Below are 57671 nucleotides of genomic sequence, written 5' to 3' on the forward strand. Positions count from 1 at the left end.
CTCTTTTGCTCTATTTGCTTTTGTAATACATTGATAATCAGTGTCTGAATTTTCGAAAAATCATTTGTAGTACACAAGGGGGTATTGTATATCAGCGGTTTACATGTTTACTTTGGGGCATGTATTTCAAAGTATCCATGCGCACCAACCCCGAAACGGGAATCTATAGCGGTTATTACCGTGTTTAGTGGAGAGCTAGCGTCATTACGCTACCTTTACAAAGCGAAAATCTGTAGTACACAAATCCGAACTCGAAAATGAACAATTCATTGAAATACAGGCGCTGGCTTTAGGATAGCTGCAAAATGGGTTAAGAATAAGCACACAAAACATCTCAAGGAAAGACAAAAGAGATCTTGAAGCTGGCATGACCAGGGGATTCCTGAGGTTTATTAAAATACCCCCCGTAGGGGAAAAGACCGGTAGCATTGGGAGGAATTGTTTTCCTCTCGCCCCAATTGGGGAGAAAGATGGTTTGCTGACCTTCTTCTACCGAACGATAAGACAAGTCCGATAAGATTTTGAGACATGAGAATTGGTAGAAATAATAGCAAATCACTAACTAAACGACATTAAATCATCATCTGAAAAAACGCTGTGCTCCTGCGCCGCAGCGTTCATTGAAAACCACCCGGTTACGCCCTTGAATCATCTGCTTTCTTATTTATACGCAAGGCGTTACAAACTAACTCAAAATCCGCCCTCATTGCTCAATTCTCATTGTCGCATCTGCTGATGCCATATAAGCTAACACCCGCTGCGCCGTCAATTCATCCTGACGGCAACACGCCATCCCCATGCGTCCCGACACATAACTTGCCAAATACTCCTGCTCTGGCTGACCTGGCGTGGGGATCAACAACGCTCCCTTGCGAAGCCTGACCAAATCCATCAACGACGAATAACCCGAACGACAAACAACCACTGACGCTCTGCATATCAAATCTTCCATCTTCTCATCAGGTAAATGGGAATAAACCATCACCCCTCCATCTGCTTGCATCAACTCGTTTTGGCGATCAGGCTCACCGCAGATGACAATGCTGCGACACGACAATTTTGAAAATTCGGCTATCATCAATTTTACCAGCATGGAACGATGCGGCTCAGGGCCCGAAACGATGCCCAACACATAATCCTCCTTTACCTTAGGCGCAGACATGCATGAAAATCGCGACAAAAAACCAATGTAAATAACATTGCAAGGCAAGGGGGTCACTTGCGACAACATCCCTGCCAGTGATCGACTCCCTTGATGATCAGGAACCCAGCATTCATCAAAACGCTCAATCCAACGCCGGAGCACGCGCTGAACCAGTGGCTCACAAAATCGCCACAATCCCGGCAATCTAACCTTCAACTGATGCGTCACCAACACCGACTTCACCCCGCGATGCCACAATCCATATCGGTTGTCAGAAATAACCATCGACGGCTGATACTGCAACACCAACTCGACCAGGCGTTGATGCTCCTTCCTTTTCGTACGCAAAAACGATGGAATCAACCCCAGCATCGCCCACACCTGTTGATTCCCCGACGAATAACTCACACGATAGCCGGGCAATGACACCGCTTCACACTCGGGAAACGAATGCGCAAGCAGCGACAACGATGCCCCATGACCGCAAATGATCACGCGCTCTCGACGATGTACAAACTCTCGTATCACCGGAATCATGCGGGTGGCATGACCCAAACCCCAATCAAGGGGGCAAATCAGAATAGGACCTCCTGACTTCATATCGAACACTTTCAGATGGGTGGCTTTTTTAAACCAACAAATTCTATATGAGGTAAATATATGATTTTATCTAATGGACGATATTTTGTCCCTGCAAATGTTGGCGAAATGGTATATTGAATTCCTTTACCTTGTCCCACTGTTACAAGACAACTTTCTGTTATTAACTTTGATAAAACTCTTTTTAATGTTGCATAACTGACAGAAATGTCAACATTATCGTGGACTTCCTTCGAAGAACAGGCCCCTCTTTGCTTTATCAAAGTCAATTATCTGTTGTTCTCTTGAATCATTCATTCTGAATAATTAGCTCATGAAGACAGCTTTCATAGCTCATTCAACGAACTATTTGAGCTGTATTTCTTCTTAAGATGAGCCACACGCAATTCAACTCAGCGTCTTTGCTCATCAGCTTTTTTCTGAATCCGTGTTCATTAAAAACGTCCTCGCTCTCATTCTCCTCCGCCTGGGGAGGACTGGAAAGGGCTAAACCATAATCATCATTCAACCCGACACCTGCACCGGAATCCCCAATATCCGCACCTTTTCGGCTATCTCCGACAACTCTGCCAACGATACTTTCTGCAACGTATCAAAAGGCGTATCTCGCTCAATGGTATATATCATCACTTGCGAAGGCTTAATGCGATTGAGCAACTGTAACCAAGGCTCTACATCGGCTGCCGTGGTGTTATCGACCATCGCCCCATCATATCTCCCCTTCACAAACATGGTTTGAATGGTCAATTGACCCTGAAAATGCATCAAATGATTCACAAGTGCTTCCAGACTAAAGGCGCCCACCGGACGATCGAGCTGACAAATCGTCGCTTCTCGCCCGCCATCCAGCTTAAGGATATTATCATCCACCTTCAACAACGCCTGATAAACATCGGATCGTTGGATGCGTGTGGCATTCGACAACACGGCAATTCGCGCTCGAGGACAATACTGATTCCGTAAAACAATCACATCATCAACCACGCCGGCAAAGTCGGGATGAAGTGTCGGCTCTCCGTTGCCGGCAAAAGTGATCACATCGGGCAGCTCGCCCGACCGGCTCATCGCGGTTAACTTTTCTTCTAAAAGCTCACGTACCTGATCGCGCGTGGGTAACTTCTCGCCGGTGGATGTCGTCTCGTTCAATCCGCATTCACAATAAATGCAATCAAACGAACAAACCTTGCGACTATTGGGCAATAAATTGATTCCCAGCGACAAACCCAATCGTCGGCTTCGCACCGGCCCAAAGATGGTCTGATCAAATAAAAAAGTTGGCATAAAACTATTGGTTTCCGACAAAGTTAAATTTTTTGGCTCAATGTCGATTATTGTGAGTAAACAAAACATGAAAGCACGAAATCAACACAAGGTAACTAAGCCGCCTTCGGAAACGAGCCCTGTCTAACACTTCGATACACAGGAGCTGATTATTGGCGAGTTCCATCTGACCAATTGAAAACAAATAATATACAGATGAAAATGGCGTTAAAAAAATCATAGGCCTGAGCGTTAAAAAATATGCGCTGTTTGAGCTTGCGAGTTCGCAGATTTTAGCGAAGGCCTATGATTTTTAGCCATTTTACGTCAGCGGCGGCCTTTTTTGCTTACTTTTTGGGGCTGTAGCCAATTCAGCGGAGCTCAGCGACGCTTAATCATGAGGGCAAATGAAAACAAACCCTTTCCGAATAAAAAGTAAGAGCCTGCCCGGCTCGAGGGCACGAAATATTGGGTTGCGTGAATTGATACTTATGATTACCCACACAAATCAGAATAGAGACAAATTTTTTTACCCGCTTACCCCCTGAATCTCCCATGATGATTTTTTACTGTTTTTGCTATCTTTGGGAAATTTTTGTCATTTCGGACTCTTTGCATGCAATTCAAACAGGTCATTGGTCAACAGCCCATTAAGCAACAGCTCATTCGAATGGTTCACGAGAACCGTGTTAGCCATGCGTTGTTGTTTGCAGGAAATCCGGGCACCGGCAAACTGGCCATGGCGCTGGCGCTGGCGCAATATCTCAACTGCACCAATAAAAATGACGATGACGCCTGTGGCCAATGCCCTTCGTGCCGAAAAATGGCCAAGCTCATCCACCCCGACCTCCATTTCGTTTTCCCCGTACACAAGGCCGATAACCGCGAACTCAGCGACAACTTTTTGCCCGAATGGCGAAAAAGAGTATTACAATCACCCTACTTCGACCTCACTCAATGGATGACCGACATTGGCAGCGAAAAGGCTCCCGGAACCATATACACCAAAGAAAGTGGCGAAATCGTGCGTAAACTCAGCATGAAATCCTACGAAGCCGAATACAAAACCATGATCATCTGGTTGCCCGAAAAAATGCGCGTCGAAGCAGCCAACAAGCTCCTCAAACTCATTGAAGAGCCTCCCGCTAAAACCATCTTCCTGCTCGTCTCCAACCAGCCCGCCGAAGTACTGGGAACTATCCTCTCGCGTAGTCAGCAGATTCGATTCCCTCGTCTCGCCGACAAAGACCTGGTGCAACATCTAACCTCCGTCGACGGCATTTCCGCCGAGCAGGCCTCCTTTGCCGCCCGACTGGCCAATGGCAGCTACCTGGCCGCTCGCGAAGTCATTGCCCAGAGCGATGACCAGGCATATTTCTTCGACCGGTTCATCTGGATGATGCGATGGGCTTATCAACGAAAAATATTTGAACTGCTCCAATGGGTCGATGACCTGGCAAGCCAAAACAAAGTGAAACAAAAGAATTTTCTCGACTATGCCATCCGCATGATTCGCGAAAACTACGTGATGAACTTTGGACAGGCCGACATTGTTTACCTCAACAGTGAGGAAAACGAATTCTCTCAAAAATTCGCCCGTTTTATCAACGACAGAACCGCTTTGCCCATCATGGAAGAAATGTCTCTCGCCATCGCTCACCTGGAGCAAAACGGAAACGCGAAAATCATCTTCACCGATTTGGTGCTGAAAATGATTATCTTGCTCAAAGAATAGCACACTCGTGCCATGGCTTTCCCGGGCACTTTCAATATATATCGCAACACGTTTAAAACGTTTATAACATGCAAGAAGAGATACTTGAAACACACGATAAATGCACCGCTTGCACATCTCGTTGCAACAAACTCGAAGTCTTCGATTGGCTCAGCGACTTGCCTCAAGGCGTGTCGGCCAACGACATCGTTGAAATACAATTCAAAAATACTCGCAAAGGTTATTACCGCAACAGCAATGCCATTCATCTCGAAAAAGGGGATGCGGTTGCCGTAGAAGCGTCTCCGGGGCATGACATTGGCGAAGTCTCACTCACGGGCGAACTGGTGCTGATGCAGATGAAAAAAAACAACATTTCTCCTGCTTCGTACGACTTCAAACGCATTTACCGAAAGGTGAAACCCGTGGATATTGAGAAATGGGAAGAAGCCAAAGCACTTGAACACGAAACAATGCTCGAGTCGCGCCGTATCGCGTCTCGTCTCAAGCTCAACATGAAAATCGGCGACGTCGAATACCAGGGCGACCGGACCAAGGCCATCTTTTACTACATTGCCGACGAACGCGTTGACTTTCGCGAACTCATCAAACTGCTGGCCGAACGATTCAAAATCCGAATCGAGATGAGACAAATTGGCGCTCGACAGGAAGCCGGGCGAATTGGGGGCATTGGCCCTTGCGGCCGCGAACTATGCTGCTCCACTTGGATGACCAACTTTGTGTCGGTAACCACCAATTCGGCTCGATACCAGGAGATATCACTCAATCCCCAAAAACTCGCCGGACAATGCGGCAAACTTAAATGTTGCCTCAACTACGAGTTAGATGCATACATCGACGCCCAGCAAGACTTCCCGAGAACAAACATCCCCCTCCGGACTCGCGAAGGCGTCTTCCTGCACTTCAAAACCGACGTATTCAAACGCCTCATGTGGTACACGCTCGAAAACAACGGTAGCTCAGGCCTATTTGAAGTTTCCGTCGACCGCGTCAAAGAAATCATTGCCATGAACCGTAAAGGCATTGAAGTGGACAAACTCATCGAAAACGCACCCAAACCCGCCACCAAAGAAATCGGATTCCACAACGTGGTCATCGAAGAAAGCCTCACTCGCTTTGACGATAAAAACCGCCGAAATCGTGACAAACGCGGAAACAACCAACGAAACCGCCCTCAACGTCCGGGAAATAACCCGCGCAACAATGCAGCGCGCGACGAAGCTAACGACTCTACTCCAATGCAGTCGCAAAACCCCGAAGGACAGACTTCGCAACCCCGTGAAAACCGCCAGCCTCGCATCATCAAGCCCCAGGCTCAGAACGGCTCCGATGGGAATCCGATCCGCCGCGAACGCGACAACAATGCCACGCGAACGAACCAGCAACATCGTGGGAATCGCAACCGTCCCTCAAACCGTCCTCGTGGCGGAAATCAACCCAATAACAAAACACCCGATGCTCCGGCAAATGAAACGAGCCATGAGTAAGCCTTACTCACGCAGAAAGATGATTACTGGCGAGTTCCATATGACCGATGAAAAACAAATTATGAACACATGAAAACTAAACGCTGTTGGGGGTTGGGATGCATTGGTTTCTTCTTGATTTCGGTGGCCTGCGACCGTCACAAAGTGACGGAGGCTTTCTATGCCACCACCCAAAACCAATGGAACTCCGACTCAGTAGCTGTTTTCAGCATCGCTCCTCCCGACTTGAATCAATCATACAACCTGTTGGTCAAACTCAACCATACCAACGATTACCCATTCAGCAACCTGTGGCTCTTTATTGAAACCACTTCCCCTTCGGGACTCACGGTCAACGACACCATCGAGTGTCTGATGGCCGACAAAGAGGGCAAATGGATGGGGCGTCAATGGGGAAAACATTATTACATCCACTTCCCCTGGAGACCCGCTTTCAAGTTCGCAGAAAACGGCAACTACCACATTTCCATCCAACAAGGCATGCGAGCCGAGTGGCTCAATGGCATCACCGAAGTGGGACTGCGTCTTGAAAAAAACAACGACTGATAGGATTCGCCGTCAATCCAATCTCTTCTATATTACTCTTTTGAGTGATCTGCTTTTTAATTTAAACGCAAGGCTTTACAAGTGAACTCAGCGCCTTTGCGTTTATTTTGACTCTGAAATGACACTATCATCTCAATAACTAACTGCTCTGCATTCATAAATTCACCCGTGGGAAAAAATAAACTTAAGAAATTTGCCGAACTGGCCACTTTCAACAACGTCATTGAAGCCGATTTTGACGACATCTTCCGTAAAGATTTTTTCAGAAAAGCGAACTGGAAACGTGATTTTTTTAAAAACGAGCATCCCATCGTCCTCGAATTGGGGTGCGGAAAAGGCGAATATACCGTGGGGCTGGGACGAATGTTCCCCAACAAAAACTTCATCGGCATCGACATCAAGGGCGCGCGAATGCACAAAGGCGCCAAAATGGCTCATGAAGCGGGAATGAACAACGCGGCTTTCCTGCGCACTCGCATCGAATTTATCACCTCATTCTTCGGCCCCAACGAAGTCGATGAAATTTGGCTCACCTTTCCCGACCCGCAAATGAAAAAAGCCACCAAAAGGCTAACTTCCACCTGGTTCATGAAAATGTATGCCTCGTTTTTAAAACCCGGGGGCATCATTCACCTCAAAACCGACAGCAACTTCCTATACACCTACACCCGTGAAATGGTGCGAATCAACAACATGGAAGTGATCACCGACCAAAACGACCTTTACCACTCCGATTACGTCGACGAAATTCTCGCCCTCAAAACACACTACGAATCGCAATGGCTTGCCAAAAACATTGCCATCAAATATTTAAAATTTAAACTCGATAACGGCTCCAACCTCACCGAACCCGACATCGAAATTGAATTTGACGAATATCACAGCAAAGGCGGCGGATACCGCGAACGACAAACTGTCGAGGGGCAACGCGTGGCAGGGAAATAACCGCCTTCCAACCGGTCAAATAGCATTGACTTCCAATTCGTGTGAATCAACAAACACACTTTCGTTGCTTTGCCTAGCGCCTCGTGCGATGACCAAAGAAAAAATTCGTGGAATTTTCGTGTAATTCGTGGACAAAAACCTCAATCTCTCCACATCCTCTAAATATCACGAATTTCCTATAAATCAATAATAAAAGCGCTTAAGACCCGTGACAAATCATTGGCCTTAAGCGCTTCATCACATGTTGCATCAAAGGTATTCACACACATAGGCCATAAAATCAGTGGCCTCTACCTTAAATCGCTCTCCCTTCTCTACGCGGAAAGACTCCCCTCGCTGATACGTTTTCCAGGCCTGACCCGGCAATTGTGCCTTCAATTCACCCCACACGATGTTCATGATCTCAATCGTGTCCGTGCCAAACTCATAACTGCCCGGTGCAATCACTCCCGCTGTGGCTTTTCCTTGCGCATTGTTAGCGGCAAGCGATTTCACCTTTCCGTCGAAATATTCATTTACTTTTATCATTTCACTAACCATTTTTGGGGTTTTAAATTGCAAAACAACACTTTTTTCTCCAATTAGCCTTCATTTTATAACATTTTCTACGCAATTCCCATTCCTCGTTTAACCTATTTTGACAATCTTAATTAGAACTAATCTAAACTTTTTGAGTAGTTTTGCGGTTATATTATTCAAGAAGCTCGACTGAGTAAGCGCTAAAAAAATCTCTCATCATAACCTGATGAAGCGCAAAGGAATAAGATTATAAAAAACGACTTCGCGTCTCTGTGCCTTTGTGTATATTTTTTTCAGCCTTTTCTTCCGACTTTGACGATTCATCCAATTGTGACATAATAAAGCATCACGTATGGCTACAGATCAAAATACGATTCTGGACGAGGTGACAGGGGGGGAATATAAATACGGGTTCGTGACCGACATCGAAACCGAATACATTCCGAAGGGATTAAATGAAGATGTGGTGCGTTTGATTTCTCAAAAAAAAGGGGAACCCGATTTCATGCTCGAGTTCCGTCTCGAAGCTTTCCGCCATTGGCAAACCTTGACGCTGCCCGAATGGGCGCACCTCAACATCCCAAACATCGACCTTCAGGAGATTATTTTTTATGCGGCTCCCCGCACGAAACCCAAATACAACAGCATCGACGAAGTCGATCCTGAACTGATTGACACGTTCAACAAGCTGGGCATTCCTCTCAATGAACAACTGGCTCTGGCTGGCGTGGCCGTGGATGCCGTCATGGACAGCGTGAGTGTTAAAACAACTTTTAAAGAAACCCTAGCCGACAAAGGCATCATCTTTTGCAGCATCAGCGAGGCCATACGCGAGTATCCCGATCTCATCAAAAAATACCTCGGCTCGGTGGTTCCCTATCAGGACAACTACTACGCCGCTCTAAACTCGGCTGTGTTTAGCGACGGATCTTTCGTTTACATCCCCAAAGGGGTTCGTTGCCCTTTGGAGTTGAGCACCTATTTCCGCATCAACGCCAGCAACACCGGGCAGTTTGAACGAACCCTCATCGTGGCCGACGACGACAGCTACGTCAGCTATCTCGAAGGTTGTACCGCGCCTATGCGCGACGAAAACCAGCTCCACGCTGCCGTGGTCGAAATCATGGTCATGGAACGCGCAGAAGTCAAATATTCAACCGTTCAAAACTGGTATCCCGGCGACAAGGATGGCAAAGGTGGGATCTTCAACTTTGTAACCAAACGCGCCATCTGCAAAGGCGATTACGCAAAAGTATCCTGGACTCAGGTTGAAACTGGATCGGCTATTACTTGGAAATATCCAAGCTGCGTGCTCATGGGCAACCATAGCGTGGGCGAGTTTTACTCCGTGGCGGTCACCAACAACCACCAGCAGGCCGACACTGGCAGCAAAATGATTCACTTGGGCAAGAACACCCGCAGCCTCATCGTCTCGAAAGGTGTCTCTGCCGGCAAAAGCAATAACAGCTACCGAGGACTGGTCAAAGTCTCGAAAAAAGCTGATAACGCCCGCAATTTCTCCCAATGCGACTCGCTGCTCTTGGGCAACCAATGCGGCGCTCACACTTTCCCTTACCTGGAAATCAACAACAGCTCCGCCAAAGTGGAACACGAAGCAACCACCAGTAAAATCGGCGAAGACCAGATATTTTACTGCAACCAGCGCGGTCTCTCTACCGAAGATGCCGTCGCGCTTATCGTCAACGGTTATGTGAAAGAGGTCATCAATCAACTGCCGATGGAATTTGCCGTGGAGGCTCAAAAACTCCTGCAAATCAGCCTCGAAGGCAGCGTGGGGTAACCCTCTCAGCTCCTGTTCTTCAAAAAAAACATACATTCCACGTTCGCTAAAAAAAAATGCACCATGCTTAAAATACGAAACTTACACGCTAAAATCGACGACAAGGAAATCCTGCGCGGAATCAACCTGGATATTAAACCCGGCGAAGTACATGCCATCATGGGACCAAACGGATCGGGCAAAAGCACCCTTTCGGCTGTCCTGGCTGGCAACGAAGCCTTTGAAGTCACTGAAGGTGAAGTCACATTTAACGGCAAAAACCTCCTCGACATGGCGCCGGAAGACCGTAGCCGCGAAGGCCTGTTCCTCAGCTTTCAGTACCCCGTTGAGATCCCTGGCGTTAGCATGGTCAACTTTATGCGCACGGCCCTCAACGAACATCGTAAATACCGCGGCGAAGCGCCCATGTCGGCCAGCGACTTCCTCAAACTCATGCGCGACAAGAAAAACCTGGTCGAGATTGACTCAAACCTTACCAATCGGGCCGTCAACGAAGGTTTCTCCGGTGGTGAGAAAAAGAAAAACGAAATTTTCCAAATGGCCATGCTGCAACCCAAACTGGCCATCCTCGATGAAACTGATTCCGGCCTCGACATCGACGCCCTGCGCATCGTGGCCAATGGCGTCACCAAACTCAAGTCGCCCGAAAATGCCACCATCGTCATCACTCACTACCAGCGTCTGCTCGATTACATCGTGCCCGACCACGTGCACGTACTTTACAAAGGTCGCATCGTCAAGTCGGCCGGTAAGGAACTTGCCCTCGAACTGGAAGAAAAAGGATACGACTGGATTAAAAAGGAATTCGAAGACTAAAACCGGGGATAAACCCGATAATGCTCTGCCATCATGAACGTAACCGAAATACTCTCCGGCCTGACCGAAGCGTTGGTGAATACTTATCAACAACATGCGGCAACGCTGGCCGAAAACCACGCTGCTGTGGTGAACCGCCTGCGTGAATCTGCACTGCCCGCTTTCGTCAAAATGGGCATCCCTAACAACAAGGTTGAAAATTACAAATACACCAACCTACAACCGCTGTTTGCCGGAAACTTCGAGTTCTTCCCGCATGCCGATACCGACATGCACATCACCACCGAAGCATTCAGATGCGACGTGCCAGACTTGCAATCGCATCTCATCTTCCTGGTCAACGGCGCTTTTGCAGGGGTCAGCAACAAGAACAACTTACCCAAAGGAGTTGAAATCAGCTCCTTTAAAGAATTTGCAACGCATCGCGCGCAAATCGTCGAACAATATTATGGCCAGGCAGCTCCATTGCATCACGACGGCATTGTTGCGCTGAACACCCTGCTCGCATCCGATGGATATGCCATTTATATCCCCAAAGGGGTTGTCATTGAGGAACCTCTGCAAATCGTTAACATTCTCACCGGCGACACCGATCGCCTGGTGATACAACGAAACCTCATTGTCGTTGAAGAGGATGCTCAGGTGCGCATCATGGTATGCGACCACACACTTAGTGCCAGCCGTTTCGTCGCCAACACTGTCACCGAGGTTTTTGTGGATCAACGTGCCATCTTCGACCTCTACAACTTACAAAACCAGCACAACCTCACCACGCAAATTGCCGGAACTTACATCCGTCAAAAAGCCAACTCTAACGTGATGAGCAACAACATCACCCTGCACACGGGGGTGGCGCGAAATAACATTCATGTGCACATGGACGACGAACATTGCGAAAGTCACGTTTACGGACTTTACCTCAACGATAAAAGTCAACACGTCGACAACTACGTATTCATGGATCATGCAAAGCCCAATTGCTTTAGCAGCGAGCTATTCAAGGGCGTCATCGACGACTATGCGTCGGCCGCTTTCACCGGCAGAATACTCGTGCAGCGCGATGCACAAAAAACGAATGCCTACCAGTCGTGCAACAACCTGCTGCTGACATCCGACGCCAAAGTAAACACCAAACCCCAGCTCGAGATTTACGCCGATGACGTAAAATGCTCTCATGGGGCCACTGTCGGACAAATTGACGAAAATGCCATGTTCTACCTACGCTCTCGTGGACTGAGCCCCGAGGAAGCCCGCATTTTACTCATGTATGCCTTTGCCTACGAAGTGGTCGAAAAAATTCGGGTCGAACCCCTCAAAGAACAAATCCGTACGCTGGTCGAAAAACGGTTCCGTGGCGAACTCGACAAATGCGATGCCTGCGTTCTCTGCGACAGCAAAGCGCGTACCGCCGGATGCATGTGACACGTCAAAATAAAAGTCTTCGCTCAATCGCGCCTCATTCCGTGAGCCTAACGCACTTGTGATTTTTACTATCTTTGAATCAAAGACCCAATTGGTTATCACGAATCAAGATCTTTACACAAACCATAACTATTATAAATTCAACATCATTAAATGAAACCCTGAAAGGGCAATAAGCATTAGCGTCGGCTTCGCACTACAATGAATACACATTCAATCATAGAGCCCTGAATTGAAAATCGACGAAGTCAAAGGGCGTAAGCTTACGCCCCTTCAGGATGTCGATTAGCGCATCAGCGTTCATTTCATACTCAACCCTGCACGGTTCGCCAACTAGTATTTAAAACATCATGATCAACTTTGACAACATACGGGCTGAATTCCCCATTTTGAGCCGACAGATATACAACAAACCTTTAGTATACCTCGACAATGCGGCCACCACCCAAAAACCCCGGTGTGTCATTGATGCAGAAGCGTTGGTATATCAAACCATCAACAGCAACATTCATCGAGGCGTTCACCACCTCAGCAATCTTTGCACAGAGGCTTATGAAAACGCTCGAAAAACAATCGCCCGGTTCATCCATGCACCTCACGACCATGAGGTGCTGCTCACGCGTGGAACCACCGAAAGCATCAACCTGGTGGCCTATTCATTCGCTCACTCGTTCATGCAAGCGGGCGACGAGGTGATTGTGTCGCAACTCGAACACCATTCCAACATTGTCCCATGGCAATTGATGGAACAAACAAGAGGCATTGTCCTCAAAGTCATCCCCATCACCAATGAGGGCGAACTGGATTTATCGCTGCTCCCGGCTCTCATCACCCCCAAAACCAAACTCATCTCGGTGGCTCATGTCTCTAATGCTCTGGGAACCATCAACCCGGTGAAAGACATCATACACCTGGCACACGCTCGCAACATCGCGGTGATGATCGATGGGGCACAGGCCATTCAGCACATCACCGTCGACGTGCAGGATCTCGACTGCGACTTCTATGCCTTTTCCGGTCACAAACTATATGGCCCAACCGGCATTGGCGTATTATACGGCAAAGAGAAATATCTTAACCAAATGATCCCATATCAGGGTGGCGGTGAGATGATTCAAAACGTGAGTTTTACAAAAACTACCTTTAACGAACTCCCCTATAAATTCGAGGCCGGCACACCCAACTATGCCGGCGCCATTGCTTTGGCTGCGGCCATCGATTTCATCGAAAACATTGGCATGAAAAATCTCGAAGAAAAGGAGCACCAACTACTGGATTATGCCCACCAACAATTAGCGCTAATCCCCGGGCTCAGATTTATTGGCACAGCCAAAAATAAATCGGGCGTCGTTTCGTTTTTGGTCGATAACATTCACCCATACGACATGGGCATGATGCTCGACAAAATGGGCATTGCCGTTCGTACCGGTCACCACTGCGCACAACCCGTGATGGATCGCTTGGGAATCCCCGGCACCGTCAGAGCTTCATTCGCATTTTACAACACCAACAATGAAATCGACCTGCTCAAAGCTGGAATCCTTAAAGTCAAACAACTATTTGCCTGAAAATTTAAAATATCAAATCTCATAACTTTCAACCAATGGATATCCGCCGGATACAAGATGATGTGGTCGAAGAATTTGCGGCTTTCGACGACTGGATGGACAAGTACTCATATCTCATCGAACTGGGAAACGCGCTCGACAACTTTGACGAACAACACCGCACCGAACAACACCTCATTGAAGGATGTCAGAGCCGCGTATGGCTGCACGCGCAATTGACCGATGGGAAGGTCGTTTATACCGGCGACAGCGATGCTATCATCGTCAAAGGAATCGTAGCCTTGCTCATTCGCGTGCTAACAAACCAAGCGCCTCAAGACATCCTCGATTGCGACCTATATTTCATCGATGCCATTGGCTTAAAGGAACATCTCTCACCCACCCGCTCAAACGGATTGGTGGCCATGGTCAAGCAGATGAAACTATATGCGCTGGCTTTTAAAACCCAACTATCGGGCAAATAAGACGCTATTTCGAAAACGAACCTTATTGACGTCACAATGAAGGACACAATCATTGGACAAAGTGCAAAAGTGCTAGAGTACATCAGAACCGTCTTTCAATGATAATCCGAAAACTGTCGTTCGTAAAAACCGTTGTGTATTTTTAACTCCCATGAATAATCTACATTGCTCGAAACCGCAAGGCATTACAAATTAACTCTGTCCCTTCGCGTCTCTGCGTTTAATATTTACTAAAATACACTTCGTTCAATAAAAATTTGCCGCCATGAGCACCGAATATCTACAAATGGAACAACAAATCGTTGATGCATTAAAAACCATCTACGATCCCGAAATCCCGGTCAACATCTACGACCTGGGGCTGATATACGAAATCCACGTCGAAGACAATGGCAACGTGCGCGTGGTGATGACACTCACCTCACCCAACTGCCCTGTCGCCGAGTCTCTCCCCGAAGAGGTCTACGACAAAGTGTTGGCCGTTCCGGGCGTCAAAGGTTGCGAACTCAACCTCACCTTCGACCCGCCATGGACAAAAGACATGCTCTCTGACGAGGCGCTGCTTGAACTTGGGTTGCTTTAATACAAACGATTGACGTTCGGTCTAAAACATCCCATTTCTGAAACGTTCCTGCGAATTCAATTTAGCAGATTAAATTTCACAGACGTATTTTAACTTCTCTATAACTACTATATAACTCGTTGAGTTATCTGCTTTGTTATTTTAACGCAAGGCGTAACAATATAACTCAGCGCCTTCGCGCCTTTGCATTTATTTTGACTCTATTGCTGAATTGAACTGTTTTTTTTCTCCTCACCGGTTCTCATCCTTTCTCACTGTAACTCAGCGTCAGTTCTTAGTTAATTACGCGAAGGAAGATGAATTAACGCTGAATCACCTGCGTTTTATCTTATGTTATACTCATTAAAAACTCTACACACCTAGACTCATCAATACTGTTGCTTTGGAATGCTGGAAATTCGTCCAATTTGTGAATAAATGACTTCAACGCCCAACCTCACCGATGCCATCCACCGGCAACAAATCCGCGCCAAGGCACTCGATTTGGGCTTTGACGACATTGGCTTTGCCACGGCTCAACGCCTTAACGACGATGAGCCCCGATTGCAGAAATGGCTCCTCAACGGCGCAAATGCCGAAATGGCCTACATGGCCAACCATTTTGAAAAACGTGTCGACCCGCGACTTTTGGTCGATGGGGCTTGCACCATTGTTTCTCTGCTCTCAAGCTACAAGCCTGCCGTTGAATCAAATAATCCCGACAACTTTAAAATTGCGCGTTATGCCTGGGGACACGACTATCACGAGGTCATTCGCGAAAAACTAAATGAGCTGTTCAACTACATCCGCGACCATCACTACCCCGACTTGCAGGGGCGTGCATTCGTCGACTCGGCTCCGGTACTCGAACGGGCTTGGGCAGCTCGTGCAGGGCTTGGTTGGATGGGCAAAAACACCTGTCTCATTCACCCCAAACTGGGTTCTTACGTCTTCATCAGCGAGCTCATCATCAACATGCCTTTAACCGGCAACTCTTCGTTGGTCAATAACCACTGCGGCAGTTGCTCGCGTTGCATCGATGCCTGCCCCACTCAGGCCATCACTCCCGGCTTCGTCGATGCGCGTAAATGCATCTCATATTGGACCATCGAACACAAAGGCGAAATAGACCCTTCCATCACTCAAAACCTTAACAACTGGATTTTTGGTTGCGACATCTGCCAGGAGGTCTGCCCGTGGAACCGCAAAACACCTCCCTCCAAGGAACCATCATTCTCCCCGCAACCGCAACTTTTACAGATGAATAAATCCGACTGGGAGGAATTATCGGAAGATTCATTCCGAATCATCTTTAAAAAATCAGCCGTAAAACGAACCAAATATATTGGGCTGATGAGAAATATACGTGCAAATACCAATCAGAAATAACGGATAGATCGCATCTCTTCCTCCTTATCTGCACTCTTGCGCTTAAAGTTACGATACTTGTTTTTCTTATAGAACTTGTAACAATCGTAACTCAATGTGATCTCATGAGCTCCCGAATTAAAATAGGACGTCCGGTTGGTGTAAAAATCGTACGAATAACAAATTCCCCAGTTGCGGTTCAACTGAAAATTCAGCATCCCGGCCAATGCCTGACCAAAACGGTAAGAGGCTCCAACCCACAGATACTTGTTGTAATTCAAAATCACGTTTAAATCGATCACGTTCTCACCCGATGGCAACAATCGCACCAATGACGAGAAACGCATCGACTGGTGCTTATTCAATACATACGTGTATCCGCCATTGAGGTAAAAATGATGATCCGAAGCATACACACCACTATCTATACCACTGTACGAAAATCGACTCAGCAACAACTGGGGGCACGACAATGCCACATAATAATTGGGTGTAAACAAAACCGCACCCACGCCAAATGACGGCTTCACTCGATTGGTGATATTAAACCCAAAATATGGATCGGCCGCATCTCCAAGGTTCAATCCCGTGAGACCGATGTTATAAAGATGCACTCCTCCCGAGGCTCCCAACGACAAAAACATCTTGTTCGACATCCGTACCAAATACGAGTAGGTGCCGTGCACTTGACGCGACACAACTGGACCGGCCTCATCGCTCAACAAATATCCACCCAGTGACACCCGGCTTTTATTGATGGGCGAATGCGCACTCAGGTAATAACTCTTGGGGGCGCCTTCTACGCCAACCCACTGCTGACGTACGCCCAAATCTAAAGCCAACGAATTACGGTTACCCGTATATGCAGCATTCATCGACAACGGCGAATTGACATATTGCGTAAACAGCGGATCCTGCTGAGCATATACAGGCATACTCAACAACAACAGCAGCGAAAACACCACTACTGAAATCATCTTTTGAGTATATCCATTCATATCTCTCATCCGCTCCCTCATCGGTTTATATACACACACCCGGTCAGCGGCGTGGAATTCCCTTCCAATCGAAATTGATAATAATACACTCCCGCGGGGAGCAACGACCCCGAATAGGTGCCCCTGTTGGCTGTGCCACCCCAGTCGTTCTGATAGGTGGGTGTCTCGTAAACCAACTCTCCCCATCGGTTCAGAATGCTCAATCGGATATTGCGAAACTGTCGGTAATAATCAAACTCCGGAACCACAAACAAATCGTTCATCCCATCACCATTGGGTGAGATACCGCCCGGAATAAACACATTCAACTCACTACTATTGGTGATGGTAAAATAAACCCATGCAGAGGTACAATCTCCCTCCAAATCACAAACCCGATACTCAAGGGAATCTAAACCAATGTAATGTGTGTCCAACGTCACCGTCACCGTATAATCCTCATTCACCTGTGTATAACCGTGATGCAATTCTTGCGAAATGGTCATCTGAAGCGGCAGATCATACATCCCTGCATCGTTCATCAAAACATCTAGGGTCTCTCGCATCCCCTTCTCCATCAGAATCGTATCATTAACTGCTTCCGGTTTAAAATCAAAATCTGACACCTGAATATATAACGTTGCTTCGTCGCACTCTCCATTGGATGAACAGACACGATAAGTCAATTCATCCTTACCAATATAACTCCGATTTGGCTTGTAATATATCTTTAAATCATCCTTTATCTCATATACACCATTTTGTGGTGCCTTGACTATCGAGAGTGTTATTTGCGACCCTTCTAATCCATAATCATTGCTCAAAACAGGTGAATATACTTCATCGCTTTCGAACATATACAATAAGTCATCATTGGCATTGATCGGAATTCCTCCGTCAATCCCTTTTCGATGATCGGCATGAGCGAGATCAAAAGAAAGTAAAAACAAAACGATAATCAATCCACTTTTCATGCCGATCGTTAAATATTGGAATATTCTAAAATTTCTTTTCATCAAAATCGATCCTCAACATTTATTTACGAGCGACCGAACAATGACTTACTCGTGAAATCAGTGTTAATCTCTGTTATTTCTATACGAAATAACTCACGCAGCAAATAATGACATAATACAACAAAACGTACAAAGATAAAAAACAATCCCCGACAGACAATCATCTGACGGGGATTGGATTAAAATAATCGATTGTTTACCAATGTTTAATAACTTGTGTATTTATCATTCACACGCTTACCCTTTTTCTTGCCGGGACAATCAATGGCACCATTAAAACGATCGTGACAGAAACGATAACCCAAAATCAGCTGATAATAACTACCGTAATGACTCTGTGCTGAAGTGTGTCCCAACTGATATTCAAGACCAAAATTAATCCGCTTGTAAATCGTCCCAACGGTCACTGCTGAACCCAAATCGATTCCGGCATCCTTATCCATGGTGCGTCGGTATGCCAACAAACCCCAAAACGACAAATCTGAATTCATTGTCGGAACCGTCAGCTTCGCATTCAAATCCATTCGACTATTGGCCTGTGAATTCCGCCGATAGTAAAGCAATGGCTCAATATACAAATCTATACCGGGCCATTTAAACACAGATGACATATACAAATGAAGATCCTTGGGGACATTCGGCTCCAAATCAGACTCCATCATTGAGTTGGGCTGCGAAAACAAATTCGTGACCGAAACGCCCATGTGAAAGTTACGACTTAATAAAATCATCCCCGTATTGGCATTCAGTCCCCATCCATTATCACTCCCGTTCATCACCACTGGATCCATCAATTCATCATTCGTCAACCCATCGTACGACAACGAACTTTGCTCCAGATTTAACGACAACCCGAACATCAACTTGGTAAAACTCTTGGTGCGACTATTTTTCGCAATCATTACTTCGTACGAAAATGATTGCTGTAAGCCCATTTCCTTAAAAAAACCATTTTTATCATTGTAGATATACGTCCCCGACCCCAAACTCTCAGACAACGCTGTCTGTGCACTCAGGATTTGTGTCGAGGGAGAATCATCCGTCCCAAACCATTGCTTTTGAACATACCCATTGGCTATAAAACAGTTCTTATAAAACCCGGCAGCGGCAGGATTCATCAAATACAAATCATAAACATACAGATTAGTGATATAATGTTTTTGTGCTTGCAATGAAATGCCGGTCATTAATGCTGAAAACATAAACAACAAAACACCTCGAAGTACTACTGTTTTTATCAAATTAAATTCCACAGGGATAGGCATAAGATACATCATAACAGAGATTTCAACAACATTATCTTTTAAGCGTCATATGACCTTTAATGACTTTACTCGTGGGATTCAATTCTACCACATACCAGTAATCATCGCTTGGCATCGGTTTATTCAAATAATAACCATCCCATCCAGCGTCTGTCGGTTTATATATCCGCAATAACTTCCCATAACGATCATATATACGTATGTTCGAATCCGGAAATTTCTCCAAACCGGTAATCGTCCAGCGATCATTATGGCCATCACCATTGGGTGTTATGAGATTCGGAATTTTCAAATCCAATATATTAAAAATACTTACCGTGTCTGAATCCAAACACATGTTGCCATCGCGGACCCACAACACATACTCGCCATTGGGCAAATCTCGAAACACATTATCCTTCTGAAATTCATCATCATTAATGGCATAGACATAAGGCTCGGTACCTCCCGAAGGCAAAACGGCTATCTGTTGATAAATCATCGTATCCAATTGTGCAATCACGGGCATTGAATGATGCAATAAATTGGTGGTATCGCGTAAGATAAAACAGCCATCTGTAACTTCAACCCAATATTCTCCTGTTTCTTGCATCCATTTGTATTGTTCGGTATCTCCGTCCGACCAAGTAAATGTCGGATAATTCTCAAAAATTTCCTCCGGATAAGCATTGAACTCAATGGAATCATTGGCACAAATAGTAACTTCAGAAACCAATGAATATTCTGGTGCTATTCTTGTGTATATCATCTTAGTATCCCACCCAAAACAACCATTGACATCTTGAACTCTCAACGTAATCAATGTATCTTTTTGAGCGACGATGGATTGGGCTGATGATCCGGATGGCTCCCATTGATAAACAACTCCGGAACTAGCATTTAAAACGACATCTGTAATGGGGCACACCAATTCATCTGGCCCTAAATCAACTTCTGGTAAAGGCAACCAAAATATATTTAAGATATCACTATTCTGACAGGAATAGGCATTGGTAACCGATAATTTATATGTGCCGGATTTAGCGACAATACTAGGAGCATCAGTTTCTCCATCGGGCGTAGACCAAAGTATCGATGACACTCCACTGGGTGCTGACAAAGGTGTCAATACCCCTGAACAAACGGTGATATCCTCTCCCAAATTCACTTCCGGTAAAGAATGTGCATGAACGGTAATAGCTTCTTCTGCATAACAATCATTAATAGACGATTCTATTCTCAGCTTGATCGTCTGAACCTGATCATTTCCGATGATTGTATATGAATGGGGTTGTCCCTCGGATGAATCATCATTCCAATAATAACTTCCAAAATGACTTAATGCTTTCACCTCAATAACTTCTCCGGCACAGCGATGTTGCTCTTCTGCACCCAAATCAAATTTTGGAGAGGTACGATGAGTCAAGTTCAGCGTTGCACTGGCATGACAAGCATTTGGATCTACGATATCTAGGGTATAAACACCTTTTGCATTCACAACCAAATCGGCATTGCTAATCGATATCGTATTATCTGAATTATGCCACACATAACTGTTCGCTAACACAGATGATGGCTTTTGCAAGGTTGCAGTACTATTATCACATATACTGACGTTGTTTAAAGTAAATGTTGTCTCCGGGTATCGGGTGATCAAAACAGTCGTAGAATCGGTGCATCCATAGTTATCCCGAACAACAACTTTAAATTCTCCGGCATCCGTCCGGCTTAATTCATGGTCGCTATCTATAACAACATCATTGGAATCGTACCACTCATAATGAATGACGTTCCCACTACCCTGTACCACATCAGGGATGACAGAAACCATCACATCCTGACATGCAGGAATGGTTGACTGCGCAAAAGCAACTGTCGGATTTTGGTAAGAAACCACATCAATATAACCATCAAGTCGACATCCATCTGAAGCTTCCTTGACGCGAAGATGATATCTTCCGGCTTGAGTCACCTCGACTTCATGAGCTGATGAAATAACGGTTGGATCGGAATCTTTATACCATTGATAAGAATCATAAACATCTTCACAATGTAAAATCACAGATGATCCGGCGCAGAATGAACGTGGAGAACTGCTCAAATCAAGCGTTTGAACCGGATCTATGGTCAATTTTATCGTCTGATTCACATCGCAACCATGTTCATCTTGCGCGAGGATGGTATAGATCCCGTCATTAATCCCGGGCATCGAATTTGTCACCATTTGCTGATAAGGCATGGTTTGAATCAACGGCAATGCAACAGTGCTGGAAGAAGATGTCTGCTGAAACGACCAACGATAATTCAAATAACCCGGAGCGGTCGACAACACAATTTTCCCTCCATAACAAATGGATTGATCGGGCAGACTGGCTGATTGTGAATCCCACCAGGCATAACGTCCTATACCCGAATTCGTACATCCATCACTGTCAACTACGTCTAACACCAACTGTTCATACTGCCGATCTGCAAAAAAAGTTTGACCGCTACCTAACAATGACCCGCCACTGCCATCTCGCCATGTATAGGATACCATCCCATCAAGGCCTTTGAATTCCTCACTGCTTCCATAGCATTCTGTGATATCCGGAAGAATGACATCTGCCATCCTTGCATATCTCTCTATCGAAATTCGGGAAGTATCGGTACAATTATTGGTTGCCGTTGCAACCACATAAAAATCTCCGGAATCAGTCCTTGTCAACTCTGCATCACCATCACCATCCACCTCTGCTCCGGCGGCATCATACCACTTAAACAGATTAGCCCCGCCAACTTCATTGGCTGTCGCTGTTACTGTTACGGGAATGCTAAAACAGAATGGCTTGCTCGTGTCGGTAGAAAGTTTAATTTCAGGATTCTCTAATGAGATAACATTAACAGACTTAGTTTTAAAACAAATAAGTTTCTTTCCTGTATCATATACGGTTAACGAATAAGCCCCACTCTTTTCAACAATCGCAAAATTTCTGCTAGGTAAACTCTTGACTGATGCCCCATCAGTCCATTCCCACTCATAGGAATCAAACTCATAATTACTCTTTAGCGTGATAAATGCACCTTCACATTTGGTGATATTATCATCACCTAAATCCAATTCGGGTATATATTCAACTTCCAATAAAATAGTTTGTTTAACCGGACATTTATTCACATCTTTTGCCTCAATAATATAGTTACCATCATTCACCCCATTAACAGCAGCTGTAACTGTATGCTGATATCCGGTTGTGGCTAATGCCACGGGAACAACGCTTGGGGCTTTCTGAAATGACCATCGGATATCCGTATAAGTCGGATCAGTTGATAAGACAATATCAGTACCAGGACAGGTAATTCGATCCGATAATTTTGTTGGTTGTTCGGCGTGCCATTTCAAACTTCCGGTTGCTTCACTCGTGCAATTGTTGTTATCGGTGACCGTCAATCTCACTTCCGAAACAGGCTGATTTAAGGTTAACGTTTGATTGCCACTACCATCCTGCCACAAATAAGTTTTCATGCCGACTGGACCATCAAATGAATATGGCTCCCCATGACATTCAGTGGCATCGCGTAAACTAAACACCGGCAATGGATTTCTGGTTATATCAACAGTCGCAGTGCCGGTACAGCTCGCTTTATCGGTGACCACAACATAAAAGCTACCGGCATCTGTCCGTGTTAACTGCGAGTCATAATCAATCACCTGATGACTTGAATCATACCAACGATAAACATACGGGCTCCCACTGCCATTGGCGGCAGCAGCATTAACAACCACCTGTTGGTTTTCACAGGCTGAGATATTACTACCGGACAAGGTTACTATTGGATTCTGCAACGCAGTTACGGTGACGCTCCCCTGTTGTTTACATCCATCTGCTCCGGTGGTGGCTGTCAGGGTATACGTCCCGGCAGTGGATGCTACAACTGAATGGGTCGTAGAAATCACAGCAGGATCTGATCCGATAGTCCAGGCATAGGAATGGTAAACCGTATTGGTTTGTAAAGTCACTGTCGATCCAGGACAAAAGGATGCATTGGTGATTCCCAGGTCAATAACCGGCATGGGATGAACAACCAAACCAATCGTCTGATTGACCGGGCAACCATTGCCATCAAAGGCACTGATTGAATAAATCCCATCATTCAAACCTCTCATCACATTGTTCAGTGCTTGCTGATGTGGCTGGGTCACATCAAGAGGCAGACTGACTGATGTAGATGCGCTGGTTTGCTTAAATGACCAGCTATAGTTAGTATAAGCGGGATCGCTGGCTAGAACCACACTCCCCCCGGAACAGATGGTTTGACCGGCCAATGTCGGGGCTTTAGGATACCACGAATAGCTTGCCTTTGCTTGTGCTCGGCATCCATTATTATCAACTACACTCAACTCAATGGAAGAGGCAGGCTGAGCAAGGGTGATCTGTGACGTGGCAAATGTTGAACTCCCAACCGTCCACGCATAACTTGCCATCCCGGAGGGACCGGAATAGACTTCGGAACTACCATGACATTCCGTCTTGTCTGACAAACTTATCACAGGCAGGGAATTGACAGTAATGGACAACTGTTCGGTCACACTACAATCGTTCTCTGCCCAGCCTGTTAACTGGTAAACACCGGAAACTTTGGGATAAATGGATGATTGAATGGAATCCTTCAATGCAACGCCATTCAAATACCACTGATATCGATCCAAAACGGCATCGGTGCTGATTTTTTGACCGATACAGATGGATGAAGGATTTTTAGATAAATTTAATGCCGGAATGGGGTGAGCAGTGACATTTATTGTATCTTTTACGGCACATTTGTTTTCATCGGTCACCGTTAAAATCACTGTCGTCGTGGTACCGGCACTGACTGTTAAATCCAAATCTTGTGTGGTTGCTGTATTGACAATCGAAGAACCACTATTTTGATACGTCCACAAATAGGTATATGGTGTTGTACCCACGGTGCCTTCTAATGTGTAATTCGCCTCAGCACAAACGGTGGTGTCTTTGGGCAATTGCACATCGGCACCCAGAATCTTGACCTGCGTAGATGCTTTGTTTTCGCAACCGCTCGTAATTTTTTCGGTGGCCACTACCCAATATACCCCGGTTTGCTTTGCTACAATCTCCGAAACATTGGTTGCAATTGGAGTTCCGTCGGTACTGGCTAAATACCATCGAATGTTATATTCCGGATAGGTAGCTGAAGTGGATATATTCAATGTCCCATTCGATTTACAAAAAGATTGTGGGTCACTTACCCTGATGGAATTGTAAGCCGAAAAATAGCCATAATTCAAACTGGCACCATTTTGATCAAGAACACTAAAGTGAAATTTCCCGGTAGAATTACTAATACGATAGGTCGTACCGGTTGATATTCCGGTATGTGGTTTATTAGTATCAATTGCCTCAGATTTAACTGCAACAGTTCGCCACTTGGTATCCATACCATTCTTATCATACACAATATCCCAATCACTTTGAGCGGGGAGTAACGATGATTTATCCTTATTCTGAGAAATATCCATCAGTTTAAACGATCCAATATCAGTATCTTTTGCTAATATCTGAATCCAAAAATCTTTTACAAAACTTCGATTAAAGTCAACCTGTTTGGAGCCGGTACACGTGATGGGAGGTAGAATGGCACTTCCCATCTCGTAACCATAACCAGTTACCTGATACGCATAAAAGGGAACACCAATCTCAGAATAAATATAAACATTGTCTTTGGCAATATCTCGACTTACACTTTGCCCTTTATTTAAAGTAATTTTTTCAGTACCATACCATATCACGGAATTGTCACGAACCGCAGTTAAATAGACCTTTTGAATATTACCGAATGATGAATCATTAGTCTTTATGGCAACATATTTATCACCAATCACATCAACAGGAATTAACTGATCACCAATAATATCATAATTCCCCTGAGGTTCTAGATTGATAGAATCATCAGAAATCGTGACGGCTATTTTTCCGGTGGATACAATATGTGTTCCACCTAAATTAATTTTAGCATCTTCTCCAACAGCCTCTAGGCAATAGGTTTCACCTCTTTTTAAGTCAATATCAAAAGACTCTCCGGCTTTACGTCCTCCAACACAATCAGTCGTAGGTGTAATAGTCACCTTCGTGTCTTCCGTTGCCACAATGTCAATTTTCTCCTTAGCTTTTATCGTTAATGGATAATTGCGATAATCAAGGTTCGAGGGCACATAAAACTCTGTCCCCAACGCAGAATTACCCTTTAATGTAAACTTATCCGGATTATTCATATCTCCTACTTCGTAATAAGCAGTAATATCCTGAGTCGATTCTATTAAAAGACCTTTATTCATCACAGGAAGATCGGTAGTCCGATTCCCATCCGTCCCGTTCTCCACATCTGCCTTATTTAACGTGACCGTAGATTGAACACCCGGATTGATCACAATAGTTTGGGTTGCGAAAGTGCTATTTTTTGGCATAGAAATTGTCACAGTCGCTGCAACCGCAGAAACATTGGTCAATCGCAATTTGATATATTGATCTTCATTACTATGACTCTTAGACGCATCCGGTGCCACAAACCAAAAGGTGCGGTCAACTTGTGCGGATAAATAAAGAGTGGAGACTAAAAACAGGCCGATGGCCAACGCGAAGCTTCGTAAAAACAACTTCATATACAGGTGGTTTGGTGTGTAACTAAATACAAAAAAATAATCCCGACAACAGGAAAAGAAAAGCCACCCTAAAACGAAAAACGGGAACGTAAAAAATACGATCGCCAAACTTCAAATCAAGGTGGTAAGGATCGTCAAAAAAATGTAACCTTTTTTTATATTGTACGCTCAAAAATTTGAATGGTTACGCTTTTGAGTCGAGAATCCCAATCTTTTAAAAAGTACATTTCATGCACATTTGCAACCAACATGGGAAAAAAGTACCATCTACTCTTTGTTGCTCACTAAGTTGCGAACAAATATACAAAAAACAACCATTCAAAATTCATCCAAACACCAAAAAAACATCTATTAACGGATTCTCGTCATTCATTTTCGTCAGTTCGTCAACAAAACCACTAAATCATTCAAAAAAAATATTTAATGTCCACATAACACTTACTGCCACCCATTAACCATTTCTTTAACTTCAAATACAGTAATATTGCGGCAACTCAAACAAATTAGAATGTTGAATGAGTGTATCTCCACGAAATTCAGAATCTCCGTTGTGCACTAAAATTCAACCCTCCTATTAATTAAATAAGGGCTTAATCTCCTCACTGGTTCTCATCTTAACTCACTGCACCTCAGTGTCAGCTCTTAATTGATTATGCAGAGGAAAATAACTGAACACTGAGTTCCTTTCGTATATTCCCCTAACTGGCCCTCATCTTTTCTCACCGCAACTCAGCGTCAGTTCTTAGTTGTTTACACTGATGTTTCTTCTCCTCACTGGTTCTCATCTTAACTCACTGCAAATCAGCGTAAGTTCTTAGTCAGTTAAACTAAGGATGTTAATTAACGCAGAGTTTCTAAATAATTAACTGAATACTAGGTTAAAATTTCTCAGGCTTAACACCCCCCAAAAAAACTCCGTGCCTCTGTGCCCCTGTGTACTCTGATAATTTGGATAGTAAAAAATCGTGAAATTCGTGGATAAAAATTTCCTAAAAACCTACCAAAAACAAAATAATAACGCTAACGAGTGATCTGCTTTCTTATTTAAACGCAAAGTATTACAACAAAACTCAGCGCCTTCGCGCCTTTGCGTTTATTTCGACTCTGTTGAGGCCGGCAAGGGCGCCGCCCCCTTCTCCGAAACTTCAGATCGTACAATTTTCCCATCCTCATAATATTGCGTCATCACCAATCGCCCCGCCGCATCATACACATACCGCCGCCCGTCCATCAAAATCCCATCTCTAAAATACCCTTGCTTCTCAATCTGACCATTGATGTGATAAACGGTATGTCGGCCGGTTCCGATAAATGGAGTCACCTCGTTCACCGCTTGCCCCACCCCATCGGGCATCGCCTCTGCGGGTGATTTCTCTCCTGCAGCAAGTTGCGCAACCCCATTCTTAAAACGGGTACTCTTCACCAACGTCCCTTGCTCGTCATAATGCCTTTCAATGCCATCAATCACGCCATTGGTTCGAGGCGTGCGATATTTCAATTGTCCATTCTCGTGATAATAAAGCTGCTCTCCCTCTCGTTTCCCGGCGGTATTGTACCGCCAATGATAGGCCATTTGACCCGAAGGATAATAAAACCGATACTCACCCACCCACTTGTCAACATCCCAAAACCCTTCTTCCCACAAAGTCCCGTCTTCATAATAAAACCTTGCCGGTCCACGAGCTTGACCATCTTCGTAGGTCAATTGATGCTTCATGCGCCCATGCGGATAATAAGCCTCCCAAACCCCATGCTTCTGTCCTTTCCGATAAACGCCTTTCTCCAATACACCCCCTCCATTGTCACGCAATTCCCACATCCCGGTTCGCTGACCTCGCTCATCCATTCGATTAAGACCATCAAACGATGCAGATGTCTCTTGCCCCAACACCGTGATCATACCAAAAAAGCACCAACTCATTAAAAAAGCCAATGCCCAATCCCCTCTATTTTTAACAACGTGGTTCACAACATCCATTTTTTCACGATATTTGCATGGGTCGATGCTTTTAGGCATCAAAAACAAGTTACATGCTTTCGATCGGGGTTGCAAAAAATATAGTAATTTCTTATCGAATTTGCACACTCAATGTCCAATGGCTAAACCTCCCGAACATGCACGGCAGCACCCATTGAAAAATTGTGTCATTTTCTCTAATGCGTTTTTACCACAAACCCTCAAAACTGGCAAAATGCAAGTTTTCTAAAAATCTCAACACACTGATAGCCTGCGTTTTAAAACAGATAAAGCATGGGTAAAGCATAGATAGTGCCTGGATGAAGCATAGATAAAGCATAGATAGTGTATGAATAGTGCCTGAACGATTAAGTTAAATAGCCACCAAGACAAGCAACGCTAATACTGCCAAAAAGTACAAACACAACCAACATACAAACTCATTTTGTGATAATCGACACAGCCACTTTCTGAAAAATATAATCCACACAACACACTGCCTTCGCAAATTGCCACAATCTCTTTGCCTGGCACAGAATGCACTAAAGCAATGATTTGAGATTCAATATCGTTAAGTTAAGAATCTGAACGGTTCAATGAGGCTCTCGGGTCAGTCAAGGAGTTAACAGATCACTGTTTTTGTGATATATTTAAGCTACAAATGCAACGTAAAAATAGGTCAAATACCCTATGATTTCTTTTTAGACGCGTGCAATACTTTTTAAGAGGCCCCATAGGGGCCAAATATCGGTAGCATTTAGGGGATTCGTTTACCTCTCGCCCCAATCGGGGCGAAAGATGATTTGCGAACCTTCATCTACCGAGCTTTGGGGCCCAAAGGCACCATAGAAAAAGCTCAAAAGATCAAGTCCGATTTGATTGTGAGCCATAAGAATTGGGAGAAATGATAGCAAATCACTAAAGAAACGACACTAAGATAAGATTCATGAATAAAACATAACCTCTTAAGCCGGTGCACCGTCACTCACATCCTGACATCATAAAAACTTAAAAAGAGCCATGAGCAAACCTTTACCACACCGAAGGTTGACAATTTGCGAGTTCCACATGGCAACTGAAAAACAAATTATAGACAAATGAAAGATAAAAAAGATAAAAAGAAAGGAAGTAAATCCATCGACATCAAACAGTTGCTCATGGACATCTTCACAGCCAATCCAAAGCGGAGCTTTAACTACAAACAAATGACCGGCCTTACCGGCCTGGTGAAAAAAACCGACCGTCAAAAAGTGGCCATCCTGCTCAACGAAATGGTCACCCAAGGCCTGCTCACCGAAGTGGTACCGGGCAAATTCAAGCTGCTCATGCGCGAAGCATACGTCACCGGAAAGGTGGACATGACCGCTTCGGGCGCCGCATACATCGTTCCCGAAGATGGCGGCGAGGACATCTTCGTGGCTCAAAGCAACCTCAACCAGGCGCTCCACGGCGATGTGGTGAAGGTTTTGCAGTACGCCCAACGCCGTCGACACCAACCACAGGGCGAAGTGGTGGAAATTATCAAACGCAAACGCGACACGTTTGTGGGAACCCTCGAGGTGGCTAAAAACTTTGCATTCCTCATCACCGACCGAAAGGTCATGTACCAGGACATCTTCATCCCCCTAAACAAACTCAACGGCGGGCAAAATGGCCAAAAAGCCGTGGCCAAAATCACCGACTGGCCGGCCAATGCCAAAAACCCCTATGGCGAAATCATTGACGTGCTTGGCGATGCAGGGGAAAACCAAACCGAGATGCACGCCATCCTGGCGGAATTCAACCTCCCCTATCGCTACCCCGATCATGTAAATGCCGAAGCTGAGAAAATCGATGCCGGCATCACCCCCGAGGAGATCGCCAATCGACGCGACTTCCGCGACATCACCACCTTCACCATCGACCCGGAGGACGCCAAGGACTTCGACGATGCCCTGTCGGTACGTCAACTTCCCGACGGCGAATGGGAAGTGGGTGTGCACATTGCTGATGTGACCCATTATGTGAAAGAAGACTCCATCATGGAAAACGAGGCCTTCTTCCGGGCCACATCGGTCTACCTGGTCGACCGCGTGGTGCCCATGTTGCCCGAACGGTTGAGCAATTTCATTTGCTCACTCCGCCCCAACGAAGAAAAGCTTTGCTTTTCGGTCGTGTTCCGAATCAACGACCAGGCCGAAGTGCTCGACAAATGGATTGGCCGTACAATCATCAACTCCGATCACCGCTTCACCTACGACGAAGCCCAACAAGTCATCGAAACCGGACAAGGCGACCTGGCTTGGGAAATCACCAACATGGATCGCCTGGCCAAGATACTGCGCGACAAACGATTCAAAGCCGGTGCCATCGGTTTTGAACGTGCCGAAGTGAAATTTAAAATCGACGAAAACGGCAAACCCCTCAGCGTCTTTTTTAAAGAATCGAAAGATGCCAACAAACTCATCGAAGAATACATGTTGCTGGCCAACAAAGCAGTGGCCGAATTCATCGGCAAAGAAGAAGCCGGAAGGCATTCGGGCAAAAAAAAGGAACTCACCTTTGTATATCGCATTCACGATGAACCCAACCCCGATAAATTTGAATCGTTTACTCGTTTCATCACCCGTTTCGGATACAACTTGTCTGCTCTCCCGGGAGTCAACATCAACCGATCTCTCAACAAGCTGCTCGATGATGTGCATGGCCGACCGGAACAAAACATCGTTGAAACACTCGCAGTTCGCACCATGGCCAAAGCCGTGTACTCCACCCACAACGTGGGACACTACGGACTGGGCTTCGACCATTACACCCACTTCACCTCGCCCATACGCCGCTACCCCGACATGATGGTGCACCGCCTGCTGCAACATTACCTCGATGGCGGAAAAAGCGTGGCTGCCGATGAGTACGAAGACCGCTGCGAACACAGCTCCGACATGGAGGCTCGCGCCGCAGATGCCGAACGTGCTTCCATCAAATACAAACAAGTGGAATTCCTCAAAGACCGCGTGGGACAGGAATTTGATGGCGTCATCTCGGGCGTGACCGAATGGGGCTTTTACGTCGAACTGAACGAGAACAAATGCGAAGGCCTTGTCCCCATGCGCGATCTGGATGACGACTTTTACGTGTTCGACGAAGAGAACTACTGCATCGTGGGACGTCGAAAACATAAAAAATACCAATTGGGCGACGCTATCCGCATTGTCATTGCACGCGCCAACCTGGAACGCAAACAACTCGACTTTGCCCTTCCCGGAACCATCGATAAATTGAAATAAGCATTATAAGGGCAAAAAATATATTTTTGCAATAAATATCAAAGGAATCGTCTCGGTTACACAGCCGTGCACCCTGTTAAAATAAAAATCAACTCATGACCCAGGAATTGACACCAGGAGCACTGAATGATAGTGTACAAACCGCCATTTTAGAATCTGCAAGAGAACTGTTTGCCCGATTTGGTTACAAGAAAACAACCATGGAGGACATCGCTCAGGTTCTTGGAAAAGGAAAAAGCTCGCTCTACTACTACTTCAAAAACAAAGAGGAGATATTTCAGGCGGTCATCAAATGGGAAGGGGATCTTCTTTTTTCCAAACTCCAAAAGGTGCTCCAAACCAATGATGCGCCCGATGTGAAGATGCGTAATTACGTGGTCATTCGCATGGAAAACATTCGCGAGTTGCAAAATTACCATGTGACCCTCAAACAAGATGTGCCCGGGGGGTTTGAGTTTCTTGAACAGATTAAAAACGACTACGAACAGCAGGAAGTGCAGATGATCGAGTCCATCATGCAGGAAGGTTTGGATGCCGGGTTGTTTCATCTCAACAACACCAATATGGCAGCCGTAGCCATCGTCACAGCCCTCAAAGGACTGGAAACCCCTCTTTTACAGGCCATCAACCAAAAGAACTATGAGGATTTCCGCGTACAAATCAACAACATCCTCAACATCCTGTTTTACGGCCTCATCAAAAGAGATTAAAACCGCGTAAAAAAACGCGCTCCCATTTATCCTTTTTACAAAACATCCCTCATTGGCGTGAACCAATAAGGTAGGAACTTGGTTTAATGAAAATGACTTCGGCAAACCACCAATTAATTAAAAGCGCATGCCCATAAAAATTCCAGATACCCTGCCTGCCCGTAGCGTTCTTGACAGCGAAAACGTGTTTGTGATGCCACAAACACGAGCTGCCAATCAAGACATCAGACCTCTGAAAATACTAATTTTCAACCTGATGCCTCTCAAAATTACCACCGAAACGCACCTTCTCAGAGTACTCTCCAATACGCCCTTGCAGGTAGAGGTGGATTTATTGATGACCAGCAGCCACATCTCTAAAAATACGCCACTGGAACACTTAACGGCTTTTTATCATACGTTTCACGAAATTAAGCATCAGAAATATGACGGCATGATCATCACGGGGGCGCCTGTTGAAGAAATGGATTTTGAAGAGGTCAATTATTGGGAGGAGATGAAAGAAATCATGGAATGGAGCAAGACCAATGTGACATGTACCTTCCACATCTGCTGGGGCGCGCAAGCCGGCTTGTACTACCATTTCGGCATTCCCAAACACCATTTAGGCAAAAAGATGTTTGGCGTTTTTCCGCACACCGTCAACTGCCCTCAGGAACCTTTGGTACGTGGCTTCGATGATCTGTTTTTCGCCCCCCACTCCCGCTACACCGGAGTGAAGCGCGAAGAGATGCTTAACAAAGAAGGTCTGATCATCGTTTCAGAGTCTAACGAAGCGGGTGTTTATATTGCCATGTCGGCCAACAGGCGCCAAATATTCGTCACCGGCCATTCGGAATACGACCCCAACACACTGAAGGAGGAGTATGTGCGGGATGTACGCAAGGGATTAGACATTGCCATCCCGGCCAATTATTTTACCAACAACGACCCATCTCAGCCTCCCATGGTGACCTGGCGAAGCCATGCCCACCTGCTCTACTCGAACTGGTTAAACTACTACGTCTATCAGGCGACGCCTTTTGTGCTGGATGAAATCAGTTAAACCTCACATCAAGGCCATTGCCTCCGACTTGGACGGGACTCTATTGCCCTATCACGGGCAATTCAACACAGCCGACATAGAAACACTGACTCGTTTGGGGCAAAGTGGCGTTGTACGCATCATTGCCACGGGCCGATCGTTGTGGTCGGCACAAAAAGTGATCTCCCCCGATTTCCCCATCGATTATCTGGTATTTTCGTCGGGCGCCGGCATCCTGAACTGGAAAACTCAACAACTTATCGAAAACTATTGCATCCCGTTTGAAGATGTGCATCGCACTACGACACTCTTTAAACGGCACAATCTTGCCTTTACACTACACCATCGCTCACCCGACAATCACCGCTTTTATTATCACCAGGGAAGTTCGCCACACCCAAACCTCGCAGCATACCTGGAACATTACCATCCCAACGGGCAACCGTTAATGGAGCCCGTCCCTCATGATGCATACAGCCAACTATTGGCTTTTATGCCAAATTGGGAACAGTTCGACACCATTTCCAGGCAGGTGACCAACATGAAGACCATCCGCGCCACTTCGCCCATTGATGACGCCTCCATCTGGTTAGAATGTTTTCACCCACAGGTATCCAAGGCCCATGGTGTGAATCTGATTTGCAAGCATCATCAAATATCCGAACACGATGTGGCTGCGATTGGTAACGACTACAACGACATGGACTTACTAAGCACATTTCGTCACTCGGCCGTGGTGGCCAACGCCCCGCAGGAACTTCGAAATATGTTCCACTCGGTACGCCCGGTCAATGAAGCAGGATTTACCGACTTTATGAGTCAGTTCACGTCATAACATCCTGTTTCATTTTATAGACGCCAAAATATCGAAGGATGGCTTGCTCGTTTTCGAATACACGGGCATGGATCAATGTCGCAACCTCGGGGCTATGCTTCAACTCGGGGTTTAAAAAATGAAGTAAAAGTGCCCAGTCGTGCCAATGACCCAGTTCCTTTTCCAACAAATCTGTCAAGACAACCATCTCGTCATCATTCACATTTGCACCAATCCTCAATCGGGCACGCAAAAGAAAATGATTCTTTTTAAAACATCTGCGAGCATCGTGCCAATGCATGCCCGCAGGTAAGACCATTAAAGGGTGTGCCTTCACAAAATTCTGATGAATGACATTATCGATCTCAGCACTCAACAACGGTTCTAAATGCTTTAGTAACGAATGAATTTTATTGAAACGGGGCGGTTGATAAGAAGCCAATTCGGAGATAAACTGAGCTTTCAGGTGCTGCATCCTGGTCAACAACCGAACCTCAGCACATGGCAAATGATCCCACACTTTAACCTGCTTCCCAAGCTTGTGAATCATGAAAGCATTGCGATATTTACCGGCAGGTTTATAAATTTTGAAAAGATGTGAACGCCATTGAGTCATTCGTTGCCCCTGTGAGGTCTCTGCCACATTCATTAAGGGACAATAAAAAGCATCCAATTCCTTGGCAGCCACACGAAAATCGTGCACCGATTGATCATCAGCACCATCGGCAGCTTTAATCACGTGATGACTGAACCGCCGGGAAGCATCCACAATAAAGGAAATATACGAAGAGTCTGGCATGTCATGTTCGGATTAAAATGAGCATCCGAACATGGCTAAGTCATTTCACCTCAGCCGTGATGGGATGCCTCAAACCTTTGGCATCAAAAAGTATTGCCTTAACCGATCCGATGGTAATCTTGGCTTCAACCATTACCGGAATGCGATTGGCATCGTCAGTCACCCAAACGGTCATGTCTTCGCCTGCATCAAACAGCGTTCCTTTCATGAGCATGGGCTTAAACTTGATGCAACGAAACGTCCGGTTTTGGTCTTTGGTTTTGATAATTTCCTTGCCCAGGTAAGTGATGTATAAATCGTGAATCACGCCATCGACAATCATGCGTGTGGGGATTTTATCGCTCGTCCGGTACTTTGAAAAATCAATATTACGGGCTTTGTACACCATTGTCAAGAGATCCATGGTACATTCCTTCATGGGAACGGTAAGGTTGCGATCAGGTTTCTTATCGACCTTGAGAGACGTCACGATTTGCTTTTTATCGTAATCGAAGCGATAATATTCATTAGCCACGTAACTTCCTTCTTTAACACTTCGAGCGGACCATAGAGGCTCAAGGCGAGACGTATCGATGATGGCGATAAAAGTATCGCGAATGGTTAATAAAACGTCGTATTTCTTATGGGTTTTGGCGAGGGCTGTCAGCTTCATGGCCGGCTTTTGGCGATAAGTGATGGGATCGGTTTTAAACAACACCTCCCCGCCATTGACCCAAATAAAATGCCAATTGTAATAGGCCTGATAAGTGAGCCGCTCGCCGGCAGTAAAAGCGGCGTTTCGGGCATCACATTGAGCTGAAATTGAAGCTGTCACAAAAAGCAACAACACAAACACGGGAACCCTCCTCTGACTGAAAAACATCGAAAAAAAATTCATCATCACCACAGGCGATTAAGGTCGGTTCGACTTAGAGGATTTGGAACGAAAAGATTGAGAGAACTGCAACACATCAAATTCGCCGGGATTCCACTTCACATTATGATCCCAATTGGCACGGGCAGCAATCTTTTCGGGATAATACATCAACACCTCAGGTTGTCGGCGCAGCAAATAATCACCCGAATCCCACCGACCGTTATCGTTCACATCAACCACAATGCGCAACAAATACTCAGCGGGTTTGAGCAATCGAAAGGCGATTTTACCATTGGCAGGTACCCTTGCCTGACGATCCACCGATTCGTTGCCGGCATTGAGAATCTGAACCAACCACTTTTCGCCTGGATTTTCAACCGTTAAATATAGTGTGGCATAACTATCCTCTTTGTTGATGGTGGTTTTAAACTTCAATGGCTTGTTGACACGACCATACACATCACGAAAAGTGGCTGAATCGACCACCAACTCGTAAGCAGCACCGGACTCCCAAACCCGATCGACAGAAAAACGACGGACATTGAGAGAATCACGAATCACGTTAAACGATTGATCAACCAACGTGCTATCAACCATCTTACTTAACCGGAGTCCCTGTTCGTTAAAGTAAACAGGAGCAGCATCGAGATAGAACGACAAGCGGCTGAAGATGTCCAATGAACTTTTAAGATCTTTGATACCCAACGAGGGAACTTCATCCATTTCCTGATCATCCTTTTTTTTCTTACTCTCCTTTTTGGGAGTATCATCTGCAAAATAATAAAACGTCAAGGTATCGGTCTTAAAAATGGGTTGCATTAATGAATCAACAGTGGCATAACTCACAGCCAAAGGCAACGAATCGTTGGCAATGAGCATGGTGTCACGCAACCAAACCGACAAGGAATCACGACCCTGTGAAAACTCAGGAATAAACCATTCGTCATCCACACTATCTAAGAGAGGCTCCATCTTCAACCCTTCAACACGAGCTCCAAACACGAGATTCAAACGTCCCTTTTCCTTACGATCGCTGGACTTGATGTACTGTTGACGCACCGGATCAGAGAACATAAATAATTTCAAACTATCAGGAATATAGGCCAGCTCTTGCCGATACACCACCGAATCGGCAACCAGGGTATCAACCGATGAACCTTCGGACGGTTTAGGAGCCTTAATGGTATCGGCAACTGTACGATACTCAAAAGCAGGAACCACCAGCGAGTCGTACCAAGCAATGCGTTCACCGGGCTGATCGAAACGATAGTTGGCATTGGCATCTGTGATGGCATAAACACGATAAGATCCGGGGCGCACATTGCGAATAGAGAAATAGCCTTTTTCATCAGTCTTGGCCAAGCGTACGGGCACCAATGTTTGAAAAGCAGTATCGGAAAGGTTACTATGCAAAAACACCAGGGAGCCTGCTGTTGGAGCCAGATTTTCCGCATCAAAGAGATGACCCGATACCGACAAAGAATCGACAACATCGCCCGTTGAAAACGAAAAACGAAAATTGGGAAGCACATTGCCTTCATTATTATCACTGATGGCATCTGCGAAATCGAGGGTATATGTCGTATTCTCCTGTAGATCCTCCTCGAAGGTCACCAACAATTCACTACCCCGTGCAACAACAGTCGGGACCTTATTCATTGGCGGAGAAACCACTAACTTTTGATTCACATCCTTAAGCTGAATCAACTCATCAAATTCAATAGAGACTTCCTTCCCTGTAAAATTGAGAGCTCCATCAAGCGGAACAGATTTACGCACTCTGGGAGGTTGTTCGTCCTTGGCTCCACCTGTCGGTGTTCCGGGATTGGCACACCTAACCCAAATGGCAATAACGCCAATCATGACGATGAATAAAAATAGAAACCGTTTCAAGCGAAGATTTTTTTAAAGAAACACGCAAATTTAAACCAATTTCAGAATAAAGCGTGATGGAAATCAAAGAATGATCTTTAGGGTCGCAGAGGGCGTAAAACGCATATTTTTCCAGTCAATACCTGTCATCTGAAGCACACCGGGTCTTCTGCCGGGCAAAAAAGAACCGCCTTCGCAACAATCGGTCTCACGCCATGGGGTATCAAGATGCTGGCTTAACCATTCGGCAACATCTATCTGCCCCCCTATGCGTAAAGTCGCTTGTAAATCGTCCCAAACATACTGAGAAATGACATTACAATCAGGCAAACAGTCATCATGAATGAACAAAGGATAACCTAACGAATTTTTGGGAATCTCCCCCTTACGACATCGAACATACAACATGCCGTTACGAACCATCCGCATGATTGCTGCGATATCATCAATCGGGTTAGCAGGGAAACAACCAACAAAACCGGGAACAATCAAACCATTAAAAAACTCAACACCGGCAGATTCAGTAAAAGCATCCCCATGCTCAGAAATGGAGACCACGCGAAGGTCATCATCCAACTCAAGCAACGGCATGTGTAGAAAAGTACCTTGAGGCGACCAGGCAAAATGCGCAGCAATGCGTCGTCTTTCTATCATGGCTTCTTTTCAGGTGCAAGAGGGATATGCTCAAGCGAGACTTCTTCGATAGAAAGATGTCGTTTATGCTTTTTATCGTGAAACAACAAAAAGCCTTCTAACGAAACAACGGCAGTATCTTGTTTTAACACCTTTGTCAGCAGGGCATTGGTGCGAGAGTACGATTTTGTGATGCCTGTTCTCAGTGTGTCGCGTGTACTGTCGGCATAACAAGTCACCAATACCATTTCGTCCTTCTTACCCAAATCATCTTTTTTGTAGGTGAACCAGGCACTCAACTTGATCTTTCCGTTCTTCAACGAATCCACAGCAAATACAAAAGGCAAAGTCGCATCAAGTGAATCATGTAAAGGCAACACAAAAGAACGTTCCAATGTCCACAAATCTTTAATTGCCGAAGCAGAATCCTTTTCGGCTTCACTCCTGGCCGTGATTTCCTGTTGTAAACGAGCTTCGTGTTGTGTAAGAATCTGAATCACCTGATCGTAAACCTTCAGATAAACATTCGGATGAGCAGAATACCAAGAGAGGGCAGAATCAAAATCAGCCTGTGATAATCCGTGACGTTCGAGCACATCTTTATAATGTCCCAATTGCTGGGGACGGAGTGAAACGTTACTAAGATTCATGGCATCTTCCACCAGATGGATGTCAGCCAAAATAGTTGCCATCTCTTTTTTAGACGGAATATGTGACGGCACCCGATCCTTGACGTTACATCCCAGAAACAACACAGTCAGCAATACAACGACCGAAACAAACCACACATTCCTGTACTTCATGAAGTTCAACATTGAAGGTTATTTACCGTCAGCACGTAACATGGTGCGAATGGTTTTAAGAATAATGACAAAATCATGCTTCAGAGACCAGTTATCGATGTACTCCAAATCCATGCGCATCCACTCTTCAAATGAAATATCATTTCGAGAAGGTGAAATCTGCCACACACAAGTGATACCGGGCTTCATTGAGAGACGACGTAATTGCCAACGCTCATATTTACTTACCTCAGAAGGGATGGGAGGACGGGGGCCAACAATTGACATATCACCCAAAAAGACATTAAAAAACTGAGGCAGTTCATCCAAACTGGTCTTTCTCAAAAAGCGACCAATGGGTGTAATGCGTGGATCATTGGTCATTTTAAACACCGGGCCATCCATTTCATTGTGTCTCTCTAATTTTGCACGCAAAGCCTCGGCATTGGTCACCATGGTTCTAAACTTATAAACCCAAAACTTACGCCCACGAACACCGACCCTCTTCTGCTTAAAAAATACAGGTCCCTTTGAAGACATTTTAATCAAAATGGCAATGAACACAAAAACAGGAGATAGCAGCACAATAACCGAAAAACTTCCTAAAAAATCGATCAACCGCTTCACCTGCAAAGACACATAATCCTCAGGAACATTGGAGAATGTGAGCATGGGAGTCGTGTTGAAATAATGCAAGTGCATCCGATTGGTCAACATATTGAAAAAAGGCGAGTACATCCTAAAGATCACCCCCACCTCGCTGCACGAAAAAGTCAGTTCTTCGAGAACCTTCATATCAGGTCGTTCAGTGCAATAAATCACCTCATCGACAGATTTACCGGTAATAAGCTCATCCAAATTGACATCCGAAGATGAAATAACGGGAAACAGGGAATTAAATTCTTGACGAAGTGAGCCACCATCTACAATGGCTACAATGCGATACCCCCACTCTTTATTTTTAATGATTTGACGAATAAAGGAAGCAGCTGAATTATCGCCTATAATCACGATATAACGGTAATTCTTTCCATTACGTCGAAAATATTTCAACAAGGAAAAAATTATCCCTTTTGAAATAAACATTAAGAAAGAATTAATCAGGGCAAAGAAAATCAACGGCATCATTCCGATATAATCTAATCGAAACGCAAAAATTGCCAGACCAATAATACCGCTGCCTAAGAAAGACAACCCAAGACAATTGAATAAAATAACCGAATACGGGCGAGACCTGTAAATCTCACTTAATCTCAACAACTTTGACAAATAAAACCAAACAGCTAAAATGCAAATATTTAATATCAAATAATCGTTGGATCCATAAAATCGTTCGCTAAAACCAAAAAAATTCATGGAATAATTTAACGCAATCCATCCCACGACAACGTCAAGAAATCCCAGAAGCGAACGGACAAAATGTTCCTTTTCTTTTAACATGCTCATGAAGGTTGATTTTTGAGGAACACAAAATTAATAATTTACTGATTGAAACAAACATTCCCACCTTAAACAAACTACTAAACAGCTGTAATTCAAAAAATTAATAATTTAACCACGTAAATAATCCTCAAAATTGCTCAAAAAGGCAACTTAAGAAAAAGATCGCAATGCTTTGCCATAATTATGGCAAATTCCTTTTAATATGACATTTAGAAATCAATACATCACAATTAAAGAAATTGTAAACAGGGGGCCCCAAAGCCTCACTTCTGAGCATTGAAAAGTCAGGATAAGACTATAAACGGATTAAAAATGCAAAGCCGATAAATCGACTAAAAACAGGCCTAATAACACAAAAACCGTTATTTTTGCGCATCAACACTCCCTTGGATATCATCAAGGAGAGAATCAACGATTTGCATCTTCTAAACATTCACATATGAGCACCGAACTGATTGACGATTCGCACGAGTCGAAAAGCAATTTTATTCACAATGAAATAGATAACGATCTGGCGCAAGGTAAGAATGGCGGAAAGGTTCTGACGCGCTTCCCACCCGAACCCAATGGCTACCTGCACATTGGCCACGCCAAATCCATTTGCCTTAACTTTGGCATCGCTCAAAAATTTAATGCGGCCTGCAACTTGCGTTTCGACGATACCAATCCAGTGAAGGAAGATGTAGAGTATGTTGATTCCATTGAGGCCGATGTCAGATGGCTAGGGTTCAACTGGGCCGACGAACCCAAATACGCTTCCGACTATTTTGACCAGCTCTACGAATGGGCCGTGAAACTGATAAAAAAAGGCAAAGCCTACGTTTGTGAGCTCACTGCTGAAGAGATCGCAGCACAAAAAGGGACTCCCACCGAAGCCGGTAAAGAAAGTCCCTACCGCAACCGAAGTGTGGAAGAAAACCTGGATCTGTTTGAACGCATGAAGAATGGCGAGTTTAAAGACGGGGAAAAAATACTTCGCGCAAAAATTGACATGGCATCGCCCAACATGCACATGCGCGACCCTATCATGTACCGCATCATCCACAAGCATCACCATCGTACGGGCGATAAGTGGTGCATCTACCCCATGTACGACTATACCCATGGACAGTCAGACTTTATCGAGGGCATCACTCACTCAATCTGTACGCTCGAGTTTGAAGTGCACCGTCCGCTCTACAACTGGTTCCTCGACCAGATTTTGGAAGGAGAACCGACGCCCGCTGCCCGTCCCCGACAAATTGAATTTGCCCGTCTGAACCTCAACTATACCGTGATGAGCAAGCGACGATTGCTCGAGCTGGTACAGAAAAACATTGTGGATGCTTGGGATGATCCCCGCATGCCAACCATATCGGGACTGCGCCGCAGGGGGTACACACCCGAATCGATACGCATGTTTGCCGATAAGGTGGGCGTGGCACGTCGCGACAACGTGATTGACGTAGCTCTGCTTGAATATTGCATCCGCGAAGACCTAAATAAACGCACCATGCGGGTCAATGCCGTGCTCGACCCGGTGAAGCTCATCATCACCAACTATCCAGATGACCAGGTTGAAATGATGGAAACCATCAACAACCCAGAAGACGAAAGCATGGGCAGTCGCACCCTCCCCTTCTGTAAAGAGTTGTTCATTGAGCGAGACGACTTTATGGAAGAACCACCCAAAAAGTTTTTCCGACTGGGACCGGGGCTTGAAGTGCGACTCAAAAGCGCCTATATCATCAAATGCGAGAGTTTTGTGAAAGACGCCAATGGCAACATCACCGAAATCCATTGTACCTACGATCCCGAAACCCGCAGCGGCATGCCGCAAAGCGAGCGCAAGGTAAAAGGAACGCTGCACTGGGTGTCGGCTCGCCATTGCATCGATGCCGAAGTACGCCTGTACGACCGCCTCTTTATGGATGCGGAACCCGATGGGCACAAAGACGTGGATTTTAAAGAATTTATCAACCCCGATTCGCTCAAAGTCCTCTCGAACTGCAAACTGGAGCCCTGCATGAAAGATGTGAAACCACTGGATAAGTTCCAATTCCAACGCTTGGGCTATTTCTGTGTGGACACCCACTCAAGTCCAGAAAAGTTGATTTTCAACAAAACCGTTGGATTGAAGGACAGCTGGGCAAAAGCGGCAGCGAAATAAAGCCCCTCCCGAACTGGTGCCTACACAAAGGAGGTACTATAAATACAAACAAAAAGGTTGCTGAAATCAGCAACCTTTTTGTTTGTTATAATAATAAAAGTAATCATTTGATGGTCTCAACAGCAGCTCGAATACGCTTAATGGTTTCGTCCTTGCCCAAGAGTTCAACAATGGTAAAAAGATCAGGTCCAAAACTACCGCCCACCAGCGCCAATCGAAGCGCATTCATGATGTTGCCAAAATTTTGACCATTAGATGAGATGAGCTCCGAAGCGGCGTGTTTCAAGGCTTCGACCGTCCAATCGGGTTGTTCATTCAACAAATCGGCCAACTGAAGCATAAAAGCAGGCACGCCGTCTTTCCAACGCTTTTGCACCACTTTGTCGTCGTATGCAGTTGGCGCCTCAAAGAAGAAATGCGTCTGCTCCCATAATTCAGAAACAAAGTTAACACGCTCTTTTACCAGCCCTACAATGGTTTGAAGCTTTTGAGAATCGACTGCAATTCCCTTCTGTTCTAACAAGGGCATGAAAAGAGCGGCCAATTGCGCATCGGATTTTTGAATCAGGTATTGATGGTTGAACCACTTGGCTTTTTCGGGGTCGAAACGGGCACCGGACTTATTGACACGCTCGATGGTGAAAATCTCGGCCAACTGTTCAACGCTGAAAATTTCCTGCTCGGTTCCGGGATTCCAACCCAACAATGCCAACAGGTTAATAACCGCTTCGGGGAAATAACCCGACTCGCGATACCCGCTGGCCACTTCGCCTTCAGGCGAAGTATACTCTAATGGAAACACAGGAAAGCCATCCTTGTCGCCATCACGTTTGCTCAACTTCCCTTTTCCACTGGGTTTGAGAATGAGGGGCAAATGCGCAAACTGCGGCATGGTTTCTTCCCAACCAAAGGCACGGTACAGCATCACGTGCAGGGGAACCGATGGCAACCACTCTTCGCCACGTATCACGTGCGTGATCTCCATCAAATGGTCATCAACAATATTGGCCAGGTGATAAGTGGGCAATTCGTCAGCCGACTTGTACAGAACTTTATCATCGAGAGTATTCGTATTAAAAGTCACATCGCCGCGCACCAAATCAGATGCTTTCACCAGCACATTTTCAGGCATCTTGAAACGAATCACATAAGGCTCGCCAGCCGAAATACGACGCTGAGTTTCTTCATCGCCCAGCGAGAGAGAGTTGCAAAGCGAGGTGCGCGTAGAGATGTCGTAGGCAAAAGTTCTCTTTTCTGCCTCACATTGAGCTCGCAGAGCATCAAGTTGCTCAGGCGTATCGAAAGCATAATAAGCCCAACCCCGCTCAAGCAGCAAGTTTGCATATTGCTTGTAAATCGCTTTCCGTTCCGACTGTTTATAAGGGCCAAAGGGACCGCCTTCTTTCACCCCCTCGTCAACGGTCAATCCCAACCAGGCCAGCGACTCGTTGATGTATTCCTCGGCATTGGACACAAAGCGAGTGCTGTCGGTATCCTCGATGCGAAGGATAAATGTTCCGCCATGTTTTTTGGCAAACAGATAATTAAACAAAGCCGTGCGAACCCCACCAATGTGTAAGGGGCCGGTAGGACTGGGCGCAAAACGAACGCGTACTTTCGAGCGGGTCATAATCCTGATTTTTTATTGCGGGCAAAGGTAAAGAATTGGGTTGAAAAAATGGTACCTCATCCCGTTGCGTTTAGGGCTAGGCAACAGTTGAACGATTGTGAGACATCAACCGAACTCACCGAATGGTCATCTCCTCGATGAGACGTGTTGCTCCCGCAAATTTATCAATCACGAAAAGAACGTAGCGGATGTCCACATTAATGCACTTTTGCAAACGAGGTTCAAAAGCAATGTCGCCGCTCATGGCCTCCCAATTGCTATCGAATGCCAAGCCAATGAGCTCGCCATTGCCGTTGATCACAGGGCTGCCGCTGTTGCCGCCGGTGATGTCGTTATTGGAGATGAAGCAAACGTTGAGCTCGCCGTTGGCATCGGCATAACGGCCATAATCGCGGGCCAGATGCAAAGCTTTGAGACGCGGATCAACCACAAACTCCCAGTTGGTCGAATCCTCCTTCTCCATCACCCCTTCGAGGGTGGTAAAATGGTTGTAATAAACCGCGTCGCGAGCCACGTATCCGCCCACGGTGCCATAACTCATGCGCATGGTGAAATTGGCATCCGAATAACGAATAAGATCAGAATCCATTTCCATGATGCCGGCCTGAAAGAGTCGAACAAAACGGTCGACGCGCAGATTAAGGTCGGTGGCACGGTGCGACACCTCACCGTAAAGCGACATCACCGAACTGCCGGCCACAAAAGCCACGTCGGCATTGAGGCGCTTCAACGATGGCTTATCAAGAAAAGCCATCAAACGCACCTCATTGGCAAAAATGGATTTGCGAAAGAGATCATCGGCATACTTGCCAAAATCGCCCTTGTACCGCTTGGCAACCTCTTTGAAGAGCGAAGGATGAAATTCGGGCGAGATATCATCGGCATACATCTGAGCCAGTGCTGCCAACACCTTTCGGTCGGTTTCGGGGCTGTAGTTCTTATAAAAATCAGTCGCTTCGGCACGCAGTTTCTCTACCTGAGCGCGAATGGCGGCTGTGTCGTTTTTCTGAAGCGCCGACTTGAGCGCGTTGGCACCATAGGCAAAATAGGGCAATTCGGCACCCCGCAACAGACACTCGATGAGGAATGAACGAGCCTTGACCAGTTCGGCGCGCTCGCGATAGGCCGACGCCAACGAGTCGAGCAAGTTGCCGTAACGAGCCACCCGGTCACCATCGGCAGCCACCCAGGCGGCAAAACGGGCTTCGAGGGCACGTTTGCGGGTGGGCACCTCCAGCCTGGTGAGCCCCAGGTTCATGCCGATGCTGTTTTTCCAGTAATTAGAACTACGGGCATATTTGGAAGCGTACTGAAGTTTCACCTTGTCGTCGGCCTGCATGTCGGCCATCCAGATGTCCTGCTTGGCGCCGCGGGGCTTGATTCGACTGTGGTTGACGATGTTCATGCGTTCGTCGATGCCCCAGGAACTCACATAACGGTCGGTGCTGCCGGGATAGCCCAGCGTCATGGCAAAGTCACCTTCCTGAAAGCCTTTGGTGGAGACGGGCAAATGATGCGCAGGCTTTAATGGGACATTCTCAAGCGAAAAATCAGCCGGAGAACCGTCGGGGGCGGCATAAACGCGGAACAAGGAGAAATCGCCCGTGTGGCGGGGCCACATCCAGTTGTCGGTGTCGTGGCCAAATTTGCCGATGGAAGAAGGCGGCGTGCCCACCAGCCGCACATCCTTGAACACTTCGTAAACCGATAAGAAATACTGATTCCCGGCAAAAAAAGGCTTTACCGAAGCGGTGTAATGCGTATCGTCAATGGCCTCTTTTTCGATGGCGCGACAGTTGGTGGCGATGATTTGCTGGCGAGCAGCTTCAGAAAGATCGGATGTCACACCCTCGAGCACCCGAGAGGTGACATCATCCATTCGTTTGAGAAAAGTGACGGTGAGGTCGGGCACGTAAATTTCGTCGGCAAAGGAGGCCGCCCAATAGCCGTCTTCCAGAAAGTTGCGTTCCACAGAGCTGAGCGACTGGATGCGATCGTAGCCACAATGGTGATTGGTGAGCAGCAGCCCTTTATCCGATACCATCTCCCCAGTGCAGTAGTTGTGAAACATCACCACGGCATCTTTGATGCTGCTGTGATTGATGCTGTAGATATCTTCGGCAGTGAGGCGGAAGCCTTTGGCCTGCATGTCGGTGACGTTGAGTTTCTCAATGAGGGGAAGCATCCACATTCCCTCGTCGGCACGGGCGATGGTGCCGATGCCGGTTAGGAACAACAACGAAAAGGCTGCAAGCCTGGAAAGAAACAAGATTCGAAGATTAGATTTCATAAGTGTGGTTTTAAAAGCCCCTCTTTCCCCAATGGGGGTGGTGTGAATATTTCGTAATGAGATGAACAAGTCATCAAAAAGATTGAATGTGATTATCTTTTTGAATTTGAGAAACACAAATTAAACACATGAAAAGAAGAGAAACAAATGGGAAGCAGAAATACATCAACAAGGGCACACATTGCAAATGTGCGCCAGCGAAGGATAATTTCGTAATGAGATGAACAAGTCATCAAAAGATTGAATGTGATTATCTTTTTGAATTTGAGAAACACATATTAAACACATGAAAAGAAGAGAAACAAATGGGAAGCAGAAATACATCAACAAGGGCACACATTACAAATGTGCGCCAGCGGAGCAGTATTTGCACTTTTTGACAAAATCAGACATCTTCAATTTAGCACCTATTTAACTTAATCGTTCAGGCACTATTCATACACTATCTATGCTTTATCTATGCTTCATCTATACACCATCCATACACTATCCTCCTGAAACCCTTTGCTGGCAAGGGGTTGAGAGGGGTATAGATTGGTATTTTGAGGGATTTTGGAGAAAGAACGGAAAAGAGGGTTGCAGAAAATGACACAACCTCAACAAGAAAAATAGAGGATGATTGATGAATCAAAATAGAAAAATGACAATCAGATATTATGAATATTGGATGGTAAAATAGAAGACCCATTTTGCAAAGATGCACCAGCAAAGGATACGTATTGGTTCTATATCGATGATCATAGTGATTGACTATCACTGATATCTATGGTTTTATCCCAATAGCAACGAGATAATAAAAGGAGTGAAGAACCATAATGAAGGCACACATTGCAAATGTGCGCCAGCGGAGGCTATGCGGCCAAACCATTTTGCAGGCAACTTGCCTGTTATTGTCCATGTACATATTTAAAAAATAACAATCAAGTACTGTGAATATTGGATGGTAAAACAGAAGACCCATTTTGCAAAGAGGCACCAGCAGAGGATACGTATTGGTTCGATGATCATAGTGGTTGACTATCTATGACAGCTATGGTTGTATCTCAATAGCAACGAGATAATAAAAGGAGTGAAGAACCATAATGAAGGCACACATTGCAAATGTGCGCCAGCGAAGGAAAATTTCGTAATGAGATGAACAAGTCATCAAAAGATTGAATGTGATTATCTTTTTGAATTTGAGAAACACAAATTAAACACTTGAAAAGAAGAGAAACAAATGGGAAGCAGAAATACATCAACAAGGGCACACATTACAAATGTGCGCCAGCGGAGAATACTGGATGGTGCAAAAATAGAAGACACACATTGCAAATGAGCTTCATTGATGTGAATAAATTTACACAAGCAATTCATAACTTCATCTATATATTATTGACTTTAATCAATCAATTTGTTTATTTCAGTCAAATGGTAACAAATATTTCAACAAATATTAACAGCTGGCGTTATTTTTTTTCTTTAATTGCATCATCGTTTAACTAAAACAATAAACAAAATGAAGAAGAAATTTTTTGTATTTGCGGCTGCCGCAATGATGACAACAGGAGTATTTGCTCAAGTAAGCTTTGGTGTAAAAGCAGGTCTAAATTTATCAAAGTACACCGTCGAATTTGGTGATGAAAGCGAAACATCGGACAACCGCATTTCAGCAGCATTTGGTGGTTTTATGAATTATCAATTATCAGACAAATTCTCAATTCAACCTGAATTATTGATTTCAATGGAAGGTGGAAAAGAAGAAAGCTCAGTGGAAGGATTTGATATTAAATCCACTAGTAAAATTACTTTTCTGAATATCCCCGTAATGGCAAAAGCAAATATTGCTAATGGCCTTTATTTAGAAGCGGGACCACAATTGGGTTTTAAATTATCTGCCAAAAACGAAATGGAAGCAGCAGGCCAGAGTAAAGAAGAAGACATTGAAGATATGAAATCCATGAATTTTGCTCTTGGAATTGGTGCCGGTTATGAAATGGAAAACGGTTTAGGAATTGGGCTGCGATATAACCTAGGGCTTTCCAACCTTTATGACGGAGAGGGGGATGGAACTTATAAAATTAATACGATTAACATTGGTGTAAGCTACAAATTCTAAAATCAAAGATTACTAATAGATTAAAAAAGGCAGCCAATGTGCTGCCTTTTTTAATGCATACCAATCAAAATACCAGCATCATCCACAAAACAATAACTCATCACGAAGGAAAAACAATCAGGATGAACAATTCAATCACACATATTGAAAAGATTACAAACAGAAAAGATCTATCATCCAAAAAAACTTAGGGCTAAAGCCCTATCAGAACAACAACCAATAGTCCGTTGACTAAAGTCAACGGCAATTCAAAACCATCATTCAGATAAACATTCCTCTTATTGCTCAATCAGCGGTGATTAAAGTCAACGGCAATTCAAAATTTTCTTTCAACAGCTTACAACAACGATCACATCAACTACGACTCATCAGCCACTTCTTCACCACGTTGTTTCTCCACAAACTCCGTGGGACTCACGCCAAAATATTCGCGGAAGCAGTTGGTGAAATAGGAGTGTGATGAGAAGCCGACGGTGAAAGCCACTTCGGAGACGTTGGCGCCGGGCACGGTAAGGAGCTTGGCGGCCTGCTTGAGGCGAATGTTTTTGATGAAGTCGCGTGGCGACTGTCCGGTGAGTTCCTTGAGCTTGCGGTGCAGGTGCACGCGGCTGATTCCGATGTGTTTGCTGATCATTTCGACGCTGAGTTCAGAATCGTGCAGGTGAGCCTGGATGGCTCCCATCACTTTCTCAATGAGCTTTTCGTCGGCCGAGTCGAGTTTCATGTCGTCAAGAGCAAGCTCCTTGTCGTGTGCAAATTTCATCATGAGCATTTGACGCGACTGCAACAGGCGGGCGATGGTGCTTTTGAGCACCTCGATATTGAAAGGTTTAGGCAGGTAGGCATCGGCACCTTGCCCCAGCCCCTCGACCACATCCTCGTCCTTTGCCAGGGCAGTGAGCAGAATGACGGGCACATGAGCCGTATCAGGATGTCCCTTGAGTTTACGGCATAGCTCGAGGCCGGTCATCTCGGGCATCATTACGTCGCTGACCACCACGTCGGGCTTATCGCGCAGGGCATTTTTCCACGCCAGTTTACCGTTCTCCACCTCCACCACGCGGTATAGAGAGCTGAGTTCGTTCACCAGGTAAGCGCGCACATCGGCATCGTCCTCCGCAAGCAGCAGCCGGGGTTTACCTTTGGCACGTCCGGCATCGGTCAAAACGGGCAGCTCACCCACAATCGGGGCTATCACCATGCGAGGTTCTTCAACCCGTCCGGGCACCGCATAATCATCGGGGGTGAGGTGCTCGTTGCCCATGGGCAGATCCATGACAAACAAGGCACCCTTATCCCGACCATCGGCGGCAAAAATGGTTCCGCGGTGCATCTCCACCAGACGACGGGCCAAGTGCAATCCCACGCCCGAACCTTTGCTCACCATGGCCGTTTTGCCCTGATAGAAACGGTCGAAAATCTTTTCACGAATCTCCTCGGGGATTCCAATGCCATTGTCTTCGACTTCGACAATAAAACGGCTGCTATCGATGGAGAGATAGAGACGGACCTCGATGCGGCCATCGCGCTCGGTGAATTTAAGAGCGTTGGAGAGGACATTGAAGAGCACCTTATCGAAATTACCGGGATCGACCCAAACGTTCAATTCGGAGAGCTCGGGCTCAAACACCAGGGTAATGTTACGCGACTGAGCAGTGTAATCAAAAGCATTGATGATGTCGCGAATGAAGCTCACCAGTTCAATCTGTTCGTATTGAAGACGCATCTGCCCCTTGTCGATTTTACGCACGTCGATGAGCTGGTTCATGAGACGAAGAATGCGCATGGAGTTGCGGTGCATCAGGTCGTAGATGGAACGGCGTGCGGGGTCATTTTCCTTGTCCATGAGTTGTTCAAGGGGGTTGATGACCAGCGTGAGCGGCGTGCGAATCTCGTGCGAGATGTTGGCAAACAGTTGCAAACGGGCATCATTGGCCTGTTCGGCATACTGAAGCTCGAGCAGTTCATGGTTTTTGTGCAAGCGAAAGTGAATTTCGCGCATCACCAAAATGAAGATAAACACAGCCAAAACGAAATAGATGGCAAAGGCCCACCAGCTCATCCACCAGGGGGGAAGGATAATGAGCGATAGAGCAATCTGCTTTTCGTTACCACTGTTATCGGCCGCAATCACGTGAAATGTATAACTCCCCGGGCTGAGATTGGTATAAGTGATGATTCGGTTGCGCACGTTGGTGGTTTTCCAATCGTTTTCAAAGCCATCCATGCGGTAGCAATAGACGATTTTTTCGGGATTGGTGTATTCAAGCGCAACAAACTCGATGGAAAAAACATTGTCGGTGTGTCGAAGATGCACGGTAGGGTTCTCCTGCAACGATTTGTCGAGCACCGTAACCCCGCCCGACAGTTGTCCCACAGCCACGGGTTGATTAAAGATGCGCAACCCGGTAAAATAGAGATCGGGCAGAGGACGCGACACCCCAATGTTTTGCGGGTAAAAGGCCGTGATGCCATTGACGCCACCAAAAAAGAGTTTTCCATCGGCCGATCGGAAAGCCGCACCACGACGAAACTCGTTGCTTTGCAAGCCTTCGTAGGAGTAGAAATTGGTAAAGACATTGAGTTGCGGCGAATAGCGACTCAATCCCGAATTGGTACTGATCCAGAGGTTTCCGTTGGCATCTTCCTCAATGCCATTGATGACATTGCCGGAGAGGCCATCTTTTTCGAAAAAGAATTGTGATTTGCCTGTATCCTCAAAAATACGTACCAGGCCATTGCTTGTACCCACCCATATATTTCCCTGTCTATCGATGGTGATGCAGTAAACCACGTTGTCGTAGAGAAAGCCGTTGTCCTTGTTAAAATGAAGAAACTTACCCGTGGCCGGGTCAAAACAGTCAACCCCGCGAAATGTGCCGATCCAGAGGCGACCTTTTTCATCAAAACGGAGCACATTGATCCACGAATTGGTGAGACGCTCCAGAGAATCAGCCCCCATGGCATTGATATGGGATACTTTTCGGCCATCCGGCTCATAGCGGTAGACGCCCCGCCCATAAGTGCCGGCCCATACATTGTGTTTGTCATCAATGGCAACCGCAAATATTTTCTCGTTTTCACGATCTTGTCCCAGTGAGACCTTCTGCACCCGTCCGGTATTTAAGTCAAACGACGCCAGCCCATTGAGGTATGACCCCACCCAAAGCAACCCCTTAGGCTCATCCACAGCCAGCGACATCACAGTATTAGCGTGCAATGAGGCCCCAGCCAGCGAATATTGGCGCGTTTGACGCGACTGCGTATCCACGCGATAGAGGCCGTTGCCATCAGTACCGGCCCACAAAGCACCATCGGTGGTGGCAGCAATGGACATGATGCAACCATTGCCGATGCTATAAGAAGGGTTATGCGAATAACCGTAATATTCAAATTTATTGGTAAACCCGGGAATGATGAGCACCCCTTTATGGAAGACCCCCACCCACACGTTCCCCTGGTTGTCGAGGCAGAGCGAATGCGCCTTGGCCTTGTGCAGCGACACTTGCGAACCGGGGACGTCAAAATCGGTTAATTGAAGATTTGTCAGATGCTTGATTCCCTGCCCATCGGTTCCAATCCAGATGGTTCCACGCTTGTCGCTGAGCAACGACTTGACAGGCAAGATGCCGCGCTGATTGAAATCGACAAAACGATTCTCATCGCGCAAATAAATACCCAAGCCGCCATCGAGAGACGCAATGACCACATTACCGGCAGGATCCTCACAAATATCGGAAATCTGCTTATCAGCCAGCATGCGAAACCAGGGATGGCGGTTGAACGACAAATCGACCGCCCCCGAAGCCGGGTCATAAACGGTGAGTCCCTTGTCCTCGCTGCCAAACCACAGCTTTCCGTTACGATCTTCGTAAACTTTGAGTAGATAGACACTTGGAAGTTTGGCACTCACCACGCGATCCTGATCGACTTTTAATGTTTTGGGATTGATGCGCACCACACCATCGCCAGAGGTGGTGACCCATAAGAACCCATTTCGATCTTCGAGGATTGAGGTAACATGCGGAAAGGCAAACATATTGGGCACATCGGTGAGCGGAAACCTCCGAAAGCTATTAGACACGCGGTCGTAAAGATTGAGCCCGTTGATGGTGCCCACCCAAAAATTGCCTTGAGAATCTTCATACACAGTATGAACGAAATTACCGGTCAGGGAAGATGAATCGCTGCGTTGACTGCGATAAATGCTGAAGCGAGTGCCGTCGAAATGGTTAAGCCCGTCCTCGGTGGCAATCCACATAAATCCACGCCGATCCTGATAGACCTGATTGATTTGGCTGTTTGACAGACCATGATCAGAAGAAAAAAGCCGAGAGGTTTGCGACCATCCCGATTGGCTCAGCAGCCCGAAAAAAAGCGGAAGCACAGTCCGACAGATTGTTAACAAACCTTGAAAACCGAATAAGTACCTTACCATTCTGCCCTGTTTGAATTCTACGAGATCAAAACAACCCACAAAACTACCATTTATAAACAATCAACCAATCATATAAGCACAAAAAACCACAAAAGAAATTGAAGAGACAACCCATTAAAACAAAGCAGAACAGTTGCCGCAAGTAAAAAAAACGACGTTCGGCAGCCAAACAATCCACACACCTAATTTTCATCACATTAGCCACATTCATGTTACGCCATTGACAGTAAATGTTTCAAAATCACAAGCCCCCTCTTAAAAAATGTTACAAAAACGACAAGCATCTGATACAAACCTGATATTAACATCTGTTTGCAGTGAGTAGCTTTACAATTAACATTCATTAGCGAATTAGCATCTGACAAAGGCTATTCACACATTAAAATTAAATTATTTATGAGAAAAAGAAGTGGATTTAGGAAGGGAGCCATCCTGACAGTGGTTCTCTTTCTGGCGGTACACTTGTTAGCCCAGGCGCAAAACGTCAGGGTAACGGGAAGTGTAAAGGACAAAAACGGAGACCCGTTGCCGGGCGTCTCCATAGTGGTAAAAGGAACCACCACAGGCACCATCACCACGGGAATGGGAACGTACGAACTGAACGCCCCATCGAGTACCTCAATTTTGGTGTATTCGTTCATTGGGTTTGAAGCCAAAGAAATTACCGTTGGCAATCAAACCACCATCAACGTGGTGCTGAATGAAGATAATTTGGGTCTGGATGAAGTGGTGGTCGTGGGTTACGGCCAAATGAAACGCACAGATGTGACGGGTTCAATGGTGTCGGTATCGAGCGATGCGATTCAAAAATCGGTACCAACCTCCATCGACCAGGTTCTTCAGGGTCGTGCAGCAGGGGTGCAAATTCAGCAAAACTCGGGCACACCCGGGGGTAGCTCATCCATTCGCATCCGGGGGATTAACTCACTGAACGCCTCCAACGAACCCATCTTCGTGATTGACGGGGTGGTGATTGACGGCTCGACCAGTTCGAGCAGCGAAAATGCATTATCATCAATCAACCCCTCGGACATCGTATCGATGGACATCTTAAAAGATGCTTCAGCAACGGCAATTTACGGATCACGTGCAGCCAACGGAGTGATTCTTATCACCACCAAGCGCGGACAAAGCGGCGAAGCAAAAATTAATTACGATGGCTACATTGGATTTCAACAAATCCCGACGCGATTGGATTTATTGAATTTGCGCGAATATGCGGAACACAAAAATGCACGCGCAGCAGCCAACATCGTCACCGGCGATGATTACTTTGTACGAGCAGATTTATTGGGCGAAGGCACCGACTGGCAGAACGAGCTGTTTAAAACAGCCAAGATGACCAGCCACAACCTGTCGGTAACCGGCGGAAACGAGAAAAACCTCTATTCATTGAGTGCCGGTTACCTGGATCAGGACGGTATTGCCATCGGATCAGGTTTTGAGCGGATCAACCTACGTGGGAACTTTGACTCACAAGTAAAATCGTGGTTAAAAATGGGCGTGACCTTTGCATTGAGCAACTCGTATCAAAATGTAACGGTTGACGACAACAACCTGATCAAGACCGCGATGAAGCAGACACCCAACGTGGCCGTACGCAGTGCAGACGGATCATTTGACGGTCCTGACACTGACATGTATGTGCAAACCAACCCGGTAGGGATGGCCATGATGCGCGAGAACGAGAACGAAAAAACCGGATTACGCAGCAACGTGTATGCCGAGGCGACCATCATAGAGGGTCTGACATTTAAAACCGAGCATTCGAGTGACATGGGCATTACCAATAGTTATAAATTTATGCCCTCCTATAAGTTCGGTGCCATCACCAATGAAACCATTGAATCAGAACGCTCCAAATCGTACAACAAGTTTTGGTCATGGCGTAACATCCTGAATTACAACAAAACATTTGCAGACATCCACAACGTCACCATGATGTTGGGACAGGAGATGCAAAAGTCACATTGGGAATACTTATATGGTTACCGCAGTGGCTTTTTGAACAACATGGCACATGATCTGAATGCCGGAGACGGCTCCACAGCCAAAGCCAATGGCAACAGCGGCGGAAGTGCCATTCAATCCTATTTTGGCCGTCTGTTCTATTCGTTCAACGACCGATATTTATTGACAGCCACTTTACGTCATGATGGCTCCTCAAAATTTAAGGAAGGCAATCGCTGGGGAACCTTCCCTTCAGCCGCCTTGGCCTGGAAAATTTCGAATGAGTCATTTTTGCAAGACCATCCGGTAATTAACAACCTAAAGTTGCGATTGGGCTGGGGTGCTGTGGGTAACCAAAACGTAACCGACTATGCATACACCTCGACCATGGCATCCGTGACCACCGTATGGGGAACAGGACAAATCAGTGGCAACACCGCTAACCCCGATTTGAAATGGGAAACCACTTATTCGAGTAACTTGGGTTTAGATGTCAACTTGTTCAGAAACCGGGTTGAATTCATTGCCGACATATATTACAAAGAGACCAAAGACCTTTTGTTGGTATTGCCCCTCCCTGCGTATGTGGGAACCACAGGGCAAGGTTCAACATCAGCGCCCTGGGCGAACGTGGGATCATTGGAAAACAAAGGGATTGAATTGACTCTGAACACCATCAACCTTGACACACGTGGATTCCAATGGCGCACCAATTTGGTATTCTCATTGAACCGAAATAAGGTATTAGAATTGGCCACCCAATCGGGTACCTTGGATAAAACCATTCAGGAAGGTTCAGAAGTTACCCCCGTCACACGGACCTCGGTAGGCAACCCCATCGGTCAGTTTTATGGATACAAAGTCATCGGCCGTTTCGATAAGGCAACCGACTTTTACTATAAAGACGAGCAAGGCAACATTAAGGAAGTGGCACGCCCAAAAGGCGTTGGCATTAGTGAAACAGGCGCATGGATTGGTGATTACATCTTTAAAGATGTCAATAACGATGGTGTGATTGACGACTCAGACCGAACCATCATTGGCAATCCGGAACCCAAATTCACTTATGGGATTGGCAACTCGTTCTCATACAAAGGCATTGATTTAAGCATCAACCTGACAGGCTCGTACGGCAACGATGTGATCAATTATCAGCGCCGCTGGCTCGAGAACCCCCGAGAGAACCATAACCTTCTTAAAGAGGCGCTCAATTACGCACGGGTTGAAAAAATCAGAGCAGATGGCCCCGACAATGACATCCGAAACTTAGTAGTGACCAACACCGGATCGGAAATGTACCGCATGTCGGCTTCCGGATCAAATGCGAACAACCGGATGAGCGACCGCTATGTAGAAGATGGATCTTACCTGCGCATCCAAAACATTTCGATTGGGTACAACCTGCCCGATAAATGGATCAATTACGTAGGACTGAGCAATGTGAAAGTGTATGCAAACTTGCAAAACGTTTACACCTTCACGAAATACAAAGGATACGACCCCGAAGTGGGTTCATACAACCAGGATGCCCTTCTCACAGGGATCGACAACGGCCGTTATCCTTCACCACGTATTTACACCTTTGGTGTTAACCTCACGTTCTAACCCACAAAAAGCATTTCATCATGAAAATCAATAAAACGATATTTGCGATGGCGGCAGCCGCCACGCTCACCATGACGGGTTGTAACGAAGATTTCCTGGAGATAAAGCCCAACGACCGGCTGACCCTTGAAAATTACTTCACCAGCGAAAGCGAATTGCAAGCCGCCACTTCGGCTCTATACGGGAAAGTATGGTTCGACTTCAATGACAAATTCTATTATGCGTTGGGTGACGGACGCGCCAACAATATGTTCGCACCTTACTCAGACTACATTTATCCATTTACCAATTTCACCGAAACCTCACTGACCGGGCCATTGGTATCGGCATGGGCATCGCTGTACAATGTGGTAGGACAGTCGAATAACACCATCAACAATATCAATCGTTTGGCCACAGGTGTTACCGAAGAATCAAAAAACACGGCCATCGCCGAAGCTCGATTTATGCGCGGCACAGCCTATTGGTATCTGGCATCACTATGGGGAAATGTCATCATTATTGAAGACAACAGCACACTTGTGAACAATCCCATCGTCAACACCCATCCTCAAAAAGATGTGTTTGAATTTGCCATCCGCGATTTGGAGTTTGCAGCAAAACACCTCCCAGCCACGGCATCCCAAGCGGGGCGATTGACCAAATGGAGCGCCTACGGAATGCTCTCGCGGGTTTATTTGTCGTACGCAGGCATCAGCGATAACACCGACCGTAACGACGGGGTACGAGATGTGACATATTTGGAACTGGCTCGTAAAGCAGCGCAAAAAGTGTGTGAAGAGAGCGAGCTGACGCTGAACAAGGACTATGCCCATCTGTTCACCATTGCCGGCAACAACGATCCCGAATCACTGTTTGCACTGCAATGGGTTGGTGGCACCACCGAATATGGTATCACCAACACGCAACAAGCTTATTTTGCCTGGAATTCGGAAATCACCGGTAACGATGCCGCATGGGGTTACTTCACGTATGCCTCATGGGACATGATTCAGGAATACGACACACAGGACACCAAGCGTTTACATGCCACCTTTTGCACCTATGGCGCCAAATATCCGGAGCTGAACAAAGCCGCAGGGGGTTACACCTATGAGGCTACCGACCGCTGCAATATCCGAAAAGGGGTATCAGGATCGACCAAAGACACCGAAGGCGTATCGGCACGGATGAACTCGGGATTGACTACCAAAATGTTGCGTCTGGCCGAAGTGTATCTCAAC

The 57671-nt window shown here is 45.9% G+C and carries 36 protein-coding genes (1 of these 36 running past the window's edge); 19 read left to right on the top strand and 17 right to left on the bottom strand.

What is annotated here, in order from left to right; all coding sequences use genetic code 11:
- Window positions 1–703: 703 nt before the first annotated feature.
- Window positions 704–1744: a glycosyltransferase gene (locus tag LX69_RS04740; RefSeq protein ID WP_111444684.1), complete on the bottom strand. Its 1041-nt coding sequence runs from the start codon at window positions 1742–1744 to the stop codon at window positions 704–706.
- 504 nt (window positions 1745–2248) lie between these two features.
- Window positions 2249–3025: a radical SAM protein gene (locus LX69_RS04750; protein ID WP_111444770.1), complete on the bottom strand. Its 777-nt coding sequence runs from the start codon at window positions 3023–3025 to the stop codon at window positions 2249–2251.
- Window positions 3026–3620: 595 nt separating this feature from the next.
- Here LX69_RS04750 and holB point away from each other — a divergent pair.
- The 4 genes from holB to trmB all read left to right on the top strand — a co-directional run bounded on the left by holB (window position 3621) and on the right by trmB (window position 7717).
- Window positions 3621–4739 (top strand): DNA polymerase III subunit delta', encoded by a 1119-nt coding sequence (gene holB, locus LX69_RS04755; RefSeq protein ID WP_111444685.1) that lies wholly within the window; start codon window positions 3621–3623, stop codon window positions 4737–4739.
- A gap of 68 nt (window positions 4740–4807) precedes the next feature.
- Entirely contained in the window at window positions 4808–6226 is a 1419-nt protein-coding gene (gene ricT, locus LX69_RS04760) for a PSP1 domain-containing protein (RefSeq protein WP_111444686.1), read from the top strand.
- Between the two features lie 69 nt (window positions 6227–6295).
- Window positions 6296–6772 carry a gliding motility lipoprotein GldH gene (locus tag LX69_RS04765; protein ID WP_111444687.1) on the top strand — a complete coding sequence of 159 codons (477 nt, stop codon included), beginning with the start codon at window positions 6296–6298 and terminating at the stop codon, window positions 6770–6772.
- Window positions 6773–6940: 168 nt separating this feature from the next.
- The gene (gene trmB, locus LX69_RS04770) at window positions 6941–7717 is read left to right on the top strand and encodes a tRNA (guanosine(46)-N7)-methyltransferase TrmB (RefSeq protein WP_111444688.1); all 777 of its coding nucleotides are present in this window, start codon (window positions 6941–6943) and stop codon (window positions 7715–7717) included.
- 249 nt (window positions 7718–7966) lie between these two features.
- Here the strand turns inward: trmB and ppnP are convergent, their stop codons facing one another.
- Window positions 7967–8245 carry a pyrimidine/purine nucleoside phosphorylase gene (gene ppnP, locus LX69_RS04775; RefSeq protein WP_111444771.1) on the bottom strand — a complete coding sequence of 93 codons (279 nt, stop codon included), beginning with the start codon at window positions 8243–8245 and terminating at the stop codon, window positions 7967–7969.
- 343 nt (window positions 8246–8588) lie between these two features.
- Here ppnP and sufB point away from each other — a divergent pair, with 343 nt between their 5' ends.
- From sufB to queG, 7 genes are all read left to right on the top strand, one after another.
- Window positions 8589–10037: a Fe-S cluster assembly protein SufB gene (gene sufB, locus LX69_RS04780; protein ID WP_111444689.1), complete on the top strand. Its 1449-nt coding sequence runs from the start codon at window positions 8589–8591 to the stop codon at window positions 10035–10037.
- Window positions 10038–10100: 63 nt separating this feature from the next.
- Window positions 10101–10853 (top strand): Fe-S cluster assembly ATPase SufC, encoded by a 753-nt coding sequence (gene sufC / locus LX69_RS04785; protein ID WP_111444690.1) that lies wholly within the window; start codon window positions 10101–10103, stop codon window positions 10851–10853.
- Window positions 10854–10886: 33 nt separating this feature from the next.
- Window positions 10887–12275, top strand: coding sequence for a Fe-S cluster assembly protein SufD (gene sufD / locus LX69_RS04790; protein WP_111444691.1), 1389 nt, complete (start codon window positions 10887–10889; stop codon window positions 12273–12275).
- Between the two features lie 350 nt (window positions 12276–12625).
- Entirely contained in the window at window positions 12626–13843 is a 1218-nt protein-coding gene (locus LX69_RS04795) for an aminotransferase class V-fold PLP-dependent enzyme (RefSeq protein WP_185741697.1), read from the top strand.
- A 35-nt stretch (window positions 13844–13878) separates the two neighbouring features.
- Window positions 13879–14307 (top strand): SufE family protein, encoded by a 429-nt coding sequence (locus tag LX69_RS04800; RefSeq protein ID WP_111444692.1) that lies wholly within the window; start codon window positions 13879–13881, stop codon window positions 14305–14307.
- A 265-nt stretch (window positions 14308–14572) separates the two neighbouring features.
- Entirely contained in the window at window positions 14573–14890 is a 318-nt protein-coding gene (locus LX69_RS04805) for an SUF system Fe-S cluster assembly protein (RefSeq protein WP_111444693.1), read from the top strand.
- Between the two features lie 417 nt (window positions 14891–15307).
- Window positions 15308–16258, top strand: coding sequence for a tRNA epoxyqueuosine(34) reductase QueG (queG, locus tag LX69_RS04810; protein ID WP_111444694.1), 951 nt, complete (start codon window positions 15308–15310; stop codon window positions 16256–16258).
- Here queG and LX69_RS04815 read toward each other — a convergent pair.
- From LX69_RS04815 to LX69_RS04840, 5 genes are all read right to left on the bottom strand, one after another.
- Window positions 16249–17244 carry a PorP/SprF family type IX secretion system membrane protein gene (locus LX69_RS04815; protein WP_170124242.1) on the bottom strand — a complete coding sequence of 332 codons (996 nt, stop codon included), beginning with the start codon at window positions 17242–17244 and terminating at the stop codon, window positions 16249–16251. The genes queG and LX69_RS04815 overlap by 10 nt on opposite strands.
- A gap of 8 nt (window positions 17245–17252) precedes the next feature.
- Complete coding sequence (locus tag LX69_RS18115; RefSeq protein WP_245934940.1) at window positions 17253–18188, bottom strand: Ig-like domain-containing protein; 936 nt, start codon at window positions 18186–18188, stop codon at window positions 17253–17255.
- Between the two features lie 248 nt (window positions 18189–18436).
- Window positions 18437–19507, bottom strand: coding sequence for a PorP/SprF family type IX secretion system membrane protein (locus tag LX69_RS04830; protein ID WP_111444698.1), 1071 nt, complete (start codon window positions 19505–19507; stop codon window positions 18437–18439).
- A 19-nt stretch (window positions 19508–19526) separates the two neighbouring features.
- Window positions 19527–26132 carry a T9SS type B sorting domain-containing protein gene (locus tag LX69_RS04835; protein ID WP_111444699.1) on the bottom strand — a complete coding sequence of 2202 codons (6606 nt, stop codon included), beginning with the start codon at window positions 26130–26132 and terminating at the stop codon, window positions 19527–19529.
- 1093 nt (window positions 26133–27225) lie between these two features.
- Window positions 27226–28101 (bottom strand): toxin-antitoxin system YwqK family antitoxin, encoded by an 876-nt coding sequence (locus LX69_RS04840; protein ID WP_170124243.1) that lies wholly within the window; start codon window positions 28099–28101, stop codon window positions 27226–27228.
- Between the two features lie 1085 nt (window positions 28102–29186).
- On the opposite strand from LX69_RS04840, the gene rnr reads away from it, so the two are divergent.
- The 4 genes from rnr to LX69_RS04860 all read left to right on the top strand — a co-directional run bounded on the left by rnr (window position 29187) and on the right by LX69_RS04860 (window position 33924).
- On the top strand, window positions 29187–31355 hold the full coding sequence (gene rnr, locus LX69_RS04845) for a ribonuclease R (RefSeq protein ID WP_111444701.1): 2169 nt from the start codon (window positions 29187–29189) through the stop codon (window positions 31353–31355).
- A 95-nt stretch (window positions 31356–31450) separates the two neighbouring features.
- Window positions 31451–32065, top strand: coding sequence for a TetR/AcrR family transcriptional regulator (locus tag LX69_RS04850; RefSeq protein WP_111444702.1), 615 nt, complete (start codon window positions 31451–31453; stop codon window positions 32063–32065).
- 127 nt (window positions 32066–32192) lie between these two features.
- Entirely contained in the window at window positions 32193–33110 is a 918-nt protein-coding gene (metA, locus tag LX69_RS04855; protein WP_111444703.1) for a homoserine O-acetyltransferase MetA, read from the top strand.
- The gene (locus LX69_RS04860; protein WP_111444704.1) at window positions 33097–33924 is read left to right on the top strand and encodes an HAD family hydrolase; all 828 of its coding nucleotides are present in this window, start codon (window positions 33097–33099) and stop codon (window positions 33922–33924) included. Before metA ends, LX69_RS04860 begins: the two co-directional genes overlap by 14 nt.
- On the opposite strand, the gene LX69_RS04865 is transcribed toward LX69_RS04860, so the two are convergent.
- From LX69_RS04865 to LX69_RS04890, 6 genes are all read right to left on the bottom strand, one after another.
- On the bottom strand, window positions 33914–34702 hold the full coding sequence (locus LX69_RS04865; RefSeq protein ID WP_111444705.1) for a CHAD domain-containing protein: 789 nt from the start codon (window positions 34700–34702) through the stop codon (window positions 33914–33916). The two genes, LX69_RS04860 and LX69_RS04865, sit on opposite strands and share 11 nt — an antisense overlap.
- 40 nt (window positions 34703–34742) lie before the next feature.
- Entirely contained in the window at window positions 34743–35582 is an 840-nt protein-coding gene (locus tag LX69_RS04870) for a DUF3108 domain-containing protein (protein ID WP_111444706.1), read from the bottom strand.
- Window positions 35583–35594: 12 nt separating this feature from the next.
- Window positions 35595–37451 (bottom strand): Ig-like domain-containing domain, encoded by a 1857-nt coding sequence (locus tag LX69_RS04875; RefSeq protein WP_146260639.1) that lies wholly within the window; start codon window positions 37449–37451, stop codon window positions 35595–35597.
- Window positions 37452–37514: 63 nt separating this feature from the next.
- Window positions 37515–38084: a hypothetical protein gene (locus tag LX69_RS04880; RefSeq protein ID WP_111444708.1), complete on the bottom strand. Its 570-nt coding sequence runs from the start codon at window positions 38082–38084 to the stop codon at window positions 37515–37517.
- The gene (locus tag LX69_RS04885; protein ID WP_170124244.1) at window positions 38081–38866 is read right to left on the bottom strand and encodes a DUF4296 domain-containing protein; all 786 of its coding nucleotides are present in this window, start codon (window positions 38864–38866) and stop codon (window positions 38081–38083) included. Before LX69_RS04885 ends, LX69_RS04880 begins: the two co-directional genes overlap by 4 nt.
- An 18-nt stretch (window positions 38867–38884) precedes the next feature.
- Window positions 38885–40291 (bottom strand): sugar transferase, encoded by a 1407-nt coding sequence (locus LX69_RS04890; protein ID WP_317046393.1) that lies wholly within the window; start codon window positions 40289–40291, stop codon window positions 38885–38887.
- A 436-nt stretch (window positions 40292–40727) separates the two neighbouring features.
- Here LX69_RS04890 and LX69_RS04895 point away from each other — a divergent pair, with 436 nt between their 5' ends.
- The gene (locus LX69_RS04895) at window positions 40728–42437 is read left to right on the top strand and encodes a glutamine--tRNA ligase/YqeY domain fusion protein (RefSeq protein ID WP_111444710.1); all 1710 of its coding nucleotides are present in this window, start codon (window positions 40728–40730) and stop codon (window positions 42435–42437) included.
- A 103-nt stretch (window positions 42438–42540) separates the two neighbouring features.
- Here the strand turns inward: LX69_RS04895 and gltX are convergent, their stop codons facing one another.
- The gene (gene gltX / locus LX69_RS04900) at window positions 42541–44067 is read right to left on the bottom strand and encodes a glutamate--tRNA ligase (protein WP_185741698.1); all 1527 of its coding nucleotides are present in this window, start codon (window positions 44065–44067) and stop codon (window positions 42541–42543) included.
- A gap of 115 nt (window positions 44068–44182) precedes the next feature.
- Entirely contained in the window at window positions 44183–46357 is a 2175-nt protein-coding gene (locus LX69_RS04905) for a S46 family peptidase (protein WP_111444712.1), read from the bottom strand.
- Between the two features lie 1498 nt (window positions 46358–47855).
- On the opposite strand from LX69_RS04905, the gene LX69_RS04910 reads away from it, so the two are divergent.
- Entirely contained in the window at window positions 47856–48455 is a 600-nt protein-coding gene (locus LX69_RS04910; protein WP_111444713.1) for a porin family protein, read from the top strand.
- 358 nt (window positions 48456–48813) lie between these two features.
- Here the strand turns inward: LX69_RS04910 and LX69_RS04915 are convergent, their stop codons facing one another.
- Window positions 48814–52842, bottom strand: a complete 4029-nt coding sequence (locus LX69_RS04915; RefSeq protein ID WP_170124245.1) for a hybrid sensor histidine kinase/response regulator transcription factor — start codon at window positions 52840–52842, stop codon at window positions 48814–48816.
- Between the two features lie 447 nt (window positions 52843–53289).
- Between LX69_RS04915 and LX69_RS04920 the strand changes: the two genes are divergently transcribed.
- Both LX69_RS04920 and LX69_RS04925 read left to right on the top strand, forming a co-directional pair.
- Window positions 53290–56448, top strand: a complete 3159-nt coding sequence (locus tag LX69_RS04920; RefSeq protein WP_111444715.1) for a SusC/RagA family TonB-linked outer membrane protein — start codon at window positions 53290–53292, stop codon at window positions 56446–56448.
- Window positions 56449–56468: 20 nt separating this feature from the next.
- Window positions 56469–57671 carry the 5' portion of a RagB/SusD family nutrient uptake outer membrane protein gene (locus LX69_RS04925; protein WP_111444716.1) on the top strand. 432 nt of this gene lie beyond the right edge of the window, so only the first 1203 of its 1635 coding nucleotides appear in the window; its start codon is at window positions 56469–56471; its stop codon lies beyond the right edge, outside the window.

This window comes from Breznakibacter xylanolyticus, from assembly GCF_003254275.1.
GTDB lineage: Bacteria > Bacteroidota > Bacteroidia > Bacteroidales > Marinilabiliaceae > Breznakibacter > Breznakibacter xylanolyticus.

What these genes read in the sequence shown, in the direction of transcription:
- LX69_RS04740 (WP_111444684.1), bottom strand. Translation starts at nt 1,744, where the DNA reads ATGAAGTCAGGAGGTCCTATTCTGATTTGCCCCCTTGATTGGGGTTTG.
- LX69_RS04750 (WP_111444770.1), bottom strand. Translation starts at nt 3,025, where the DNA reads ATGCCAACTTTTTTATTTGATCAGACCATCTTTGGGCCGGTGCGAAGC.
- holB (WP_111444685.1), top strand. Translation starts at nt 3,621, where the DNA reads ATGCAATTCAAACAGGTCATTGGTCAACAGCCCATTAAGCAACAGCTC.
- ricT (WP_111444686.1), top strand. Translation starts at nt 4,808, where the DNA reads ATGCAAGAAGAGATACTTGAAACACACGATAAATGCACCGCTTGCACA.
- LX69_RS04765 (WP_111444687.1), top strand. Translation starts at nt 6,296, where the DNA reads ATGAAAACTAAACGCTGTTGGGGGTTGGGATGCATTGGTTTCTTCTTG.
- ppnP (WP_111444771.1), bottom strand. Translation starts at nt 8,245, where the DNA reads ATGATAAAAGTAAATGAATATTTCGACGGAAAGGTGAAATCGCTTGCC.
- sufB (WP_111444689.1), top strand. Translation starts at nt 8,589, where the DNA reads ATGGCTACAGATCAAAATACGATTCTGGACGAGGTGACAGGGGGGGAA.
- sufC (WP_111444690.1), top strand. Translation starts at nt 10,101, where the DNA reads ATGCTTAAAATACGAAACTTACACGCTAAAATCGACGACAAGGAAATC.
- sufD (WP_111444691.1), top strand. Translation starts at nt 10,887, where the DNA reads ATGAACGTAACCGAAATACTCTCCGGCCTGACCGAAGCGTTGGTGAAT.
- LX69_RS04795 (WP_185741697.1), top strand. Translation starts at nt 12,626, where the DNA reads ATGATCAACTTTGACAACATACGGGCTGAATTCCCCATTTTGAGCCGA.
- LX69_RS04800 (WP_111444692.1), top strand. Translation starts at nt 13,879, where the DNA reads ATGGATATCCGCCGGATACAAGATGATGTGGTCGAAGAATTTGCGGCT.
- LX69_RS04805 (WP_111444693.1), top strand. Translation starts at nt 14,573, where the DNA reads ATGAGCACCGAATATCTACAAATGGAACAACAAATCGTTGATGCATTA.
- queG (WP_111444694.1), top strand. Translation starts at nt 15,308, where the DNA reads ATGACTTCAACGCCCAACCTCACCGATGCCATCCACCGGCAACAAATC.
- LX69_RS04815 (WP_170124242.1), bottom strand. Translation starts at nt 17,244, where the DNA reads ATGAGAGATATGAATGGATATACTCAAAAGATGATTTCAGTAGTGGTG.
- LX69_RS18115 (WP_245934940.1), bottom strand. Translation starts at nt 18,188, where the DNA reads ATGAAAAGTGGATTGATTATCGTTTTGTTTTTACTTTCTTTTGATCTC.
- LX69_RS04830 (WP_111444698.1), bottom strand. Translation starts at nt 19,507, where the DNA reads ATGATGTATCTTATGCCTATCCCTGTGGAATTTAATTTGATAAAAACA.
- LX69_RS04835 (WP_111444699.1), bottom strand. Translation starts at nt 26,132, where the DNA reads ATGAAGTTGTTTTTACGAAGCTTCGCGTTGGCCATCGGCCTGTTTTTA.
- rnr (WP_111444701.1), top strand. Translation starts at nt 29,187, where the DNA reads ATGAAAGATAAAAAAGATAAAAAGAAAGGAAGTAAATCCATCGACATC.
- LX69_RS04850 (WP_111444702.1), top strand. Translation starts at nt 31,451, where the DNA reads ATGACCCAGGAATTGACACCAGGAGCACTGAATGATAGTGTACAAACC.
- metA (WP_111444703.1), top strand. Translation starts at nt 32,193, where the DNA reads ATGCCCATAAAAATTCCAGATACCCTGCCTGCCCGTAGCGTTCTTGAC.
- LX69_RS04860 (WP_111444704.1), top strand. Translation starts at nt 33,097, where the DNA reads ATGAAATCAGTTAAACCTCACATCAAGGCCATTGCCTCCGACTTGGAC.
- LX69_RS04865 (WP_111444705.1), bottom strand. Translation starts at nt 34,702, where the DNA reads ATGCCAGACTCTTCGTATATTTCCTTTATTGTGGATGCTTCCCGGCGG.
- LX69_RS04870 (WP_111444706.1), bottom strand. Translation starts at nt 35,582, where the DNA reads ATGATGAATTTTTTTTCGATGTTTTTCAGTCAGAGGAGGGTTCCCGTG.
- LX69_RS04880 (WP_111444708.1), bottom strand. Translation starts at nt 38,084, where the DNA reads ATGATAGAAAGACGACGCATTGCTGCGCATTTTGCCTGGTCGCCTCAA.
- LX69_RS04885 (WP_170124244.1), bottom strand. Translation starts at nt 38,866, where the DNA reads ATGAAGTACAGGAATGTGTGGTTTGTTTCGGTCGTTGTATTGCTGACT.
- LX69_RS04890 (WP_317046393.1), bottom strand. Translation starts at nt 40,291, where the DNA reads ATGAGCATGTTAAAAGAAAAGGAACATTTTGTCCGTTCGCTTCTGGGA.
- LX69_RS04895 (WP_111444710.1), top strand. Translation starts at nt 40,728, where the DNA reads ATGAGCACCGAACTGATTGACGATTCGCACGAGTCGAAAAGCAATTTT.
- gltX (WP_185741698.1), bottom strand. Translation starts at nt 44,067, where the DNA reads ATGACCCGCTCGAAAGTACGCGTTCGTTTTGCGCCCAGTCCTACCGGC.
- LX69_RS04905 (WP_111444712.1), bottom strand. Translation starts at nt 46,357, where the DNA reads ATGAAATCTAATCTTCGAATCTTGTTTCTTTCCAGGCTTGCAGCCTTT.
- LX69_RS04910 (WP_111444713.1), top strand. Translation starts at nt 47,856, where the DNA reads ATGAAGAAGAAATTTTTTGTATTTGCGGCTGCCGCAATGATGACAACA.
- LX69_RS04920 (WP_111444715.1), top strand. Translation starts at nt 53,290, where the DNA reads ATGAGAAAAAGAAGTGGATTTAGGAAGGGAGCCATCCTGACAGTGGTT.